Genomic DNA, 57671 nt, shown 5'->3' with positions numbered 1-57671 from the left:
GAGCATCTCATCCACCTTGGCGACGAACTCATCGGTGGCCTTCTGGACTTTGGCCTGCTCGCGGCGAACCTCGTCCTCGGTGAGTTCCTCGTCACGCTCGAGCTTGTTGTTCGCATCGCGGCGTGCATTACGGATGGCGATCTTTGCGTGCTCGGCGAGCTCGCGGCATTCCTTGACGAGTTCGCGACGGCGCTCCTCGGTAGGCGCGGGGAACGGGAGACGAACCACAATGCCGTCGGAATTGGGCGTGATACCCAAATCCGAAGCGGTTACCGCCTTGACGATGGCATTCACCAGGGCTTTGTCCCAAGGCTCGATGACGAGCATATGAGCTTCAGGCACCTTGACGGCCGCCACCTGCGTGATAGGTGTCGCAACGCCGTAGTAATCGACGGTGATGTCAGACAGGATGTTGGCGTTGGCACGACCGGTGCGGACCTTGGAGAAATTGTGCTTCAAGCTCTCAAGGGCCTTATCCATGCTTTCGCGGATATCAGACATTCCCTACTCCTCTTCCATAACGACGGTGCCCACCGGCTCACCGGCAAGTGCACGCTTGATATTGTCGTCCCCGTCGATGTTGAGAACGATGATCGGCATGTGGTTGTCCTGGCACAGCGCGGTCGCGGTCGAATCCATGACCTGGAGACCACGGACCAAGACCTCATGATAGCTGATGCTGTCAAAACGAACGGCATCCTCGTTCTTAACCGGATCCATGTCGTAGACGCCGTCGACCTTGGTGGCCTTGAGCAAGCAATCGGCGCCGATCTCGCAGGCACGCAGCGCAGCGGCGGTGTCGGTGGTGAAATACGGGTTGCCGGATCCGGCGGCGAAGATGACGACATCGCCCTTCTCAAGGCTTCGCATAGCGCGGCGACGGATATACGGCTCGCAAACCTCGTTCATCTGGATACCACTCATAACGCGGCAGGGGCAATCGATCCGCTCGATGGCATCCTGCAGGGCGAGAGCATTCATAACCGTGGCAAGCATGCCCATGTAATCGGCCTGGGCGCGCTCCATACCCTTGGCAGAGCCGGCGACACCGCGGAAGATGTTGCCGCCTCCGACAACGACCGCGACCTCGATCCCCTCGTCGTGAAGCTGCTTGACCTGAACGGCCATGCGCTCCACCACATTGGGGTCGATACCGTAATCGGCGTTACCCATAAGCGCCTCACCGGAAATCTTCAACAGGACGCGCTTGTATTGGTACTCGGACAAGGAATCCTCCTTATAACGCAATTTCTCCCATTTTAGCAGGGATGGACGATACTCGCAGCAAATGAACTCGACCCATGAAAAAGCAGGCCGTGAGCGTTACCCCACGACCTGCCTTCACGTTAAAGCGTCAATTTACTCGCCGCAGACCAGACGATCGAAAGCGACGACCTTGACGGTGTCACCAAGCTCCTTGGAGACCTTCTCGGCGTAGGCCTTGATGGTCATGCTGGAATCCTTGATGAACTCCTGCTCGTTCAGGACGATGCCCTTGAAGAACTTCTCCAGGCGACCAATGGCCATCTTCTCCTGAATGGCCTCGGGCTTGCCGGACTCGGCAGCCTGAGCCTTGTAGATCTCAACCTCGTGATCGATGACATCCTGAGCGACGTCCTCGCGCACAGCGGCGATCGGTGCAGTGGCAGCGACCTGCATGGCAACATCATGGGCGAAGGTCTTAAAGGCCTCAGCAGAAGCGGTCTCGGGCTTCTCGAAGGAGAACTCGACGAGAACGCCGATCTTGCCACCCATGTGGATGTAGGAGGCAACGCCACCGGCAGCGGGCTTGCGCACGGCGGTACGGGAGATCTTCATGTTCTCACCGATGACGTGAATCATCTCGGTGAGGGCAGCCTCGACGGTCTCACCGTTCATATCGCAGGCGAGCAGAGCCTCGACATCGGCAGGCTCGTTATCGCAAACGACCTTGGCGACCTCGGCGGCAAAACCGGTGAACTTGGGGTTGGAGGCAACGAAGTCGGTCTCGCAGGCGACCTCGGCGAGGGCACCCATGGTGCCGTCCTCGGAAATATACGCAGCGACAGCGCCCTCGTTGGTGTCGCGACCAGCCTTCTTGGCGGCGGCGGCGAGACCGTTCTTGCGGAGGACGTCGACGGCGGCGTCCATATCGCCGTCAGCCTCGACGAGAGCCTTCTTGCACTCCATCATCGGGGAGTCGGTCATCTCGCGGAGCTGCTTGACCATAGCGGCGGTGATCTGAGCCATGTTCATTCCTTTCAAAGGGAATTGACGAATGAGATGAGGTGGGTGCTACTCGGCGACAGCCTCGGTAGCAGGAGCCTCGGCGGCCATCTCGGCCTCGGAGATCTGCTCCTTGCCGGAACCGGCGAGGCAGGCGTCGGCGAAGAGCTCGCTCATGAGCTGGATCGCGGAGATGGCGTCATCGTTGCAGGGGATGCCGTAATCGACGACGTCGGGATCGGAGTTGGTGTCGATGAGGGCGACCACGGGGATGCCAAGACGCTTGGCCTCCTTAATGGCGTTCTCCTCGCGCTTGGTGTCGATGACGAAGAGCGCGGCAGGGGTGCTCTTGAGCTCACGGGCGCCACCAAGGTTGGCCTGCAGCTTGGCGAGCTCCTTGCCCAGGACCGCCTGCTCCTTCTTGCCACGCAGAGCCATGGAGCCATCGGCGACCATGCCCTCGAGCTCCTCGAGGCGGTTCATGCGGGAACGGATGGTCACGAAGTTGGTGAGCATGCCACCGAGCCAACGCTGGTTGATGTAAGGCATGTTGGCGCGCTCGGCAGCGGACTTCACGGCCTCCTGGGCCTGCTTCTTGGTGCCAACAAAGAGGACCTTACCACCCTTGGCCGCGGTCTCCTTGAGGAAGGTGTACGCCTTATCGGCCTCGACGATGGTCTGCTTGAGGTCGAGGATGTAGATGTTGTTGCGCTCGCCGAAGATGAACGGCTTCATCTTCGGGTTCCAACGACGGGTCTGGTGGCCAAAGTGGCAGCCAGCCTCGAGCAGGGTGCGGATGTTGATCTTGGTAGCCATGTTTACCTCCCGGTTTGTCTTTCGCACGGTGTCGTCCGCGTCGACCACCCGAGCATGAGCTACCAAAGCTCGGGCACCGCGGCCGGCGCGTAGCCGTGCGTGTGTGATGGAACGTTGCAAATTCGCAACTTGATGAATAATAGCAGGTGGAGCACTCATTGCCAAGGCTTCACAAAGTAATCGCGTGGACTATGCACGGGGGTGCGCGCGGTGCACGGCGGTTTTAAGTCGGTCGGGCGTCAAATGCGTGTAGATTTGAGTCGTCGAGAGACTCACATGCCCGAGAAGCTCTTGCACGCTGCGAAGGTCGGCACCACCGCGTAAGAGCTCAGTGGCGAATGTATGACGAATGGCATGGGGCGTAATGTCATCGGGCACACCAGAAGCGGTCTTGAGCGCGTTGAAGCGATACCTGAGTGCTGCGGCATCCATGGGTTTTCCGCGATTTGATATGAAAAAACGAGTGACGGTATTTGCCTGCGGATGACCCCTGAGCAACTCGCCTCTACCGTTATCAAGATAATGAGCGCAAGCAAGGCACGCCCGATCGTACAGGGGCACGATACGCTCCTTAGAGCCCTTGCCGAACAAGCGAACGGACATCGCCGCAAGGTCGATGGAGGACACCTCAAGCGATGCGAGCTCCGAGATACGCGCCCCCGTGGCGATGAAGAGCTCCAACATGGCGGCATCACGCAGCCCTCGAGGCGTTGCGGGGTCAGGCGCCTTCATGAGACGCTCGAGCTGCTCCAAGGTAAGCGTATGGGGAAGTGGCTTGTCGAGCTTGGGGCTCGAAAGCGCAGAAACCACCTCTGACGTAACGATGCCCTCCTCGACAAGCCATGTGAAGAAGGACCGAAGAGCGGATAGGTGGGCGGACGTGGTGCGAGGGGCGTAGCCCGCAGAGGCAAAGTCCGATAGGTACAAGCGTAGGTCTCGTGGATTCGGCGACAATCCGTTCACCCCACTGCGCGCACACCAGCGCACATACGCTTCGAGGTGTTGGGTGTATGCACGCACCGTCTCGGGCGACGCACCCTCATACCGAGCGATATGAGCTATGTAATCATCGACGTACGCCAGCAAATCGCACTCGGACGCGCTCACACTCACTCCCCCATCCGCAACCAAAATGGACTCCAGCGAACCGAAACCTACCCTCGTGCGGAAAACAAATCACCGCGGGAAACGAGGAACGCTTCGAGGTCCGACAAGGCACGGGCGGAATACGCGGCGTAGCGATCGCGCTTGCTGCGTCTCTTGCCGTCCTCCAAGGGAGGCACGACGCCAAAGTTGACATGCATGGGTTGATAATCGACAGTCTCCGGATTGGTGGCATATGCCACCAGCGAGCCAAAGGCACCGGTGCGCGGCAAAGAGACGGACGGCAGCGCCGCCATGTCGGCAAACGTATTCAAAGCGGCGAGAAGACCGGACGCAATCGCCTCGGTGTACCCTTCCGTACCGGTTATCTGACCAGCAAGACGCACCTGAGTTCCAGGAACCGCAAAGGTGACGTCGAGGACGTGGGGGGCGTCGACGAACGTATTCCGATGCATGACGCCGTACCTGAAAAACTCGGCGTTCTCCAAGCCGGGAATCATGCGGAAAACGCGTTTCTGCTCGCCAAATGTAAGGTTGGTCTGAAATCCGACGAGATTGTATGCCGTGCATGCAGCGTTTTCCGCCCGGAGCTGCACGGCTGCCCAAGGCCTTCGACCCGTACGGGGATCGGTCAGCCCCACGGGCTTCATGGCTCCGTACCTGATCGCGTCGTGGCCGGTACGGGCAACTTCCTCGGCGGGCTGGCATGCTTGGAAAAGATCGCGTCGCTCAAAATCCTTGAGCACCACGCGCTCCGCCCCTACCAACTCGTCGATGAACGTATTGTATTCATCCTTGGTGAATGGGGCGTTCAGGTAATCCCCGTCCGCCTGATCATCGTAGCGGGATTGCGAGAACACGATGGACCTGTCGATCGTGCTGGCGTCGACGATCGGCGCCGCTGCATCGAAAAACGAAAGGGCATCACCACCGACTAAATTAAGAACGCGATCAGAGAGGGCTGGCGAGCACAGCGGACCCGCCGCAATCACACAGGGTCCTTCGGGAATCTCAGTGACCTCGCCGCGCACCACATGAATAAGGGGACGCGAATCGATCTCCTGAGCGACGAGGGCGGAAAACAGATCACGGTCGACAGCGAGGGCACCACCCGCGGGAACGGAAGCGCGTTCCGCGCACGACAACAGCACCGACCCCATGCGACGGAGTTCCTCTTTAAGAAGGCCGGCTGCCGAGTCGATACGCGTCGACTTAAGCGAATTGGAGCACACAAGCTCAGCCAGGCCGTCCGTGCGATGTGCCGGAGAGGAGACGCAGGGGCGCATCTCATGCAATACCACGGGAATGTCACGGTCAGCGAGTTGGCATGCGCACTCGCAGCCGGCAAGGCCACCACCCACCACCGTCACGCGCTCGTATGTCATATAGGGCTCCTTTGCGTTAGCGTCAATTCATCCATTGTGCCCTAAGCGCGTCAAGGCGTGAAGGGCGGACTTGCTCGGTGAGATCCCCCCATCCGGAAGCCGCACGGCCAAGCCTTGAATCTCGAGAGAGCTCACCAAGGTCAAGCACGTCACCCCATCGATGTCGAGATGGGACGCAAGCTCATCTACGCGTAGCGGGCTTGCAACTATCATATCGAGTGCACGCTGCTCGTTCCCCTTAAGGCCCCCATACCCACGAGCATCCTTCCTGCAAAAGCGAAGCGTTCCATAAATCCGGGAAATCGCGACCTCAAGCGCCTCCTCGTCGGCGATACAACATGCTCCATTCGCGATCAGGTAATTAGAGCCACGTGACTCGGGGGAAAAGATCGAACCTGGGGCGGCGAGGACCTCTCTGCCCAACTCATTGGCCGCCTCCGCCGTCGAAAAGGTTCCCGACGGCAGCCCCGCCTCCGCGACGAACGTCGCGGATGAGAGCGCCGCTATGACGCGGTTTCGCTTGGGAAACGCCCATCTCTGTGGGGGCGTTCCCCAGGGCTCTATGGAAATCACGCAACCACCGGTTTCGATGACCCGGTCAACGAGGGCTTTCGCCGTGGAGGGGTAGACGACATCGGCCCCCGTCCCCAGTACCACGATGTGCCTGCCGCCAGCATTGAGCGTAGCCCACCCAGCGACCTGGTCGCATCCGCGCGCACCGCCCGATACGACGGGTATGCCCGACTCGACGGCGATTCCCGCCGCAAGTTCGCAGATAGCCGAACCGTAAGGCGATGCACGGCGAGAGCCGACGATGGACAACGAGGGAAGATCAAGCACCGTGGCATCACCCCGTACGTACAGCACGGGAGGCACCTGGGGAAGCTCGGCCACACATCGAGGATAGCCTGAGTCTCCCCGACGAATCTCGAATCCGTCCCTACACGCCCCCATCTCCATACCTCCCTTGATACTGCGCTGCCTCCAATACATGTGCCGCCTGGATGAATTCAGACTCCGCCATATCGGCGATAGTGCGCGAAATACGGCAGAGACCGACGACGCCCCTGCCCGTCAAATGCGAACGCTTCGAGAATTCAAGGAGCGTTTCGCGTCCCGCAGCGTCCAGACCGAAGGAACGAACCTCGGCATCGAGCGAAGCGCTGCAGCCGCATTCGTCCGTATCTGCAATTCGCGATTCGCGCCATGCGCAAAACGCCCTGCCCTTTTCGACCTGATCGCGCAGCACGTCCGTCGTCAGTCCCTCGGCTCCTTCGATGACGAGGTCAGGATCCGGGCGTGCTACGTGAAGGATGATATCGATACGATCGGCCAACGGACCGCCAAGCTTTGCTCGATACCGTTCGATTGCGGCGTCGGAGCACCGGCACGGAACATCACGGTCCCCCAAGTACCCGCAGGGACAGGGGTTGCTCGCAGCGATGAGTTGGAATCGCGCCGGAAACGTGTAGGCTCCATCGACACGGACGATTCGAACGGCGCCGTCTTCCATCGGTTGTCGTAGCATTTGGAGGGTATTCGATGAAAACTCGCCGAGTTCGTCCAGGTAGAGCACGCCACCATGCGCCAAGCTGATCTCACCGGGACGGACCGGACGCCCGCCGCCTATGAGTCCTGCCGAGGAAATACTGTGATGTGGGTTTCGGTACGGTCGCGAGCCCCTCAACAAGGACTCGGTGCGCTCGCCAACGACCGAATGGATACAGAGCGCCTCTTGAAGCTCAATCTCATCTATGGGAGGAAGGATGCCCGTCATACGCTTGGCGAGCATGGTCTTGCCGGATCCCGGGGCCCCGATCATCATCAGGCCCAGGCCTCCCGTTGCCGCAATCGCCAATCCCCGCTTCGCGATTTCCTGACCCACGACATCGCCGTAATCAAGCGCTGACCCATGAACAGCACGATGGGACGGATTGACGCAAAACGGCTTTTTACCTCGACCGATACCGACGCTCAGGCAACTGAGACGCTCCAGATAACTTGCTTGCACCTCGCCGATGGGCACATGCTCGGAGTTAAATCCCCCAACAAAGGAAACACCGAGATCACGTGCGAGCAACTGATAGGCCACCTCGCCCTTGACGGGGCAGACGGTCCCATCGAGGGCGAGCTCCCCAACGAAGAGGCAATCATCGAGACCCTCCAGGGGGATTTGGCCCGAGAGGGCAAGAATCGCCACGGCGATAGGCAAATCGAGCCCCGATCCGGTCTTACGGACATCCCCGGGCGCAAGGCTCACCGTAAGCGTGCACCGCGGAACCATGAAACCACTCGAACGCAACGCGCATCGGATTCGGCTGCGCGCGTCCATGACGGCGGCATCCGCCATGCCGACTATGGTCATACCCGGAATGGTTCCCGACGACGAGATCTCAACGGTAACCTCAAACGCCTCCACCCCTCGTATACAAGCCGCATGAACGGCAAATGTTTGAGGCGTTGCGCTCATTGGTCCGCCTCCCAGTCGAACACGCCATACAGGTGGCGGATCTCACATGCGCCCTTCGAGGCGAGCGTGACCGCGATAACGTCGAAACGGACCGACTGGCACGGGAAGTGTTCGGCGATGAATTGATAGGCGATGCGGCGATAGCGCTTGATCTTGGACGGTGTCACGGCTTCTTCGGGATATGAATCGACCGCAGTGCTGCGCCGTGTCTTGACCTCCACGAGGACGACTTCTTCGGAGTCGCAATCGTGGGCGATTATGTCAGCCTCACCTTCTGGGCAGCGGTAATTGCGTTCGACAATCTCGTATCCCCGGCCCTCGAGATAACACGCCGCGAGCTCCTCCCCCAGTGTTCCGATGAGCTTGTTCGACATCCCGCTTAGGTACTGACCATCGAAGACGCACTCCCCTTCGTCAATGGCACGCCTCAGGATCGCCTGCGCCCGCTCTCTATTCTTGTTCGCGCCCATATGCACTCCCTTCACATCCGGTGAGGGAAGTATCGGACCTGCTATCCCATAGCCGTCTCAAAAACGCCCCGCAAAAGCATACGCGGAATCTGGCAGCACCTGACACAGCCAGGCGACGTGAAGGAAGAGGCCTCACCTGTAAGGCGCAAGGATCATCGAGGAGCTAGAAAAGTCGTGCAGTCTCCAAAAAGTTTCCGCAAAAACTCACGCGATGTATGGGGCAAAGACCGTATTCCTTGATTGCTTGTATGTGCTCTGCAGAGGCATAGCCCTTTGATTGTGCAAAGTGATAATCAGGGTATTCGGCGTCATATTCGACCATCATCTCATCACGCGTGACCTTTGCGACAATCGAGGCCGCCGCAATACAAGCCACCGTGGCATCACCCTTTACGACATCGCGCTCATGTTTGACGGCACCGAGAGGATTGCCGTCCATGAGGACGCAATCGGGCTCTAACCCGGTATCGGCAACCGCGCCTGCCACCGCCTCACGCAGCGCACGGGCCATGCCGATCTCATCGATACGCGCGGGAGGGATATGGCAGATGCCGATCGCCCGCGCACATTCTGCTATCTGGACGGCAAGGATCTCACGCTTGGCAGGAGTGAGCTGCTTCGAATCGTTGATACCCCAGATGCGCGGCTCATCGGGCAGGCACACGGCACACACGGTCAGTGGTCCGGCGACCGAACCCCTGCCGACCTCATCGACGCCGACAACGACGCCGGGACCACCAAGCTCGCGCATGGTTGCGTACATGGCATCCACGCGGTCGCGCTCGGTGCGTTCCTTGTCCAATCGGCGCCGCGCGCGCTCGCATGCCTTCTGGACTTGGAGGCGGGGATCTTCGGCATACCTTTCGACAAGGGCCTCGATTTCCTCGAACGATGCGCTCGCAAGTTCTGCCGCAACTTGGGCGGCAGAGGCCGAACTCGTCATATTCGCCACGATATCCCCCTTATAAGAATCAATGCGCCGCGCGGCGCACGAACCTCTCTATGAAAGCGGGCCGCCCAAATGAGCGGCCCGCTTTCCGTACGGATCTGTAAACCCTAAAACCGTGCTTAGCGCTTCTCGGGAATGCGGGCAGCCTTGCCCACCTTGTCGCGCAGGTAGTACAGCTTGGCGCGACGGACCTTACCGTGGCGAACAACCTCGAGCTTGGCGATCTTCGGGGAATGAACCGGGAAGGTACGCTCAACGCCCACGCCGTAGGAGATCTTACGAACGGTGAAGGTCTCACGGGAACCGGCACCCTGCAGGCGAATGACATCGCCCTGGAAGACCTGGACACGCTCGCGGTCGCCTTCCTTGATACGGTAGTGGACCTTGACGTTGTCGCCGACCAGGATGCGAGGCATGTCCTCGCGGATCTGCTGACGCTCGATTGCGCGGATGTAATCCATGACAGATTCCTTACTCTTCTAGAGGTGCCGCACGCGTACGCCGGCACATAGGTTGAACAAACAGCAGCAAGTATACACAAGAAGCAGTGCTATACCAAGGAAAACCTCAAGTCCTCCACGCGATTATCCGCACGCCCCGTAGCGTACGCACCGAGAAACGGCTACAACGCGTCCCGTGTACAAGGCGCTCTAGAGATCTCGTTGACGGAGGTTGATCTGGCGCTTGCCCTGCTCGCCCGCGGGCTCGTCGAACTCGTAGACACCGAGCGACTTGAGGAACGGGCGGAGCCGTTTATATCCATAGTTGCGAACGTCGAAATCGGGAAGGCGCTTTCCGAGCTGGTCGCCGAGCAGCCCCAAGGAAATCCAACCGTCCTCATCGCCGAAGGAATCGATGACGGCGTTAATGGCGCAACGGATCGCCCGAAGATGGCGGCGCTTGTCCGCTCGGCTCATCTCGCCGAAAGCGACCTCTCCCTCGATCTCGTCCTCCGCCTCATCACATGCGCAGTTGCTCGGTTCAGATGCGGATCCGCCGGCATCGCCGGGGCGGCGGCGCCGTCGGCGAGGCGCGGGCTTGCCGACAGGGGCCGAAACATCGTCCTCGCGGGAATCACCGGCATCATCGGCCTCTTCCAGCTGCTGTCGAGCGTACAGCAGGTCGAGATACTTGAACTGGTTGCAAGCGGAGATGAACGGCTTGGGAGTCTTTTGCTCGCCCATGCCGATCACCACCATACCGCTCTCGCGCAGGCGCGCCACGAGACGCGTGAAGTCGGAATCAGAGCTGACGATGGCGAATCCGTCGACCGTACTCGAATACAGGATGTCCATGGCATCGATGATCATCGCCGAGTCCGTGGCATTCTTGCCATACGTATAACTGTACTGCTGCATCGGGATAATCGAATGGTCAAGCAGACAGCTCTTCCAGCTCGCCAGTCGAGGGCTCGTCCAGTCACCGTAGATGCGCTTGTATGTAGCGACACCCGCATTCGAAATCTCGTCGAGGATAACCTTGATATATTTTTCGCTCACGTTATCGGCATCGATCAGGACGGCAAAACGGAGCTCCGAAGCGTTTTCGAACATAGCATCCCTTCGAGTTGCATGCGCATGCGACGACCCCGTCCGCGCAAAAAGACGGACGGGGTCGTATGTCATATGAGGACATGAACCACCATTACTTCTGAGGGCTCTTGGGCATGAGCGGGTTCTCCCTCGTAAGGAGACTCATGAATTCCTCGCCCGTAATGGTCTCCTTCTTATACAGGTAATGAGCGAGCTCATGGAGCTTGAACTTATTCTCCTTGAGCATCTGGAGGGCGCGTCCGTGCGCCTCGGCGATGAGCTTTTGGACCGCAGCATCAACGCGCTCCGCCGTACCGGGTGCGCACGTGAGCGAGGTGTCCTGGTTGAGGTAGGCGTTTTGCACGGTGCCGAGCGCCATCATGCCGAACTCCTCGGACATGCCGAATCGCGTGATCATATTGCGGGCAAGCTTGGTCGCTTGCTCGATATCGTTTGCGGCACCGGTGGTCATCTCGCCGAAGATAAGCTCCTCGGCGGCACGCCCACCGCAGTAGACGGCAAGTTTATCAAGGACCTCCTGCTTCGTGGTGAGAAACCGCTCGTCCTCCTCAACCTGCATGGTATAGCCGAGTGCACCGCTTGTACGAGGCACGATGGTGATCTTGGTTACCGGCGCCGACCCCTTTTGACGTGCGGCGACGATGGCGTGGCCAATCTCATGATACGCAACTACCTGCTTCTCATGATCGGAAAGCACCGTGGACTTGCGCTGTTGACCGGCGATGACAACCTCGACGCTTTCCTCAAAGTCTTCCTGGGTCGCACGCTTGCGACCAAGACGAACAGCGCGCAGGGCTCCCTCGTTGATGATATTAGCAAGATCGGCACCGGAGGCACCGGGCGTCGCGCGGGCGATGGCAGTGAGGTCTATGCCCGGCTCGGTCTTCACATCTTTGGAGTGGAGCTCGAGAATCGCCTTGCGCCCGGAGAGGTCGGGCAACTCGACCGGCACGCGGCGATCGAAGCGGCCCGGGCGCAGGAGCGCGGCGTCTAGGGAATCGGGGCGGTTCGTCGCGGCGAGAACCACGATGCCCTTTTGGTTGTCAAAGCCGTCCATTTCCGTGAGAAGCTGATTTAACGTCTGCTCACGTTCGTCATTGCCAGAGAAGCCGCCGCCATCGCGCTTCTTGCCGATGGTATCGATCTCATCGATGAAGACGATACAGGGAGCTTTCTCCTTAGCCTGCTTGAACAGATCGCGCACCTTGGCGGCACCGCGACCGACGAACATCTCGACAAACTCAGATCCGGAAATGCTGAAGAAGGGAACGCCCGCCTCGCCGGCGACAGCCTTCGCGAGCAGCGTCTTGCCGGTACCGGGAGGGCCCACGAGCAGGGCGCCACGCGGCAGCTTGGCGCCGATCTCCTCATAACGCTTGGGATTCTCGAGGAAATCGACGACTTCCTTGAGGGACTCCTTGGCCTCTTCCTGACCAGCGACGTCCTTGAACGTGACGCCGACATCCTTGGAAGCGACGATACGAGCGCCGGACTTGCCAAGGTTGCCGCCGCCAAAGCCGCCAAAGCCGCCGCCGGAGAAATCCATCGAGGGATTGTCGTCACCCATGGCCTTCTTCATACGGCGATTGAGCCACCAACCGAGCAGAAAGAAGATGAGCATGGGAGCGAACACCGTGATGAACAGATAGGTCCACATGCCGGAATCCTGCTTGGGAATCGTCACCTTGAGAGTTGCACCAGCCTCTTCGATGCGATTAGTGAGATCCACGTCCGTGGGCATGGTGGTGGTGCGATACGCCTTGCCCTCTTCGCCCTTGAGCGTGTAGACCGCCTGGGCATCATCGGTGGTGTAGCTGACCTCATCGACCTTTTTGTCCTCGAGATCGCTCAAAAGCTGGGAATACGTGACATCCTCGACCTCGAGCCCGCCGTTCTTGAAATTGGGGAACAGCACGCTGCTCAAGACCAGGTACACCGCAAAGGCAATGAGCATGTAGAGGATGAGATTCCGCCTACGCTTATGATCATCCATTTCCATAAGGAAACTCCGTCCGTACGTTCAGTAATGCTCTGAGGATACCCCCGAGCGCGGCCCGTTAAACGCGCGAATCAAGAACGCCCCTCCGTCACGATACGGAGAGACCTGCCATCAATCACGCAAACATGCCCGGACGATATTGGTACCCATTGTCGACGTGGGGACAGAGCTGCCAAAACGCGACGGCGCTCGCAGCGGCGACATTCAAGGAGTCAACGCCGTGCGCCATGGGAATGCGAACCGTCGTGTCGCAGCCGTCAATCGTGCGTCTCTGTAGCCCGGCGCCCTCGGTTCCCATGAATATCGCGAGCCGTTCTATGCCCTGAAGTCGAGGGTCGTCCAAGGAAATCGAGTCGTCGGAGAGCGCCATGGCGGCACACGTGAAGCCGGCATCGTGCAGGACCTCGAGACCATCACGGGGCCACGTGCGGGCCTCGGTGCCAATCCTCGTCCAAGGTACCTGGAAGACGGTGCCCATGGACACGCGCGCAGAACGGCGATAGAGCGGATCCACACAGGTCGGACTCACGAGAATGCCGTCAACGTTGAGCGCCGCCGCGGACCGGAAGATCGCGCCCACATTCGAATGGTCGACGATGCCCTCGAGCACGCACGCGCGAATCGGGCGCCCAGAGGCGCGCTCAACCAATCCTTCTAGGAAGGCACCCGCATCCGCGAGCGGCGGCCGGTGAAACGCCGCAAGTGCACCACGGGTCACCGAAAAGCCGGTAAGCTGCTCAAGCAGAGCCATCTCGCCAACAAAGACGGGAATATCGATTTCGGGGAAGTCGGTAGCGACCTTCTCGAGCAGCGGGGTGAGCTGATCAAGCCAACGCTCACCCAAAAGGAAGCTCACAGGCACAAGGCCGGCCTCGACCGCGCGCTCGATGACTTTGCCACTCTCCGCGATGAAGATGCCCTTCTCGGGCTCGAGCACTGAACGCAGCTGACGTTCAGTCAGCTTCGTGTACGCCTCAAGACGAGGATCGTCCAATGAGTCAATATGAGCGATTTCAACCCCAGGCATCTTAACGTACCGGCACGATCTCGATGTAGAAACCATCAGGATCCTCGATGAAGTAGATGCCCATGGAGGGGTTCTCCTTCACGATGCAACCCATGGAAGCGTGAAGATCATGGGCGGCACCCATGTCCGCGACCTCGAAAGCCAGATGAATGTCATGCCCGCCCTGGTTGTACGGCTCGACACGGCCCTTGTTCCACGTGAGCTCGAGCTGGCAGGGACTCGCCTCATTGCCGAGGAACACGAGCTTCCAGGAACCGTCCTCGGGTCCCTCCTCGCGCACCGGCGTCAAGCCGAGTGCCTTCTCGTAGAACGCGAGGGACGCATCCAGATCGAGGACGTGGATTTCTGTGTGAGACATCTTGAATTGCATGGTTGCTCCTTCGTACAAGATGGTTGACGGTATATGCCAGACGGTACGAACCACAGGCTCCCACGGGGCGCGGGCCCCTACGATCTGCGGTATGTCATGAACTCGAAGGTGACGTCGGCGTCGCCGGCGCCCTCCTCAATACGAAAAACCTCGGAACAGTCGACGACCGACCAGGCGGAATCTACATCGAGGTTGGGGAAATACGTATCGACATCGCGTATCACGTGGTTGCGCGTGACCTCCGCCTCGATGCAATGAGGCAGGAACTGCTCGTACACTGCTCCCCCGCCGATGACCCAGGCAACGTCCTCATCCGCGACGGCAGCGAGCGCTTCCTCAGCCGAATGAACAACCTCAATACCCTCGCGTTCAAACGCGGGATCACGCGTGAGAACAATGTTGCGACGGTCCTTGAGCGGACGCCCGCCGGGAAAGCTCTCAAGGGTCTTACGTCCCATAACGACGGGATGGCCCTTGGTCTTATTGACAAAATGGCGCATGTCGGCACGATTGGCCACCACCATATCGCCATCCCGTCCAATCCCCCAGTCATCGCACACAGCGACGATGGCCTTAAGCTCACATGTCATCATGCAACTCTTCTCTTGTACATCAGGGGCACAATCCACTTTTAAACCGATGATACCGTAGCCCCGCCCCGGAGCATATCGTCCCGCGCGCAGTTCGCGTAGCGCTGTTTGAGCACGGGGTGATATGCTCCGGGGCGGGGCGGGCGAAACGGATTTAGACCGCGATGGGAATCCCCTTGACCTGCGGCCCCGTCTCATAATCCTCAACAATGAGGTCATCAGTTGTAAAGTCGTAGAAATTCGTGACTTCAGGATTGAGCGAGACCTTGGGCGCCGGGAACTGCGGCCGCTCGATGAGCTCACGCACGATATCCACGTGCCGGTCGTAAATGTGCGCGTCAACGATCACGTGCAACAGCTCGCCTGCGATCATATCGCAATGGCGCGCGACCATCATGAGCAAGATGGCGTACTGACACACGTTCCAGTTGTTGGCAGCAAGGATATCCTGGCTACGCTGCATGAGCACCATGTTGAGCACCGGCTTGTCGCAGCCAGGCTCAGCCGTCACGTTGTACGTCACAGAATACGCGCACGGATACAAGTGCATCTCGGACAGATCGGCAAACGTATACATATTCGTCATGATGCGACGCGAGTACGGCGTATGCGTGAGGTCGTACAGCACGCGGTCCATCTGATCGAAGTCGCCTTCCTCGTAGTGCGACTTCTGCGCGATCTGGTAGCCGTAAGCCTTGCCGATCGAACCGGTCTCGTCGGCCCACTGGTCCCAGATGTGAGACTTGAGGTCGTTGATGTTGTTGGACTTGCGCTGGTAGATCCACAAGATCTCATCCATGGCGGACTTGAGTGCCGTACGGCGCAGCGTGAGTGCCGGGAACTCATCGCGAAGGTCATATCGGTTAGTAACGCCGAAGTTCTTGATGGTGTACGCAGGAGTGCCGTCCTCCCAATGTGGACGGACCTCCTCCCCCTCCGTCGTAGTGCCGTGGTCCAAAATGTCGCGACACATGGTCACAAATAGCTTGTCCGCCTTGCTCACGACTCGCTCCTTCCACACGCAATTGAACATATCTAAACAAGGTAACAGAAGCCCGGCCTTATATACCGTAGGAGTGTATTTGTGGAGCGAAGCGCAACCACACTCCGTAGCGTATATAAGGCCGGGCGCAGATCGAGTTGACGAAAAGGATGTTACTTCCGCCTGAACTGCTCGTTCATCTGCATGAGCTTCTCCATGTCGGACATGCCGCCGCCCATGCCGGGCATGCCGCCCATTTGATTCATGAGCTGGTTCATGTTCATGCCACCCATGCCGGGGACGCCGGGCATACGCATCTTTTTGCCCTTTTTCCCCTTCTTGCCCTTCTTGCCGACGCCTTGCTGTTGCGCCATGGCGCGCACCTTTCCCATCATCTTGTTCATCTCGCCCCACTGCTTCATGAGGGCGTTGACGTCGGTGGGTGTAAGACCGCAACCGCGGGCGATGCGGGCGCGACGCTGGCCGTTGATGATGGAGGGGCGACGGCGCTCCTCTGCCGTCATGGACAGGATGATGGCCTCGTTACGGTCGAAGACCTTCTCGTCGAGGTCGCCGCCCATCTGGTTGAGGGCGCGCTGGCCGCCGGGGAGCATGCCGAGGATACCCTTCATGCCGCCCATCTTCTTGACGGCCTTCATCTGCTCGAGCATGTCATCCATGGTGAAGCCGTCACGAAGCATGCGCTCCGCAGATGCGAGCTGCTCGGCCGTTGCGGCCTCCTGAGCCTTCTCGATAATTCCAATGACGTCGCCCATGCCGAGGATGCGCTTTGCCATGCGCTCGGGGTTGAACACCTCGAGGGAATCAGGCTTCTCGCCCATGGAGACGAACTTGATGGGCTTGCCAGTCACCTCACGCACGGAGAGGGCTCCACCGCCGCGGGCGTCACCGTCGAGCTTGGAGATAATGACACCGTCGAAGTCAGTGCGCTCCGCGAAGGTGGAGACCACGTTGACGATGTCCTGGCCGGTCATGGCGTCGACCACCATGAGAACCTGGTCGGGCTTGACCGCACGCTTGATGTCGACGGCTTCCTGCATCATCTGCTCGTCGATTTGCAGGCGACCGGCGGTGTCGACGATGACCACATCGCGCATGGTGTCGACCGCCTCGCGAATGGAAGCACGAGCGATCTCGACGGGATGAACACCGTCCCCACGGAAGACGGGCACGCCGATTTCACCGCCGAGGGTCGCCAGCTGGTCGGCGGCGGCGGGACGATAGACGTCGCACGCGGCGAGCAGAGGGCTCTTGCCCTGCTTTTTAAGCATGTAGGCGAGTTTAACGGCCGCCGTGGTCTTACCGGAACCCTGAAGTCCGACGAGCATAATCACGTTCGGAATGCGGCTGGAGAGCACGAGTTTGCTCTCGGTGCCGCCCAGCAGCTCGGTGAGCTCATCGAGCACGATCTTGACGACGTTCTGCGCAGGCGTGAGCGACTCCATGACCTCGGCAGTGAGGCAGCGCTCCTTCGTGCGCGTGACGAAGTCCTTCACCACGCGGTAGTTGACGTCCGCCTCGAGCAGTGCCATGCGAATTTCACGCATGGCCACGTTGATATCGGCCTCAGTGAGTTTGCCCTTACCGCGCAAGCGGTCGAATGTATCGGCGAGGCGGTCGGACAACGAACCAAATGCAGCCATGTATCTCTCTCTTTCTAGCTCTAACAAGTACTGAGACGTCTTTTCCTGATGGAGCAGATTGCCACGAAGCAAGAGCGCAGCGTACTAACGTACGTAAGCTCGCAGCTGAGCGGCAAGGTGCCCATCAGGGGAAGACGCGGGGATTCGTTAACCTAATCTTCCAGTCCCACCAGGGCGCGACAGAAGGCGCGCGCGTCGAAGCGCTGGAGGTCCTCGACTTGTTCGCCCACGCCGATGCGGTAGATGGGAAGCTTGAGCTGCTCGGCAACGGCCAATGCGATGCCGCCCTTCGCCGTGCCGTCAAGCTTGGTCATGATGATACCGTCCAGCCCGAGCGACTCGTTGAATTCCTGGGCCTGGGAAAGGCCGTTTTGGCCGGTAGCGGAATCGATTACAAGCACCACATGGACGGGCATGGGGCCAGAGCTGCACGCCTCGGCGCGCTTGCGGGTCACTTTCACGACCTTGGCGAGCTCGCGCATGAGCTCGGGGCTCGAGTGCAAACGGCCGGCGGTGTCGATGAGCACCAGGTCACTGCCGCGCTTGTCGGCCTCATCGAGAACGTCGTAGCACACACTCGCGGGATCGGAGCCGCGATCGCGCTTGATAACCGGAACCCCTGCGCGCTGCCCCCACACATCGAGCTGCTCGATGGCGGCTGCTCGGAACGTGTCGGCGCTGCCAATAACCACATTTTTGCCGGCATGCGCCTCCGCACTCGCGATTTTCCCGACCGTCGTGGTCTTGCCGGCGCCGTTGATGCCGACAAATAGGACGCAGCTGGGGGTATCGTCAAAGATATCCAACGCGGGCTCGACGAAAAACTCGCTGAGCCGCTCAGCAAGCGCCCCACGGAGTTGCTCGGCGGTCTTCAAATTCTTCCGAGCAGCGGTCTCGCGCAAATCATCCGTGACGCGCATCGCAATCTCGCCACCCATGTCACCCATGACGAGGGTGTCCTCAAGCTCCTCCCAAAAGCTCTCGTCCACCTCGCCGCCGAAATAAAAGACCTCATTCAAGGCCTCGCGGCTACGCTCGAGACCGCGCTTGAGGGAATCGAAGAGACCCATTATGCATTCACGACCTTTCCGGTTTCTCGATCGAGTTTCTGGCTGACCACACGGCTTACGCCGTCGGCCTGCATGGAGACACCATACAACACGTCGGCGTCCTCCATGGTGCGACGTTGATGCGAGATGACGAGCAGCTGCGTCGACGTACGCAGGTAGTCGATGGCACCGATAAGCTTGGAGAGATTCGAATCGTCCAAGGCGGCCTCGACCTCGTCAAGAACGTAGAACGGCACCGTACGAGTGCGGTAGACGGCAAAGAGGAGCGCAAGCGCAGTCAACGACTTCTCGCCGCCGCTCATGAGCATCATCTTCGTGATGCGCTTACCCCGTGGCTGCGCGACGACTTCGATACCGGTCTCGGCAGGGTGCTCGGGATCGGTCATCTCCAGATAAGCCTGTCCACCCGGGAAGAGCATGCCGAATACCTCGCGGAAGTTCTCGTCGACCTTCTCGAAGGTGGTGAGGAAGCTCGTGCGCATTTTGCGATCGATTGCCGCCGTGATCTTGGTGAGCGCCTTGCGGGCACCCTCAAGATCCTCGAGTTGACGGGCGATGTAGTCGGCGCGCGTCTTGAGCGTCTCGTACTCCTCCATCGCGACCTGATTGACCGGACCGAGGTTGTTGATCTGGCGAACAAGGTCGTTGAGCTCGCGCTCGGCGGCGGCACGGTCATCGGGAGCGGGGAGCTGCAACGCCTCCTCCAAGACCGTGGTGCCATCGGCGGTGATGGCACGTACGGCCGCCTCGACTTGCACCTCGAGCTTGCCACGAGACACCTTCGCCTCATTCACCGCGGCGGTGGCCAAATCGACTTCGACCTTCGCGCGCGAGACCTCGCTCTTGGCATCTTCGATCGTGCGCTTGAGCGACGCCGAATCGGCCTCCTCCAGCGATGCACGGTCTCGCAGGCGCGCCGCCCAGTCCATGGCACGCTCTGAAAGCGCTTGATACCGGTCATGCAGGGGATCGACGCGCAAACGGAGAACCTCAAGGGAGCGGGCAGACTGCTCGGTGCCGCGAATACGACGGTCTATACCCTCAAGTCTACGCTCGAGTTCGGGAGCACGTGCCGAGAGGCTCTTCACGCGCTCGTTTGCGCGGGCCAAACGCACCTTGGCGTCTGCGAGCTTCGAACCGGCCTCGGCGTCATCTCGGCGTACGCGCTCGAGGTCGTCTTGTGCCTCGTCGATCTGCCGCGAAAGCTCATCCAGGCGCGCAAGCGAATCATCGCGAACCGTCGTGAGCTCGTCGACCCGCGGTTGCGCATCGCGCACGGCGACCGCCGCCTCCTCGCGGCGCTTGGCGAGATTAGCACGCTCGCCGAGCTTGACCGAAAGAGAATGTTCCACACGCCCGATCTCAGACAAGAGCGAGGCATGCTCTCCTTCGAGGCGCGAAATCGTTCCCGCGGCGTTACCCTCGACCGTGCGGGCCTCCTCAATAGCCTCGGTGGCCTCACCAACGCGCTCAACGGCATGGTCGAAGACGGCAAGCAAATCAGGCTCGAATCCCTCGAGTTCGCGAATGCGGCGCTTGCGCTCAAGTGAGCCGGCGGCACCCCCGCTCGTGGCGCCCAAGCGAACCACACCCCCATCACGCACGCGAGCGCCGTCGGGCGTCACGTAAAGCACGCCGGGAACGACGGGGGCAGACAAAGCATCTTCGAGGGAATCGACCACATAGACGTGTCCGAGCAAAGCGGCGACAGCCGAAGCGTAGCCCGCACGCACCCGGAGGCGCTCAACCAAGCGATAGCCGGCGACGCCCTGATACCGATCGGAAACGGCAACGTCTCGCGCAAGGAGAAGAGCCTCGCCAGACGCATCCTTCTGACCAAGAGCGAACGATGCGGCGCGCGAAAGCGCATCGCCGTCCATGCAGACGAGCGCATCGATGTCCCCCGCAAGCAACTGCTCGACGAGGGGCTCAAGCTCGACGGGGGCTTCGATGACATCACCCAAACGCCCCGCAATGGACTCGGGGTGGTTGCTCACCACACGAGCGGCAAGGGGCGAGGAGTCACTCAGGCTCGAATCGACCTTCCTGAGTCCCGAAAGCTCAGAACGGACGTCGGCGAGCTTCTCACGCGCCTGAGCCTCTTTTTCCCGCAAATCCGCGAGAGCGGCGATTGCCGCGTCAAGGGCGTCTTTAGCCTCCTGTCGTGCCGTGCGGGCGTCATCCAGCTCCGCGACGAGCTCGTCGGCACGATCGCGGCGATGGGCCAGAGAAGCACGCAGCTCATCGGCCTCGTCATCGACCTGTTCAAGGCGACGGGCATACATATCATCCTCGAGCTCGGCGTTGGAAAGCGTCTCCTTAACCTTGACGAGTTCGAGGGCGGCACCATCAGACGTTCGCTGGACCTCACGCTGCTCCCGCGTGAGCGCGGTGATAACCTCACCAAGCTCGATTCGTCGCGCGTGGAGCTCATCGGCGGCAGGCTCAAGGGCGGCAACGTCCTCTGCAGCCACGGTGGCCGTCGCACGCTCCTCATCAAGTTGCCGGTTGATGTCGGAAAGCTCCTCCACCGTTCGTCGCCGTTGGTGTTCGGAGCCGGAAAGGGTGCCACGCATCTCGGAGAGGCGCGCGACCATATTACGCCCCTTCTCCTCGAGCAAACGCATATCAGAACCGATTCGCCCGACGATATCCTGCATATGACGGCGCTGTTCACCAAGGTCACCAACGAACAGCCCTTTTTCCTCGAGCATGACCTGGAGCTTCTCGAGCTCGCGCTCCTTTTCGCCTAGGCGGTAGCGGGCGAGCTCGAGGGCCGCAGCGCTCTCGCGCGAGGACGACTCGAGATCCGCCCATTGGGCCTGGAGCTGACGAAGCTCGTCGACGGCAAGGACCTGTGTGAGCTCGGTCGCCCTGCTCGAGAGGTCCTTGTATTTTCGAGCGCGATCAACCTGCCGCTCGAGCGGCTTGAGTTGACGGGAGATCTCACGGTTTATGTCGCGCGCACGCGTGAGATGTTCATCCATGCTCTTGATCTTGCGCAGGGCGCGTTCCTTGCGGCGTTTGTGCTTGGAAATACCGGCGGCCTCTTCGATAAGGCTCCGCCGCTCCTCGGGGCGGCTCTGCAAAATCGCATCAAGCTTGCCCTGGGAGATGATGGAGTGCGTGTCCTTGCCTAAGCCGGAGTCATGCAAGATATCCTGAATGTCCATCAGGCGACACGGACTGGAATTGATGAGGTACTCGCTCTCACCCGAGCGGTACATGCGCCGCGTGATGGCGACCTCGTTGAAATCGACGGGAAGCACGTGATCGGAATTATCGAGCACGAGCGTCACCTCGGCAACACCCACCGGTTTACGCGCAGACGAGCCCGAGAAGATAACGTCCTCCATGGCCTGCCCGCGCAGCTGCTTGGCGCTCTGCTCGCCCAGAACCCACAAGATGGCATCAGAGACGTTCGATTTGCCCGAACCATTGGGACCAACGATAACCGTGAGCCCAGGTTCGAAGGTCATCTGAGCGCGATCGGCAAACGATTTGAAACCCTTGAGGGTGAGCGACTTAAGGTACACGGGGCCTCGCTATCCGAGCTTCTTCTTGAGGATAACGCCATTTGTGGTGTATCCCATGCGATCAAGCGCATCGAGGGCTGCGGCAGCTTCCGCTTCTTTCTTCGAGGAACCGGTGCCGCGGCCACGACGGATACCATCGACCAAGGCGATTGCGGTGAACGTGGGCTCATGCGCGGGCCCCTCTTCTCCAACAACCTTATAAGACGGCGTCTCCATGTGATCGGACTGCACGCACTCCTGCAAAAAGCTCTTGGGATTGGTGGGGTGCTCAGCGCGCTCGGTCGCCAGGTGTGGTTTGAGCGTACGCATGATGAATGTTTCCGCCACACTCCAACCGCCATCGAGGTACAGTGCCCCCACCAAGGCCTCGTAGACGTTCTCGAGCGCGGAATGCATACCGCGGGCGCCAGTCCCCTGTTCAGAGGCTCCCAGGATGATCACCTTGTCGATGCCGAGCTCAAGGCCCACATCGGAAAGCGTTGTGCCTGAGACGAGGGACACCTTGAGGCGCGTGAGCTTGCCCTCGTCAAAGTCCGTATAGGTCTGAAAGAGGGAAACGGCGACAACGGCGCCCAAAATGGAGTCACCTAGGAACTCGAGTCGTTCATACGAGGCCGAGACGGGCTCCCCCTCAACGGCTGAGGGATGCGTGACCGCGCTGCGCAGCAGCGAGATGTCGTTGAATTGATGCCCGCAGATCTCCTGCGCGCGATCGAGCTTCTCGCGAATGGACAAGATCTAGGCCTCCAAGGTCTGCTCGATGGCATCGATCGCCTCGGCGACGGAGTTGATGGCCATGAGCTTATCGTCATCGATCTCAATGTCGAACTCGTCTTCCATAGCGGTCACGAGCTGGAGACGATCGAGGGAGTTGGCATCGAGGTCGTCGAACGTGGTGGCCTCGGAAAGCTCACCGGCCTCGACGCCGAGGACGTCGGCGGCGATATCGCAAACTTTATCGAAGATCTCGGCGCGATCGAGTGCCATGGCACTGCCCCTTTCTCTTTGGACGACACACGGGTGTCGTCCATCCACATATGAAAATGATTTTACCCTAAGCGAAGGCGGCACACACAGCAAAGCCGCGCCCTCGCCGTCAGCGGAGACGCCTTGATCCAGTGATCATCTGCTTTGCGTGCCATGGGAGCACGGCGAAGGGATTTTGTTAGGCCACGGCCCCCATGGAATCGGCCACGCGATCGACGAGCCCTTGGCGCGCCGCGGCGGCACAGGCAAGCGTGCCGTTCTTAACCGCCTCGACGCTCGTGGCGCCATGACCGATCATCACCACACCGCGAAGGCCCAAGAGCACCGCACCGCCCTTCGCATCACCACTCAGCTTGCGCTTGAGGCCACGCAAAACAGGCTTCATGAGAAGCGCGGCGACCTTCCCCCGAAACGAGGACATGAGGCCGCTCTTGAGCTCCTGCATCATGAACTTAGCCGCGCCCTCAATGGACTTAAGGGCGACATTGCCGGCAAAGCCATCGCAAACGACGACATCGAAATGCCCACTCGTGAGGTCAGTCCCCTCGCAGTTGCCCGCGAAGCCTTCGACGTTCTCGGCCATAAGGGGAAAACACGACTGCGTGAACGCGCTCCCTTTATGATCCTCGGTACCGTTGGAAAGGAGACCCACGCGCGGCCCATCGATACCCAACACACAGGACGCATACGCTGCGCCCATTTGAGCGAAACGAACGACATCCATGGGCTCAACATCAGGATTTGCCCCCATATCGCACAAGACGGTAAGGCCGCCGGCTCGATTGGGCAAGGCGTTGGTAAGGCAGGGTCGAATCGCCGAGCGCCTACCATCGAGCTCAACCTTAAAAGGGGTGACGTATGCCGTGCCGGCAGCAGTGACGGCACCCGTCGATCCTGCGGAGAAAAAGCCGTCCGCCTGCCCCTTTTTCACCGCACGACAACCAAGAACGATTGAGGACCTACGACGAGTCATGACTGCCTGTATGGGGTCATCCTCCATGGTGATGACCTCCGGCGCGACGAGAGCCTCCGCTCGATCATGCGCAGAGCAGAACCCCGCAACAACCTCCTCGGGACCCGCAACGAGCACGTCGAGGTCCGCATCGGCCTCGAGCGCGGCCTCGATGCCGGCAAGCACAACCTCGGGCTTCTCGTCGCCTCCAACGGCATCAACACACACGCGAACCTTATCCATGTTGTTCCCCCCGATAGAGAAATGGCCGACTCTAGGAGCCGGCCATAATGAACTCAACGTAACCGCCAGTCGAGTTTACTCGACGACGATGACCTCGCGGTCCTTATAGAAACCGCAGTTGCCGCAGACATGATGCGGGAGCTTCACAGCACCGCAACGAGGGCAGGTGGACTGGGAAGCAGCGTTGATCTTCATGTTCGTCGAACGACGAGAGTGCGTCTTGGCGCGACCCTTTTTTTGCTTAGGTACTGGCATGTTGACCTTCCTTACAACTCATAACTGGCGGCGATTACGCGCAAGCAACGATAATAACAGAATTCACCGAGTTACACAAAACATCAAAAAACGAATAGGTGACTAATCGAGCTTGAGATTCTTTAAGGCAGCGAAGGGATTCTCGTCCGATGCAACCCAGGCTTCTTGAGCGGCATCCGCGCAGCCACAGTCGCCCTCGTTCAGGTTTGCACCGCACGTGGGACACAGCCCTCGGCAATCCTCGCGGCACAAGACGACGAACGGCGTATCCATGACCACGGCATCAAAGATGGCATCGCCAAGATCGACGACTCGATCGGATCCGATGAGCTCAAAGCCATCTTCATAGCTGTCGGGATCCTCGGGCTCCTCGAACAGGTAGTATTCCTCGATCTCACCGGCGACCTCAAAGGATGCGGGCTCGAGACAGCGATCGCACGCGCCCGTCACCTCAGCTCGCACCATGCCAGTGACCAGGATACCGTCGCCCGCGTTCGTGAACACAACGTCAAACGACGCGCCATGCGGCAAGGCAAGGTCCTTGTCTCCCACCGAATAACTAGCGGCGTCGATATGACCGGCAAACGAATAGGACTCACCGGGATTCTCGAGCTTGTCCGACAAATCGACCATGACCGAACCAAGGCAGCTCATGTTACCAGCCCTGGTTCTGGTTCTGGGCAGCGCTGTCGTTTAGCTGCTGGCGGCAACGGGCGACCGTACCGGTGAGGGACTTAAGATTCTCCTCAAGGTGCGTGAACACCTGCTCAGCGTAATCTTCCGCAGCATAGCGGGTCTCGCGCTCGTACTGGTTGGCACGATCGCGGATGTCGTCCGCCTGCTGCTGGGCCAAACGCACAATCTCCTGCTCAGAGGCGATGGTGAGCGCCTGCTGCTGCGCATCGGCGATGATGGAATCAGCCTGAGCGGCGGCACTGGCGAGCAACTCCTCGCGCTCTTTAAGGATGCGACGGGATTTCTGCCACTCCTCGGGATAGCTCATGCGAATCTCATCGAGGATGTTGAAGAAGACATCGGTCTCGATAATCTTTTGCTGGGCGCCCTTGCCGAACGGAGGACGCGCTTCCTCGATGATGCCCTCGAGCTCATCGACAAGGCTCTCGATGCGCTCACCCGGGAGGTTCTCGACCGGCATGAAGGGCTCCTTTCTGCTGTTTCACTCTAACGCGTTATGGTACCACATATGCACGTTTCAACTATTGCGGCAGGTAGTTTATGAAAAACGCCCTTTCAGCGCACTGGCGACGCAGGGAGGAACGAACTCCGATACGTCCCCGCCAAACGAAGCGATCTGGCGCACGACCGAACTCGAAAGATAACCGTATTCAGGAGAGCTCATCACGAAAATGGACTCGAGGTCGGAATCGAGACGGTAATTGAGATCCGCCTGCTGCAGCTCATACTCGAAGTCGGTCATGGCACGCAGGCCCTTGACCACGGCACCGGCACCCACTTGAGCCGCGAAATCGACCAGGAGGCCCGTGAACGGCAGGACGTCCACGCCCTCGAGACCCTGCAAGGCGGTTCGCGCGAGCTCCACGCGTTCTGCAAGGGTGAAGGTGGTCCCCACCCCATTCTTGCCCAGGCTTTCGGCGACGGCGACCGTCACCTTGGGGCAGATCCTCAGGGCACGCCGCACGACATCGATGTGCCCGTACGTTATGGGGTCGAAGGTGCCGGGCACCAGCACGTGATGGATTGTGTTGGTCATGGGTTCCTCACTGGTATCTCAAGAGGTCGATACAGGTCTGGCCGTAACGCTTTTCCCGAAGAGTGTCGAAGCCCTCGAGGACAAGCGCAGGAGTGGACGAGATCCTTTCAAAGAGCGCGATCGCCCCGTGTGCCAGCAAGCCACGGGAGGCGAGCGCGCTCACGAGGTTCTCCGCTGGGCTCGTGCCCAGTGCATAGGGCGGGTCGATGAGCACCACGTCGAAGGGAGCCCCGGGCATACGGCCACGTCGCGCTGCCGTAATCACGTCGCCGGCGACAACGCGCGCCCGCTCACGCTCGCATCCAAGCTTGGCGAGATTGCGCTGCACGAGCGCCGATGCACCCCGATCGAGGTCGAAGAACGTCACATGAGACGCCCCGCGTGAGAGGAGTTCCAGCCCCAGGGCTCCGGACCCGGCAAAGGCATCGAGGACGCGGGAGCCCTCGACGCCCCCATCAAGGGCGCTTTCCAGCATTGAGGCGATAGCCTCGCGCACGCGATCGGTCGTGGGGCGGCTGATGTCACGCCCACGGGGCGACTCGATGGGCCGTCCGCGCCACTCTCCTCCGACGATTCTCATCCTCCACTGACCTCCTTGAAAACATCTCCGTATCGCGCAATGACCTCATGGCGCAACGGCATCGTCGCCTTAGCGGTAAGATCTCGCGAATACCGGAGGAGCTCCTCCGCGTCATCATGAGCGTACTCGACCAGATCGACATCGGCGTCTAAATCGACAAAACGAAGTGAGACCCCGCCGTGCTGCCTCAGGCCGAGGATCTCGCCCTCATGACGAAGACGCAAGTCCATCTCGGCAAGTTCGAAGCCGTCAGAAGTGCGAGCAAGCGCCTCGAGTCGTTCGAGCGCGGGCGACCGGACGCCGCGCTTTGACCGGACCTCCGTGAGCACCATGCAGTTGCCGGGAATAGGGCCACGGCCCACGCGACCGCGCAGCTGATGAAGCGTCGCCAAGCCGAACCGCTCCCCGTTCTCGACGATCATCATCGTGGCGTTCGGAACATCAACGCCCACTTCAACGACGGTCGTGGCAACGAGCACATCGATATCGCCCGATCGGAACGCATCGATGACCTCCTCTTTGCGGCGAGCGGGCATATGGCCATGGAGCATCTCCACACGCACATCTGGCAACAGCCTTCGCATGTTCTTGCATTCGGACTCAACATCATGCAGCGTCACTGCCTGACGGGCGCGCCCGTGTTCATCGATCTCAAGTCCGGGCACGTCCTCGAGTTCATCAGCCCCCTCTTGCGGCGACACCATCGGGCAGATCACATACGCTTGCCTGCCCCGCGCAAGGCTGTCGCGGAGCGCGCCGTACGCAAGATCGCGGCTGGAGCTCTCCAGCACCTGCGTGGATACGCCCGCCCCCGGGACGGGACGATGCCTGATGACACTCGTGTCCAAATCGCCGTACACCGAGAGCGCGAGGGTACGGGGAATAGGAGTTGCCGTCATCACCAGCAAATCTGCCCCAGGCCCCTTTGCCCTCAGCGTATTGCGTTGACCCACGCCGAACCGATGCTGCTCGTCTATGACGACAAGGCTGAGCCGTTTGAACGTCACGTCGTCCCCGAGCACCGCATGCGTGCCGAATAAAACCGTGATTTCCCCCTGACGCAGACGGTCCAACAAAACCGATCTCTCATCGGCGGGCGTGGAGCCGGTAAGGAGGCCCCACGATATTCCAGCGCGCTCCAAGATAGGTCCGCTCTTGACGGCATATTGACGAGCGAGGACGCTCGTGGGCGCCATGACGCACGCCTGGGTGCCCGAGTCGGCAACGGCTCCGAGCGCACAGCACGCAACGGCGGTCTTGCCCGTTCCCACATCGCCGAGCAAGAGCCGATTCATCACGCGATCGCCCCGCGCCATATCGTCCAAGATCTCGTTGACCGCCACGTCTTGCTCGCTCGAAAGCTCAAAGGGAAGCGCTGCGCGCACGGCCGCGACATGCTCGCCCACAAGATGCGGAATGGAGCGGACGCCCAAAAGGTTGGTATCGTTGCGCAGACGCAAGGCCAACTGTAAATAGAGCAGCTCATCGTAGGAAAACCTGCGACGAGCGAGGTCGACTTCCGGCACGATGCGAGGAAAATGGGCGCAGCGCACCGCGCGCGAGAGCGACATCAGGCGACGCCGCGCACGCAACCCAACGGGAACCGGATCGCAAAAGACGCCGACACGCTCCAAGGCCACCGATGTCAAGCGGCGCATCCAGGCTTGAGAGACGCCGTCGCAAACACGATGCACAGGGAGGATGGCACCCTGCGCGCCCCCGTCCTCAATCCGCTCGTACTGCGGCGACGTCATCTGCTTGAATCCATAGGCGAACTCGACTTTGCCGATAACCGCCACACGATCCCCCACCGCAAACTCCCGCGCGATCCAAGGTTGTTTGAAAAACGCGATCTTGAGGACGCCCGAGGCATCGACGAGGAACACCTCGGTCACGATCATACCGCGCTTGGAAGTGGGGCGGTTGGCGACGGAATCCACGGTGCCCACAATCGTGGAGACCTCACCGATCGGTGCCATCTCAATGGACAATGCATGAGTGAAATCGAGATACCTGAACGGAATATGTAGAAGGAGGTCCCCCACCCGCTCGATACCGAGCCTGCGAAGGGCCTCCTCTCTCGCACCCGAGACATATTTCAAACGTGAGATGTCCTCAGACACAGAACAGGTCCGTGCAAGACGGGCCGAGACCCGCGACACGGTGCAAACGTCTGCCATCTCCTATGAAGCCTACTCGATGGAGAAGATGATCGGATACAACGGCTGCTCGCCGCGATGGGCGTCGATCTCGAGGTCGGGTTGGGCCTCCTCAATGGCATCGATAATCTCCTGGAAGGCCTCATCGTCAAGCTCCTCGCCGGCAAGGATGGTCAGGGCGTCGCCCTCTTCATCGTCCATCATACGGTTGATGCAATCGAGCGTGACCTGCTTGACGTCAGACCCGACGATGTCGATGGAATCGCAGATGATGCCCATGACGTCACCGTCTTGGATGGGCGTACCGTCAGATGCCTGGCTGTCGCGAACCGCGCGGGTGACCTCACCGTCTCGAACCTCGGACTTAGCCTCGGTCATGGCCTCGACGACCTCCTCGACCGGAGCGTCGGGCATGACGGCGAACAGCGCAGAGAACGCCTGGGGAACGGTCTTGGTGGGAACGACGTAGACCTTCTTGTCCGCACACGCACTTGCAGCAGCTTCCGCCGCCATGCGGATGTTGCCGTTGTTAGGAAGGATGATGACCGCCTCGGCATTCACGCGCGCCACGGCATCAAGCAGATCCGCGGTGGAGGGGTTCATCGTCTGCCCACCGGAAACGACGACATCCACGCCGAGGGACTCGAGGATCTCCGCCTCGCCGGACCCGGCGGCGACGGCAACGAAGCCAAGGGGCTTTGCGGGCTCGGCGGCACCGTCCTGGTCGGCGTGAATCTTCGCCGTGCGTTCGGCGACCTCAAGGTCCATGTTATGGATGAAGACCTCGTAGATCTGGCCAAACTGGAGCATGTGCTCGAGCACGAGGTTCGGAGTGTTGGAATGGACATGGACCTTGTAGTCGGGATAGGCACCCACCAGGAGCTCGCAATCGCCCATGGAGCCGAGGAACTTGAGAGCCTCATCCTCATCAAAGGGCTTCTCGGCCTTGAAGAGGAATTCGTTGCAATACCGGAACTCGGAGCCCTCCCAGTCGTCGTTCGCCTCGATCTTCACGCGATCGAGGGCGCCGGCGCGGGCGGAATCAGCATCGAAGGTCGCGGAAAAATCCTCGATTTTAGATGTACGCCCAAGGGCGGCGGCAACGAAATTCTCGAGGAAGATCGCGAAGCCGAACGCACCCGAGTCCACCACGCCGTTCTCCTTGAGCACGGGCAGCAGGTCAGGCGTACGGGCGACGGATTGATAGGCCTCGACCACCAGAGCATCGAGGGTCTCTTCAACGGACAGACGACGCTTCTCGCACTCGTCCGCCTTAGTGGAGACATCCCGCAGGACGGTCAGGATCGTGCCCTCAATAGGCTTGCGCACGGCCTGGAAGGCAACCTTGACGGCACGACGGAATGCGGAGGCGATGTCAGAAGCATCGACGGGCTCTCCGGCATCGTGTAGTCCCTCAGCGACACCGCGAAGAATCTGCGAAGTAATGACACCGGAATTGCCGCGGGCCCCCATCAGGGAGCCATGGGTGATGGCACCGGCGATGACCTCCATATCGGCGTCGACCGGAAGCGCCGCGAGCTCCTTAACGACAGATTGGAGCGTAAGGGACATATTGGTGCCCGTATCGCCGTCGGGCACGGGAAACACGTTGAGCTTATTGATCTCCTCGGCCTTGTCGGCGACAGCCGCGACCGCGATGGGAAAACAGGTGCGAATGGTCTTTGCAATCATCTCTACTGGTACTTTCGTCTCGTGAATGCAGGTCTGTGCGAACAATGCGCACCTTAGAGGCGGGATTTCATCCCGTCGATGTGGATGGCGATCTTGAGCTGGGCCGGATCGATCTGCGCGATCTCCGATAGAGTGAACGAGACCGAACTCGCGAGGTTCTCGCTGACGGAACGCATGTTGACTCCGGCCTCGATGACCACATGGAGGTCGACCGTGAGCCCATCCTCGGAGGCGGTGACCAACACACCCTTGCGCAGGCGTTGACCGGCAAGCAGACGCACGCTTTCGGCGCCTTGCAGCTGCTCGGCCATACCCACCACACCGTAGCAAGACATGGCGGCGTAGCCGGCGATATCGGCAATAACCTCGTTCGAGACGTTCAAGGTCCCGGCGATCGGTTCAGTCATGGGATTCTCCTTCCGCACGCACTCCAAGAGAGGCGGTCTGAGCATTCATATCGGAATATTGTATATCTCTTCCCACCGCGTACGGTCGAAACATAATTACTGCAAGCGGGTGAACGACGATATTTGTACAGAGATGGAGTATGCCGATTGCCCCGAGCTACCCTCCATTCGCCGATTGGCGAAATCGAGTAGTTAGGCCGCATTTTTAGTGGGTAGTTTTGTAATAAGAGAGGCGCGCCCAATTGCTTCGGAATGGAAGGGAGTAACTATGAACGTCAACGTTCGGGAAGCAAGCTTGACACGGAGATCGGTGCTGGCGGCGGCGGGGCTCATTTCAGGCTCAATGCTTATTCCAGACACGCTCTACGCATCGGACGCTCCGCTTCCTTCGGCATCGAACAACTCCCGTCGTTTGGCTGTCGTTAAGGGTCATGCCAATCTGGCTAGGTCTGAACTTGAGGCCGTTATATTTGAGCAGGCAAAAAAGGAAGGGGATAAGTTAATTCAGTCGCTTAACGAAAGCATTGGTAATTCGAAAGCAGCCCGTGGACGCCCCTACTACGAGAATGTTTACGGCCCGGTAACCTATGCAAATAGTGGGTATCAATTTGTAGGTGGGCAACCCGCGAATGGATACAGTTTCTCTAATGGAGGCTCCATCTACGTCGAACTCACAGGAGGGCCATCAGTTGGAGTCTCATTTAGCTTCCCCTTGTCATTTGGCGGAGCTGTTGGGGTGTCAATGTCGTTTGCTCGCGCCGTAAGTTCACCTGGCATAATCGTTAATATCCCTGCTGGGGGACGAAAAAAGGTAAAAGCAAATATTGAATATGCATCAACACCATACACCACGTACTATATCGATGCCTATGGAAATAGAAGCGTCTACGCGCACCTGCACTCGTATCCTGAAGTCACTGGACGTGACTTCAAAGTAGTTAACGCGTAAATCATGTCACCTTCAGAAATGGAGCCCGGCATGAGAAAGCACGTTCTCCAAAACATCGTTGTAGCGCTCGTGGTATGTCTGACCATTGGAATGGTGTTGTATATTGGCGAAAAGCATGCCAGAAGTCAACTGTGCCACAGAATGGAAGAAGGCTTTGATATAACCGGAACATTTGCTTACGAATCCTCTTTGAGCCAATCCATATACTTCGAAAGAAGCGATAACACGGAATTCACAACATGGGCGGCTCGAACGGAAGAGGACAGCTATACAAAAGGTGTTACTTCAAATACTGGTGACCCGAACATATACCTGTTGACTAGCGACGACGGTGAACCTTATGCGACAGTCCATGTTGCATATACCAGCAATGAAGATGGGCTGATCTTCATATCGCTAGACGGTAGAACTTATATGCCGTACGAAAAGATTGCCAATTCCCGTGTAACCTATAACAAATGACTCTGTTACGTGCAGGAGACTGTTTGATTGCCAAGTTGATGCGCACTCACAACTGGGCAATCCTTAGACGAAGACAAGGCATGGAGCAATGGATCGTGTATTAGAGATTGCACTCGTAAGTGCACCGATTAGGAGTCAGTCATTGCCGCTAAGATGCCATCGACCGGTTGCGGAGTCGTAATAGCGGCGCAGAATTTGTCCTATGTGAAGATTTCCCACATAAGACGCCTCCTATGGTATAGTTCATTGCTGTTTGTTCACGCGACCTCGAATCGGGTCGCCTAAGAAGGGTCACTGACATGTCCAAAGTTTGCGAAATCTGCGGTAAGCACCCTGTTGCTGGTCGCTCCATCAGCCACTCCCACCGCGTCTCCAATCGTAAGTTCCGTCCCAACATCCAGCGCGTCTACGTTGTCGTCAACGGCGTGCGTCGCAAGATGAACGTGTGCACCAGCTGCCTCAAGGCCCAGAAGGTGGCTCGCTCCTAAGCACTCCCCTCTTTGGACAAACGTTTGCTTGCAAGCATCAGGCGCTCCGGAATCCCGGGGCGCCTTTCTTTCTCACGAGAAGTCGCTTCCTCCTACGTCGCACCTTCCGTGCACATGTTGAAGTGCATCATACTATTTGAAGCGTTTCATTCATCACAATTCTGACACGTGCTCACCACAAATCTTGTCTTCCACCGCAATTGAAGCGTTTCATTCGACCGTTTACGGCTCAATTTCTACCATTCACGTTATTGGAACGCTTCATTACGCTACAGTACAAGTCGTTGGGTAAACCCGCTTCTCGTAAAGGAGAGAGCAGTATGGCGAAGAAACCTACCGTTGCCGCCGCCCCCGAAGTCGTAGATTCGATCGAATCCCTTGAGGCCAAGCTCGAGCTTATGCGCGAGGCCCAGGGGATTTTTGCTACCTACTCCCAGGAGCAGGTAGACAAGATCTTCTACGAGGCCGCGATGGCAGCCAACAAGGCCCGCATCCCGCTGGCCAAGATGGCCGTCGAGGAGACTGGCCGCGGTGTTCTCGAGGACAAGGTCATCAAGAACCACTACGCCGCCGAGTACATCTACAACGCGTACAAGGACACCAAGACCTGCGGCGTCATCGAGCGTGACGATGCCTACGGCATCACCAAGATTGCCGAGCCCATCGGCATCGTGGGTGCGGTCATCCCCACCACCAACCCCACGTCCACCGCGATCTTCAAGTGCCTTATCTGCCTGAAGACCCGCAACGCCATCATCATCTCCCCGCACCCGGCGGCCGCCAAGTGCACCATCGCCGCAGCCAAGCTCGTCCTGGAGGCCGCAGTCAAGGCCGGCGCGCCCGAGGGCATCATCGGCTGGGTCGACGTCCCCTCCATCGACCTTACCAATAAGGTCATGGCCGATGTCGACATCATCCTGGCCACCGGTGGCCCCGGAATGGTGAAGGCCGCCTACTCCTCCGGCAAGCCCGCCCTGGGCGTCGGCGCCGGCAACACCCCCGTCATCATCGACGACACCGCCGACATCAAGCTCGCCGTCAACTCCATCATTCACTCCAAGACCTTCGACAACGGCATGATCTGCGCTTCCGAGCAGTCCGTGACCGTTCTTGAGTCCATCTACAAGGAGGTCAAGGACGAGTTCGCCCGTCGCGGCTGCTACTTCGTCAAGAAGGGCGCCGAAATGGAGGCCCTGCGTGGCGCCATGTTCAAGAACGGAGCGCTCGACCACCGCATCCCCGGCATGCCCGCCGCCAAGATCGCCGAGCTCGCCGGCATCGAGGTTCCCGCCAAGACCAAGATCCTGATCGCCGAGGTCACCTCCACCGACCCCGAGAAGGAGGAGTTCTCTCACGAGAAGCTCTCCCCCGTCCTCGCCATGTACAAGGCCAAGTCCTTCCAGGAGGCCGTCGACAAGGCCGAGCACCTCGTGCTCGCCGGTGGCCCCGGCCACACAGCCTCCCTCTACGTGCACCCTGCGCAGGCCGAGAAGATCGCCCTGTTCGAGGACACCATGAAGGCCTGCCGCATCGTCATCAACACCCCGTCCTCCCAGGGCGGCATCGGTGACCTGTACAACTTCGGCATGAAGCCGTCCCTCACGCTGGGCTGCGGCTCCTGGGGTGGCAACTCCGTCTCCGAGAATGTTGGGGTGAAGCACTTGCTGAACGTCAAGACCGTGGCAGAGCGCCGCGAGAACATGCTGTGGTTCCGTGCTCCCGAGAAGGTGTACTTCAAGAAGGGCTCCACGCCGGTCGCGCTCGACGAGCTCGGCACCGTGATGGGCAAGAAGCGCGCCTTCATCGTCACCGACCAGTTCCTCTTCAAGAACGGCAACACCCGCGCCATCGAGGCCAAGCTCGACGAGATGGGCATCGCCCACGACTGCTTCTACGACGTCGAGCCCGACCCGTCCCTGCAGTGCGCACGCCGTGGTGCCGCCCAGATGGCGCTCTTCGAGCCGGACGTCATCATCGCCGTCGGCGGCGGCTCCGCCATGGACGCCGGCAAGATCATGTGGATGATGTACGAGCACCCCGAGTGCAACTTCGAGGATATGGCCATGGACTTCATGGATATCCGCAAGCGCGTCTTCACCTTCCCCAAGATGGGCGAGAAGGCATACTTTGTCGCCATCCCGACCTCCTCGGGCACCGGCTCCGAGTGCACCCCGTTCGCCATCATCACCGACAAGGACACCGGCATCAAGTGGCCGCTCGCCGACTACGCGCTGCTGCCGAACATGGCCATCGTCGACGTCGACAACGCCATGACCGCACCCCGCGGCCTCACTGCCGCTTCCGGCATCGACGTCATGACTCACGCCATCGAGTCCTACGTCTCCATCATGGCCTCCGACTACACCAAGGGTCTCTCCATGAAGGCGGCCAAGCTCGTCTTCGAGAACCTGCCCTCCAGCTTCGAGAACGGCGCCAAGGATCCGCATGCCCGCGAGGAGATGCACAACGCATCCTGCATGGCCGGCATGGCGTTCGCGAACGCCTTCCTGGGCCTCAACCACTCCATGGCCCACAAGCTCGGCGCCTTCCATCACCTGCCCCACGGCATCGCCAACGCCGTCATCCTGACCCGCGTCATGCGCTACAACGCCGCCGAGGCCCCGGTCAAGATGGGCACCTTCTCCCAGTACCCCTACCCCAACGCGCTCGCCGCGTACGCCGAGATGGCCCGCTACTGCGGCGTCGAGGGCAAGGACGACCGTGAGGTCTTTGAGAACTTCTGCGCCAAGCTCGAGGAGCTCAAGACCACCATCGGCATCAAGGAGACCATCGCCGACTACGGCGTGGACGAGGCCTACTTCCTCGAGTCCCTCGACGAGATGGTCGAGCAGGCGTTCAACGACCAGTGCACCGGTGCCAACCCGCGCTACCCGCTGATGAGCGAGATCAAGGAGCTCTACCTCGACGCCTACTACGGCCGTGAGCCCCAGGACTACGCCGTCCTGTAAGCGCATCCGCTTCCCGCCCGTTTGCCGCCGCTCACCCAACTCATCGCGAGCGGCGGCGCGGGCGTCCTAAGATGGTGTAGATCCATTGATGGCGTAGACCCATTCAGAAAGGAAGGCACACCATGAATCTGCCCGAGTCCAAGACCGTTATCGTCGAGCACTCCAACAAGAAGGTCTACGACCTGGGCGACAAGATCGCCAAGGTCTTCAACTCCAACAAGCCGGCTTCCGATGTCTTCAACGAGGCCCTGAACCTCGCCCGCATCTCCGAGTCCGGCATCCGCGCCCCGAAGGCCCTCGAGGTCTCCGAGGTCGCCGGTGAGGGTTGGGGCCTGCTCACCGAGAAGGTCCCGGGTGTGACGCTCGCCGACAAGATGGCAGCCGAACCCGCCAAGTTCTACGAGTACCTCGAGCAGTTCGTCGACCTGCAGGTCGAGATTCACGCCGAGCGCTCCCCGCTGCTCAACCGTCAGCGTGACAAGTACGCCCGTATGATCAACGGCCTCCAGCACATCAACGCCACCACCCGCTACAACCTCATGGAGCGTCTGGACGGCATGAAGAAGGAGTTCCAGATTTGCCACGGCGACTTCAACCCGAGCAACGTCATCGTGGCCGAGGACGGCCAGCTCTACGTCTGCGACTGGGCCCACGCGACTCAGGGCTCCCCTGCCGCCGACGCAGCCATGACCTACCTGCTGTTCGCCCTTAACGACAAGCAGCAGGCCGATGCCTATCTCGAGCTGTACTGCGACCGCGCCGACGTCCCGATGCAGGTCGTCCGCCAGTGGATGTCCATCGTCGCCGCCGCCGAGCTCTCCCGTAAGCGCACCGACGTCAACGATGAATTCCTCATGAGCTGGATCGACGTCGTGGACTACATGGGCTAACAGCCTGACAATCCGCGCGAGAACGCGTTCATGGCAACGGCCCCGGAGACAGACGCTCTCCGGGGCCGTTAGCTTTTCAAAACTACTTGCACGCGTCAGCGAATGAGATACGCCGCAATGGCGCCTTCATGGCAAGTCACTTCGGCATCATCCGTGACGATATTCGAGATGCCCAAATCACTCAACAACTCGACGCGTTTGTGATCGAGCTCCCACTCCATCCCCCGCTCGGATACGACCCCGACGGGACTCAGGCATACGAACGAGAACGTCGAACCCTGAAAGCCCGTCATCCGCCATGACGCGCCCGCCCTGAGCAGGCGACCGGAAAAGCCCTGTTCCTCGAGGCAAACCGGGCCGTCCCATCTCAAGATGCAGCCAAGTGCTGCGAGGGCGTGATCGGGCCGTCCCCCCGTCAGGCACGTGCACACCAGCTCAACGCTCCCCCAACGCGAATCGATCGCGCGAAGGGCGAGCGAAAGGTCGGTAAAATCCTTATACGGGTCATAACGTTCGACGGCCAAAACTTCAGAGGGCTCTCCCTCTTCGCACCGACGAACCGCCAACAGGCCGCGAGCGCCCACCGAGTCCGCGTCGCCGCAGAACAAGTCACATGGCAGTCCGGCATCCAGCACCGCATCGAGACCCCGATCCACTGCCACAACCAAATCGCAGCCGGCATACAGATGCTTGAGAAACACGGCATCGCAGGTCTGCGGTGAGCCTCCGACAAGAAGGACGCGCAACGCATCCGCTTGGGTTTCGAGGACACTGCTCATGCCTTTCATATAAGACCACCTGACGCATAGCATAATTACGGACAAATTGCCATCTTACCCAATATTTCGCGATCATGCGCGCGGCAAACGCAGCTCAAAACAGGCCCTTACAGTAGGTTGCTTATCAAACCCCTTGCTTACGGGGTATTTACCAAAAAGCCCAGCATGTCAAGCTAAAATGTGATTGTTTCACCCATGGGGCGATTTATACCGATTGCCGCATTCTTGTCTATTTTGTGATGAACGAGTGATACGGTAAGTATCGTCACTGGTTCCACATGCGTCGATGCGAGTGGAACGAACGCAGCACATCTGCGTCCCCTTCCGTCTAAGTACGCATGCCGAGCCCGAGACGTATCGTTGGTTTACGGCAGAACGCCGCGCATACGATCGGAAGGTTGAGATGGCCATCACATCGAAGACCGCCAATAAGACAGAGCGCAAGGCCCAAGGACTCGCCAAGGGGCCCGTTGCCGCTGCACAACCCAACCTCATGCTCACGGATGACGACATCCACCTGTTCGGAACCGGTATGTGGCAGCGGGCGTGGGAAAAGATGGGCGCCCACAAAGACGTTCAAGGCAACTCCGAAGGCTGGCTTTTCCGCGTTTGGGCCCCTCAGGTCTCAAGCGTGCACGTCGTCGGCGATTTCAACGGCTGGGACCCCAAGGCAACGCCGCTCACACGTGCCGCCAATAGCGATATATGGGAGACCTTCGTCCCCGGCCTTGAGCAGGGATCGCTTTACAAATACGTGATCGAAAACGATGCGGGGGAGCTCCTCTGGAAGGCCGACCCGTTCGGTTTCTACGCTGAGACTTGCCCTGGAACAGCATCCAAGCTCTGGGACCTCGGTGGATACACCTGGAAAGATGCCACATGGCTGAATCGCCGCGCCGAGCGCGACATCATGAAGAGCCCGCTCAACATTTATGAGGTGCACCTTGGCTCCTGGAAGCGCCATGGCAACGAACCGCAGGGCGAGCCACGCGAAGACGGCACCTGGCCCGGCCCCGGCGATCCGTTCCCGGCGCAACGCGGAACGTACTACACCTACGACGACCTCTCTGATGAGCTCGTGGCTTACGTCAAGAAGATGGGCTATACCCATATCGAGGTCATGCCCCTCTCCGAGCACCCCTTCGACGGATCTTGGGGATATCAGGCTACGGGATACTTCGCAGCAACCTCTCGTTACGGCACCCCCCAACAGCTCATGCACTTCGTCGACGCCTGCCACAAGGCCGGTATCGGAGTGATTCTGGACTGGGTTCCCGGGGGCTTTTGCGCCAACGCCGAGGGACTTGCGACCTTCAACGGCCGCATGCTCTTCGAACGCGAGATTCACCCCAACTGGGGCACGCACAAGTTCGATTTCTCCCGCCCCGAGGTTCGCAGCTTCCTCGTGTCCAACGCCCTCTTCTGGATCGAACAGTTCCATGTCGACGGCATCCGCATGGATGGCGTATCGAGCATGCTCTATCTCAACTTCGGCGTGGGCAACCCAGCGGACAAGAAGTTCAACAAATACGGCACCGAGGAGGACCTCGACGCCTCCGCGTTTATCCGCCAGGTCAACTGCGCTGTGGGCAAGGAATTCCCCGATGTCATGATGATCGCCGAGGAGTCCACCGCATGGCCCCTGGTCACCTATCCCGCAGAGGACGGCGGCCTGGGATTCCACCTCAAATGGGATATGGGCTGGATGAACGACACCCTGCACTACATCCAGTGCGACTTCCCTTGGCGCCCGGGCAACCACAGCCTGCTCACCTTCTCCATCATGTACGCCTTCTCGGAGAACTTTATCCTGCCGCTGTCGCACGATGAGGTCGTGAACGGCAAGTGCTCCCTGATCGGACGCATGCCGGGCGACGACTGGCGCCGCTTCGCCGGTCTGCGTACGCTCGCCTTCTACCAGATGACCCACCCCGGCGCCAAGCTCACCTTCATGGGTGACGAGATCGGCCAGCAGATCGAATGGCGCTACTACGAGTCCATCGAGTGGTTCCTCGCCAAGGATTTCGACGCCACCCACGGCGCTCAACAGCGCTTTATCGAGGCGCTCAACCACTTCTACACCAAGCAGCGCGGACTGTGGCAAAACGCCTATACCGAGCAGGGCTTCGAATGGATCGACGCCAACAACTCCGAGCAGTCCATTGTGAGCTTCGTGCGCCACGGCGATAAGCCGGCCGACGACCTGCTCATCCTGATCAACTTCGACCCGGCATCCTACGAGACCTATCGCGTGGGAACCCCGCGCGAGGGCGATTGGGAGCTCGTCTTCAATACGGACGAACCGACCTTTGGCGGATCCGGCTTTCCGGTGGTCGACATGGCCTCCTCCAAACCCGAGCCCTGGAACATGCGAGACAACTCAATCGAGATCGCCGTTCCCGGCCTCGCCGGCCTGGTCTACCGCCGTCGCCGCGCCTCCTCCTACAAGCCTCCCAAGGCAAAGACGCCAAAGACAAAGGCCGCGTCCAAAACCAGGACATCCCGCGCGAAGTAAGCACCGACTTCGGAGCACCTCGCGCCCACGATGACGCAACCGCACGCCGGGCCGATCGCGCGCGCTTGCGACTATCACCAACCCGGCCCCTTCTCGAAAGGAAACCATGGATAAGATCTACGAGAACAAAGAGCAGTTCATCGAGCAGTACCGCCAGCACGTGCGCGCACTGTCCGGCAAGGAGTTCGAGGATACGAGCGATATCGACCGCTTCACCGCGCTGGCCAACATGGTCGCCGGCGATGCCCGCGTCATTGCCACCAAAACCGACGAGCGCAACCGCACCGAGGGCAAGAAGCGTGTCTACTACTTCTCCATCGAGTTCCTCATCGGTCGCCTGCTCGATAACTACCTGCTGAACCTCGGCATTCGCGACCTCGTGGCCGACGCCATCGCCGACATGGGCGGCGATCTCGACGAGATCGAGCGCCAAGAGCCCGATCCGGCCCTGGGCAACGGCGGCCTCGGTCGCCTCGCCGCATGCTTCCTCGACTCGATGGCCCACGAGGGCATCGCGGGCTACGGCAACGGCATGCGCTATCGCTACGGCCTCTTCAAGCAGGAAATCGTCGATGGCCGTCAGGTCGAAGTAGCCGATGAATGGCTCTCCAAGGGCTATCCCTGGGAGGTCAAGCGCCCCGACAAGGCCGTTCGCATCGGCTTCGGCGGCTACGTCGTCTCACGCCAGGAGGGCGACCGCACCTTCTACTCCGTTGAGGGGACCGATGACGTCCTGGCCGTGCCTTACGACATTCCGATCGTCGGTTACGGCGGCGAGACCGTCAACAAGCTGCGCTGCTGGAGCGCCGAGCCCATCGACGACCATTTCGATCTCGACGCCTTCAACGCCGGCGACTACACCGGCGCCGACCGCGACCGTGCAAATGCCGAGGCCATCTCCGCCATCTTGTATCCCAACGACGCCGGCGAGCACGGCCGCCTGCTTCGCCTCAAGCAGGAGTACCTATTCGTTGCCGCGGGCATCCGCACCCTCCTCGACACCTTTGTGCGTGAGCACGGCAAGGCCTGGAACGAGCTGCCCCGCTATGTGGCCATCCATACCAACGATACGCACCCGGCGATGTGCGGACCCGAGCTCATGCGCATCCTCATGGACGAAGAGTGCCTGACCTGGGACGACGCTTGGGAGATCGTGACGAACACGGTGTCCTACACCAACCACACCATCCTGCCCGAGGCTCTCGAGAAGTGGCCCATCTCCACCTTCTCCACCCTGCTGCCCCGCGTGTACCAGATCATCGACGAGATCAACCGTCGCTGGCGCGAGAGCTTCGACATGAGCAAGCCCGAGAGCGCCGAACGACTGCGCGCGACCGCCGTCCTGTGGGATGGCGAGGTCCGTATGGCCAACCTGTCCGTAATCTGCAGCCACTCCGTCAACGGCGTCGCAAAGATCCACTCCGACATCCTCAAGACGAGCACGCTCAAGGACTTCGCGGCCATGCGCCCGGAGATGTTCAACAACAAGACCAACGGCATCAGCCATCGTCGCTTCTTCGCTGAGGCCAACCCCACCTACGCCAAACTCGTGACCGAGGCAATCGGCGACGGTTGGCTCGACGACGCCCGCGAGCTCGAGAAGCTCACCGCCTTCGAAGGCGACGCCTCTTTCCTTGAGCGCGTCGGCGCCTCCAAGCTCGCCAACAAGCAGCGCCTGGCCGACTACGTCAAGCGCGAGTGCGGGCTCACCATCGACCCGAACACGGTCTTCGACGTCCAGGTCAAGCGCTTCCACGCCTACAAGCGCCAGCTCCTGAACATCATGAAGGTCATGGACCTCTATAACCGTCGTCTCGCCGATCCGAATTTCAAGATTCAGCCCACCACTTTCATCTTCTCGGGCAAAGCCGCCTCGAGCTACACCTTCGCCAAGGAAGTCATCCGCCTGATCAACGGTGTGGCCGAGGTCGTCAACAACGACCCGCGCGTCAACGACGTCATGAAGGTCTGCTTCATCCCGAACTTCCGTGTCTCGAACGCCCAGCTCATCTACCCTGCCGCCGAAATCTCCGAGCAGATCTCCACGGCCGGCAAGGAGGCCTCCGGCACTTCGAACATGAAGCTCATGATGAACGGCGCCCTCACGCTCGGCACGATGGACGGCGCGAACATCGAGATCGTCGACCTGGCGGGCCGCGAGAACGAGGCGATCTTCGGCCTCACCACGCCCGAGGTCGACGCCCTGCGCGCCTCCGGCCAGTACTTCGCCTGGGATGTCGTCAACTCCGATCGCGCGCGCCTCGGCCGCATCATCGACCAACTCGTCGATGGCACCTTCGCCGCTCAATCCGGCAACTTCGAGAGCATCCATCATGAGCTCATGTTCAACAACGACTACGACCTGGTGCTCAAGGACTTCCACTCCTATGTGGACGCTTGGGAAAAGCTCACCGCGACCTATCCCGAGACCCAGGACTGGAACCGCCGCGCGCTGCACAACACCGCGATGTCCGGCTGGTTCTCCTCCGACCGAACCATCCGCGAATACCGCGACGAGATTTGGCACGCATAAAGGAGGTGCGGCGCGCTGGGAAACGGCCGGCGCACCAATAAGGCGACGGAGGCGGCGAAGACGGGGGCGCCGCCTCCGGACACGGATATCCCGCACAAGACATCCGCAACCATCCAACGGATAAAGGGAGAGATTGATGGCAAGCAAAGAATGCATCGCGATGCTCCTCGCGGGAGGCCAAGGCAGCCGACTGATGGCCCTCACCTCTAAGATCGCAAAACCGGCCGTCAGCTTCGGCGGCAAGTTCCGCATCATCGACTTCTCGCTGTCGAACTGCGCAAACTCCGGCATCGACACCGTGGGCGTGCTGACCCAGTACCGTCCGTACCAGCTCCATGAGTACATCGGCTCTGGCCGCGCGTGGGACCTCGCCGAGCACGGCAGCGGCGTTTCCATCCTGCCGCCCTACACCACGCAGGACGGCGGCGCATGGTATGCCGGCACCGCCGACGCGATCACGCAGAACCTCAATTACATCAAGAACCACGACCCCAAGTACGTGCTCATCCTGTCCGGCGACCACCTGTATCGCATGGACTACCGCAAGATGCTCGAGAGCCACATCCAACACAACGCCGACCTCACCGTCTCGGTCATGCCCGTACCGTGGGAGGAGGCCAGCCGCTTCGGCATCATCACCGCCGACCCCGAAGACGGTCGCATCGTGAAGTTCACCGAGAAGCCGGAGAAGCCCGATTCGAACCTCGCCTCCATGGGCATCTACATCTTCTCCACCGACGTGCTCGTGAGGGCACTCGAGGAGGATGCCGTTGACCAGCGCTCCAGCCACGACTTTGGCAACGACATCATCCCCAAGCTGCTCGCCGAGGGAAAGCGCCTGCACACGTACGAGTTCCATGGTTTCTGGAAGGACGTCGGCACCATCGCGAGCTTCCACGAGACCTCGATGGACCTGCTCGGCGACAACCCCGAGTTCGACCTGTTCGACAAGTCCTTCCCGGTCATGAGCAACGACTCGACCCGTCCTCCCCACTTCATCGGGCCCGAGGGTCGCGTTGACGACTGCCTCGTCTCCAACGGCTGCCGCGTCTACGGCACTGCGCGCCACTCGATTCTCTCCACAGACTGCGTGGTGGGCGAGCGCGCCATCGTCGAGGATTCCGTGCTGCTGCCGGGAGCCATCGTGAAGGACGGGGCGCACGTCGTGCGCGCCATCCTGGGTGAGAACGCCGTCGTGGAAGAGGGCGTCAAGCTCGGAAGCGTCGATATGACCAAGGATACCGCCGTCGTTGGAAACGACGTCGTCATCGGGAAGGGGGAATGATCCGATGATCAACCGCAAGGCCATCGGCTACATCACTGCCAACTACACGAGCAAAGAGCACAGCCACCTGCTTGAATGCCGTCCGCTCGCTTCCATCCCGTTCATGGGCCGCTACCGCCTCATCGACTTCCCGCTGTCCAACATGATGAACGCGGGCATCCGCACCGTCGGCGTGGTGCTTCCGGGCAATTACCGCTCGCTCGTCGACCACCTCGGCAGCGGACGCGAGTGGGAGCTCGATCGCAAGAAGGGCGGTCTGTTCCTACTCCAGGGCAGCGCTTACGGCACCGCCAAAAAGGGCATCCGCTTCCTGCTGCGCGACATCAACACCAACAAGATACTGTTCCAGCGCGCCAGCGAGCCCTACGTGGTCATGAGCGCGACCAACATCGTCTTCAACATGGACCTCTCCGCCGTCATCGATGCGCACGAGCGCAGCGGCTCCGGCGTGACGATGATCTACAAAAAGGCCGACCGCCAGCTCGAGGACGTCACCAAGCTCGACATCAACGAGAACGGCCGCGTCACCGACCTTAAGAGCGGCTGCGCCTACGGCGATAACCAGTTCCTCGACTGCTTCATCATCAACCGCGACCTGCTCCTCGAGCTTTGCGAGCAGTACGAGACGCTCGACTACCTCGACCTGTTCGACGCCATCCGCCCCGACTTCGGTCGCATCGACGTGTGCACCTACGAGTTCAAGGGCCTCGCCGTCGGCATGTTCAACGAGGAGAGCTATTACCAGCGGAGCATGGAAATGCTCAACCCCGACGTCATGCACCAGCTGTTCACGCACAGCCGCCCGATCATGACCAAGGCTCACGACACGCCGCCCGCGAAGTACAGCTCCGGCTCCAACGCCACCAACTCGTTCATCTCCGCAGGCTGCCGCATCGACGGCACCGTGCGCGGCTCCACCCTCTCGCGCGACGTCATCGTCGAGAGCGGCGCCTACGTGGCCAACTCCATCATCATGCAGGGTTGTGTCATCAAGCGCGGCGCGCGCGTCGAGAACGCCATCGTGGACAAGAACAACGTCGTGGAAGCCGGGACCGTCCTCACCGGTACGCCCGACAACGTGCTCGTGGTGCCCAAGGTCGCGATCGAGAATTAGGGCCGCACGCGCAGCCGACGCGCCCTGGCACACCAGGCGCGCATATGATAAATACGCCGCCTCGAGCACACGACTCAGGCGGCGTATCCGCACGGAATCACTGAACTCGACGCCGCGAAGCAACGCGCGCATCAAGAGATTGGCATCCATATGACCGAATCCCCCCAGCAGAAACTCCATGTCGCATTTGCCAGCGCCGAAGCCGCGCCCTTCGTGAAGACCGGCGGCCTCGGCGACGTGGCGGGCTCCCTGCCCCAGGCCCTCAAAGCCGCGGGCGCCGAGGTCGTCGTGCTCGTTCCGAAGTACGACACCATCGCCCAGGAGTACAAGGACCGCATGGAGCACCTGTGCGACTTCTATGTCCCGCTCGGCTGGCGCAATGAGTACTGCGGTATCGAGCGCCTCAACCACCGCGGCGTCGACTACCTGTTCATCGACAACGAGCGTTACTTCAGCCGTGGCTATCCGTACGGGTTCTTCGACGACGGGGAGCGCTTCGCCTTCTTCTCCAAGGCCATCGTCGAGACCCTCCAGTACCTGCCCGGGGTTCTGCACGGGTTTACATGCGACGTCCTGCACTGCAACGACTGGCACACCGCCATGGCCCCCGTGTTCCTGCGCGAGTTCTACCAGGCCTCGCCGTTCTACCAGAATATTAAGACGGTGTTCTCCATCCACAACATCGCGTTCCAGGGTCAGTACAGCTCCAAGGTGCTGAACGACATTCTGGGCCTGGCGCATATTCCCGCAGCTGCCTTCCAGCTCACCTGCGGTCCCGACGCCGTCAACTACATGCAGGGCGCCCTCAACTACACCGACGCCATCACGACCGTCTCCCCCACGTACGCCGAGGAGATCAAGACGAGCGAGTTCGGTGAGGGCCTCGATGGGATTCTGCGCCGCCGCGCACCGATTCTGCAGGGCATCGTCAACGGCATCGATACCGTGGGCTTCGACCCCGCCACCGACCAGCGCATCCCCGCGCAGTTCACCGCCAGCGACCGTTCCGGCAAGGCCGTTTGCAAGGCCCGCCTGCAAGAGGAGCTCGGTCTGGAGGTCCGCGATGACCGCCCCCTCATGGTCATGGTCACGCGACTCACCCGCCAGAAGGGCATGGACCTGGTCACGTACGCGCTCGACCGGATCCTTTCCAGCGGTGTCCAGGTGGCCGTGCTCGGCACCGGCGATACCGACTATGAGAACGCGCTGCGCTACTTCGAGGGCAAGTACCCCGGAACCATGGCCGCGCGCATCCAGTTCGACCCCGCGCTGTCCCAGCGCATGTACGCGGGCGCCGATCTGTTCCTCATGCCGTCCTTGTTCGAGCCCTGCGGCCTGTCGCAGATGATCGCCATGCGCTACGGCACCCTGCCCATCGTGCGCGAAACCGGCGGCCTGAAGGACACTGTCGCACCGTACAACCAGTTCACAGGCGAGGGCACCGGCTTCTCGTTCGCAAACTTCAACGGCGACGAGATGGCCGACACCGTCTTCCGCGCCACGCGCCTGTTCTGGGATGATCGCGACGCATTCAACAAGCTCGTGGACAACGCCATGGCCGCAGACTTCAGCTGGACTCGTTCGGCCGACGTCTACATGTCGATGTATCACAACCTGCGCCCCGACATCCCTCTGCCGCAACCCGAGACCGAAGCCGCCCCGACCGAAGAGGTAAAGCCCACCAAGGAAGCAAAGCCAGCCGAACCCGAGGTCGCTCCCGTTAAAGAGCCCGCAGCGACGCCCGTGAAGAAGCCCGCCACACGCAAGACGACGGCGCGCAAGACGACGACCGCCAAGGCCACGGCCCCCAAGACTGCCACCACAAAGGCAACCACCACGGCCGCCAAGACCGCGACCTCGGCGCCCGCAGCCGCCGCAACTCCCGCGGCCGAGCCCAAGCCCGCCACCCCGACGACCAAGGTCGTTCCCAAGGCAACCCACAGGGGCAAGCGCAAATAAGAGACGCGCGCACATCCAGCCGCGCTATACGGGCCGAGGGCGATATGCCCTCGGCCATTTTCATGTACAGGCGCCTCGAATCCCCAAAGGACACCCGACCGCCGGAAGTGAACCAACCCACTGCAACCTGTATAATGAACAGGCATTATCCGTTCGTTTAGTTAGCTGTCTCATGAGGCTTTTTCATAATTCCCGCCGATCGGAATATCGCGTGCCGTTTGGCGCTGTTGTTGCCGGAACCACCGTTCATCTCACATTGCGTGTCGAAGACGCCGATGCCAGATTCCTCAAAGGTGAAGTTCGCACATGGGTCGACGATCGCGGCGAAGAGCTCATCCCAATGACCCTCGGTGAATCCAACACCCTGGTAGCGTCCATCGACTGCTCCGAACCGTGCATCTTATGGTACAGCTTCCGCGTGACATGCACCGATGGGTCGATGCTCAAGGTCGGCGCGCGCGATGGCGCCACGGGCGGAGAGTCGGTCACCTATACCGACCGCGCAGACGTCCCCTCGTTCCAAATCACCGTGTATAAGCACCGCAAAACCCGTCCCGCTTGGTACGAGCGCGGCATCGTATACCAGATTTTCCCCGATCGTTACGCGCGCGACGAGCACTGGCTCGAGCGCGCCCAGGCCGTCGTCGACAAGCCCCGCAAGGGCCCTGGCAAGCACCTGGTGATGGACTGGGACAAACCGCCGGTATACGAGCGCAACGAGGACAAATCCATCAAGAGCTGGGACTTCTACGGCGGATCGCTCGAGGGAATCCGCCAGGACCTCCCCCGCCTGCACGCCATGGGCGTCACGACGATCTACCTCAACCCCATCTTCGAAGCGCAGAGTAATCACCGCTACGACACGGCCGACTACCTCACGATCGACCCCATGCTCGGAACCGAGGAGGACTTCCGTCGCCTCGCCCAAGACGCCGATGAGCTGGGCATCTCGCTCATCCTCGACGGCGTGTTCAACCACACGGGAGACGACTCCATCTACTTCAACCGCTTTGGGAACTACCCTGGCAAGGGCGCATGGCAGAGCGAGGACTCTCCCTGGCATGACGCGTATTGCTGGAACGAAGACGGAACATACAGCTCCTGGTGGGGCATCGAGAACATGCCCGACCTCAACGAGAAGTCCGATCGTGTACGCGAACTGCTACTCGGTGAAAACGGCGTGGTCCGCACCTGGCTGCGCGCCGGTGCACGCGGCTGGCGTCTCGACGTGGCCGATGAGCTCTCGGATGAGCTTATCGCGGACATCAAAGCAGCGGTGCTTGAGGAACGCCCCGACGGCCTGTTGCTCGGCGAGGTCTGGGAGGATGCATCTAACAAACTCGCCTACGGCAAGCTGCGCAAATACCTGCTGGGTGACGAGCTCGACTCTGCCATGAACTACCCGCTGCGCGATGCCATCCTGGGTTTTCTCGTTTACGGGGAGAACGCCTACCAGTGCGCCGAGCGCATCGAGACGCTGCGTGAAAACTACCCGCCCGAGGCGCTGGCCTGCTGCCTCAACCTGCTCGGCAGCCACGACAAGCCGCGCATTGCCTCCGTGCTCGGCGGCGGCCCCGACGAGTCCCAGCTGCCCGAGGAGGAGCGCGGTCGTTTCCGCCTCGACGAGAACTCGATGGGCCTGGCCAAGGGACGTTTCTGGCTCGCCACGCTCATGCAGATGACGCTTCCTGGCGTCCCCTCCATCTATTACGGCGACGAATACGCCCTCGAGGGCCTCTCCGATCCCGGAAACCGCCGCACGCTGCCCACACCCGACGCCGTGCATGACCGCGACATGCTCAACATGGTTCGCAACACCATCATGTTGCGCCGTGCACTCCCCTTCCTCGTTGACGGGACACTCGATGCGTTCGCGTACAACGACGATGTGCTGTGCTACCGCCGTCGCGGATCGGATGGCCAGGTCGCAAGCGTCCTCATCAATCACAGTCTGTCCGATGCGCGCTCCGTGCGCGTTCCCATCGAGGGGGATTTTGCCCTCGATCTCGTCTCGGGCACCGATCTCAAGCGAGGGGCCGATGGCTGCGCGGAGGTACGTCTATGGCCACTCGGATCGGCCGTGGTGTATTCCAGTAAGGAGCAGCGCCTTCAAAAGCCGCTCGAGCGCGGCGCCGGCGTCATCGCGCACATCACCTCACTTTCCAACGCAGGTCGCGCGGGCACCCTCGGCGCACCCGCTCGCCGCTTTATCGATCATCTCGCTGCCACCGGCCTGCGCTATTGGCAGGTCTTGCCGGTCAATCCCACAGACTCCTTTGGATCCCCCTACGCCGGACCGTCCGCCTTCGCGGGTAACCCCAATCTGCTGGAGGAGACGAGCACCGAGCTCAAACGAGCCTTCGAGCGCTTCAAGGCGGAAGGGGGCTTTACCAGCCAAGAGTTCTTCGAGTTCGCTCGCGAGAACGAGAGCTGGCTCGACCCGTACTGCGCGTTCATGGCCGTCAAGGACGCCATGAACGGCACCAGCCGACATAGCTGGCCCGACGAGCTGCGCCGCTACCACGTCGACATCTTCGCCGATGCACGCTTCGCCGATCGCGCCCGCTACCATGCCTTTGTCCAGTTCCGCTTTGAGCGCGAATGGACCGAGATGCTCGCTTACGCGCACGAGAAGGGCATTGAGATCGTCGGCGACATCCCGATGTACGTCTCGGACGATTCAGCCGACGCGTGGAGCGAACCCGAGATGTTCTCACTCGGCAAGGACGGCATGCCCTACGAGATCGCGGGAGTCCCGCCGGATCGTTTCTCGGCCACCGGACAGGTTTGGGGCAATCCCACCTACAACTGGGATCATATGCGCACAGACGGATACGTATGGTGGCTTGCCCGCCTGCGCCGCTCGTTCAAGCTGTACGACCGCGTGCGTCTCGATCACTTCCTGGGCTTCCATAACTATTTTGCGATTCCCGCAGGAGGTACCGGAGCCGATGGCACCTGGATGCCGGGACCGGGCATCGAGTTGTTCCAGCGTGCATTCGAGGAATTCGGACCGCTGCCGCTTATCGCCGAGGACCTGGGCATTCTCACTCCCGGCGTGCGCGCCCTGCTTGCAAGCTGCGGTTTTTTCGGAATGGACGTTCTGGAGTTCGCGGACTACGACATCCGTGAGCAAATCTGGCCGCACAATGAGAAGGTCCTCTACACCTCGACGCACGACACCTCGACGCTCGTCGGGTTCTGCCAGCGGTCGTTCTGCTCCGATGGCGACGAACAGGGCGCGCGTTACCTGGCGGGCGAAATCATGCGCCATGCGCTTGACAGCCCGGCGACGCTCGTCATGATGCAGCTGCAAGACCTGCTCTGCCTTGGCGACGATGCTCGCATGAACGTGCCCGGCGTGGCCGAAGGCAACTGGAGCTGGCAAGCCAATGAGGGCTTGATCTGCGACTACGAGCGCAAGATCGCAGGGGTGCTTTCCGAGACCGGACGTACGAGAGCATAAACCCCTCACATCGCACGAGACTCTTTTGGGTACAGTAACCATCGTGCGAACGAATACGCCCGAGCGCAAACGGGCGCCGCGCATCTCCCCTATCGGACACGACACGCGGTGCCTGCTTAGCGACGGGGAACAACAGCAAGGAAGGATGTCATCACCATGGCACGTTATGATTACCGCTGCACGTCGTGCGGAAGCGTCTTCGAGGTTGAGCACGGCATGACCGAGCGCCCCAAGGTCTTATGCCCCACCTGCGGAGGCTCCGCCGACAAGGTCTTCAGCGCCAGCGGGATCAAGTTCGAGGGCTCGGGCTTTTACAACACCGATCAGCGCGGCGGCGGCTCCTGCACCAGCGCGACCAACGGCAGCTGCAGCTGCTGCCAGGGCTAAACTGTCTCATTTGGGGACAGGTACAAATTGCAACAAATCAGCCGGGGGCAATGCCTCCGGCTGTTTTACATTGGGCATCGAGCTTGAAGCCTCAGCCCAAAAGGTCTCAATTTGTACCTGTCCCCATTTGAGACGTGGCGACTTAGACGCGGATGAAGCGGGCGCAGAAGTGGCCGTCGAAACCGCCCTGGTGCGGGTAGCTCTGGAAGGTCCCGATCGGAATCTCGTGTGCGGCGATGTCCTCGACAGCGCCCGAATACGCGGGGCCAGCGGCGGCAAGGGCATCGGACAGCGGCATGGGGGCAAAGCCCTCCCCTTCCGACGACCCGAGGAACTGGGTAACCACTTGGCTGTTCTCGGCACGCAGCACCGAACACGTCGCGTAGATGAGCTGCCCGCCAGCGCCAACGCGGCGCGCAGCCTCCCGCAGTAACTCAAGCTGAAGCTCGGGAAGGTCGCGATCGCACTCCTGAGGCGTGAGTCGCCAGGGGATCTCCCCATGGCGGCGCATGGTGCCCGTACCCGAGCACGGCGCATCCACAAACACGGTGTCGAACAGCGCGGTTCGACCCAGCTGCTCGTCATACGCGGCAAGACACGCGTCCAAGTCGGTGGCATCACCCGCGGCCGTAAAGATCTCCCCCAGCCCCGAGCACTCGATGCGCTGCGCATTCGCCTGGCATTTACCCTCGTACAAGTCGAGCGCAACATGCTCGTGATCAAGATTTCGGCGTTCGGCATGGGCGAGCATCATGAACGTCTTGGTGCCGCGACCGGCGCCAATCTCGAGGCAGGACCCCTCGCGCGTAACCGCGGCGGCAATGAGCTGCGCGTGATAATCGGAGGCGACGGCATCTGCATGTGCAAAGGCATTCGAACGCACGAGCTCACTCACGCGGTCGACCGTATACGCACCGGGAAGCTCCAACGATCGAGCGCCATCGGCGGCGAGGGCATCTTCTACCGCTTCGGAGCGCAACGGATTGACCTGCACCGCGATGGGAGCAGGCTCGAGCTGACACGCAAACATGGCTTGCGCGCGCCCCTCCCCCAGCGAGTCGACAATCCTACGCACGAGCCATGTGGGCAGGCCGGCGCGACGGGCACACGACACCATCGCGCGATGCTGCTCGGAAACATCCTCGGCAGCAAGGAAGGCCTCGGCGCCCTCGGCGACACGACGCAACACGGCATTGGCGAGGCCGGCGGCCCCATGAGCGCACATGCGCGCGAGCTCCACGCCCTGGCTCACCGCGACCTGCGGCGAAGTCCCCAGGTAGAGCAGCTCATACGCACCGATACGCAGCGCATCGCGCACGTCGGCGGCAAGCGAGCGCGGATCGTCGAGCACGCTGTTGAGAGAATCGTCCAGGCAACCGCTGCAACCCGTGACACCCAGTGCGAGGCGACGCGCAAAGGCGGCATCGCGCGTGTCGAGCGAAGCGGATGCGCAGGCGTCGGCGGCGAGCTCGCGAGCATAGCGCCCCGACTCGCGGGCGGCGATCAAAATGCGCAGGGCAACAAGGCGCCCCGGAGACAGTTTGGCCGTCTTACTCAAGGCAACCCCATGCCCCGTCATCCTCACGCTGGCCGGCGGCCCAGGACTTGGCGTCCATCTCGCGCTTACCATCCGGCTTGATTGAGATGAGTTCAAGCGAACCATCGGCGCAACCCATATAGACACGCCCGCCCTTCACGGTGAACGAGCCGGCTGCCACACTGGGCGAGGCGGCATCGACGGCTGCGGCGCGCATCACGCGCACGGGCTTGCCGGCGATCACGCAGCGCGCGGGCGCCGCGTTGGAGGAGGCCATAACGCGGCGGATGTTCTCCAGGGCCCCAGCAGCCGGATCGAGGCGCAGTTCCGCCTTGGCGATCTTGGCGGCATGCGTCACGAGCGACTCATCCTGCTCGGTCCAGACGGCCGAACCGTCCGCGATGGCGGGAAGCGTGCTCACCAGCAGTTCGCCGCCGAGCTCGGCCAACTCGGCCGTCAACTCATCAGCGGACTTGCCCGGGACCGGGCAGCTCGCCTGAGCGCAATACGCACCCGTGTCCACGCCGTGGCCGATACGCATGATGGACACGCCGGTCTCGGCATCACCCTCCAGGATGGAACGCTGGATGGGAGCCGCACCGCGCCAACGCGGAAGCAGCGAGGCGTGAACGTTCACGCAGCCGTGAGGGGCCATGGTGAGTACCTCATCGGGCAGGATGCAGCCGTAGGCGGCGACGCAGAAGATTTCGGCCTCGACGGCGCGCAGAGCGTCGAGCACCTCGGGCGTCATGCGATTGGCCTCCATCACGGGCAAGCCAAGCCCGAGCGCGGCCTCCTTGACCGGCGACGGCTCGAGCTTCTTGCCGCGCGAGCGCACGGCGTCCGGACGCGTGAGCACCAAGGCGACATCGTGGGCGGCAGCGAGCTTGCGAAGCGAAGGCACGGCGAAGGCGGGCGTACCCATAAAGACGACGCGCATGGCTACTCCGTCTCGCCCGGCTTTGCGCCACGAGCAAGCGCCTCTTGATACTGCTTCATAGCATGCATGCGCTGCTTGGGGAGCAAGCGCTCGAACATCGTCTTGCCGTGCAGGTGATCGATCTCGTGCTGAAGGCACACACAGAACAGGTCGCCGGCGGCCTCGTAGCGAATGCACTCGCCCTCGAGGTTATAGGCCTCGACCACCACGTGATCGGGACGGCTGATCTCGCAATTAATGCCCGGTATGGACAGGCAGCCCTCGTTGTAAGGCACGCGGTTGTCGGACTGCTCCACGATCACCGGATTGATGAGGACGTAGGGGTCGTAATCCTTCTCGGAGGTATACTCGGTGTCCACGATGGCGAGCTGGATGGTCTCGCCCACCTGCGGGGCGGCCAGGCCGCAGCCGCCGTTCTCGAACATCTGGACCTTCATGCGCTCCACGAGGGCACGCAGGTCGGAGTTGATCTCCTCGACCTCGGCGCACTCCTGGCGCAGACGCGGGTCCGGCGACAGCACGATACCGTTGATCTCCATGGTCTTCCTTTCGTACGCGGGCGCAAACCCGCACGTATTCACCGTGTTCTATAGTACCCGCATTGCCCGCCGAGGTGATGGGCGATATGTGCGCGCGAAGCATCTCCACCGGCCCCGCAGGCGCGAATGGCGCAAATGGGGACAGGTACAAATTGAGACATTCTGCCGTTTGCGAGCGGCGCCCAGCTGTCCGCCCCGTGGACGAGCAGCGTTTCGAAATGTCTCAATTTGTACCTGTCCCCATTTGGAACACGCTACATGAGGTCGTAGGCGTCGACGTCGACGGCGATGCTCACGCCGGGACGCGTGCCGGCGCGCGAGACCGCCGCGGAGAGAGCCCCGGACAGGTCGCAGCCGAGCGGTGCCTTGACGATGATGTGGAAACGATACCGGTCCTTGGCCCGCTCGATCACACACGGCGTGGGGCCCAAAATCTGCGGGCGGCTCAGCAGCTCGCGAGACGAAAACTCAACGCCGGCACTCCCCATCTCGACCACCGGGTGCAGCATGGGCGCCGCGTCCAAGCCAAACTCGACACGCAGTTCCTCTGCGATGCGCATGACCAACCCTCGAGCCGCGCGCTCATCTTTGCCCCACACCAGCACGTTGGCGAGCCGCACATACGGCGGGTACAGGGCCTCACGGCGCATGCCCAGGTCGTGCTCCGTGAACACAGAGCGGTCGTGCGTCTTGACCGCGCGGATGACCGGCTCATCGGGCAGGTACGTCTGGATGATCACGCGACCCGGGTCCTCTCCGCGACCGGCGCGACCGGCAACCTGTTCGAGCAGATCGAACGCGCGCTCCCCCGCACGAAAATCGGGCATCTTGAGGGCGTAGTCGGCGTTGATCACGCCCACGAGCGTCACCTCGGGGAAATCAAGGCCCTTGGCGATCATCTGCGTGCCGAGCAGAACCGCGCACTCGGCGGCGTCGAACTGCTCGAGCAGCTTTTGATGCGCGCCCTTGGTGCGCGTCGAATCGGCGTCCATGCGAATCACCGCCACGTCCTCGGGCAACAGCGCTCGCAGGGCGTCCTCAACCTGCTGGGTTCCCAGCCCCATTTTGGCGAGGTAGCGACTCCCACACTTGGGGCAAGCGCTGCCGTACTCGGGGTACGGCCGCACGCGATACGAGGAACCGCAGGTGTGACACTCGAGCGTGTGGGTGCGCTCATGGTAGGTGAGCGCCGTGGAGCAGTGTTTGCACGTGGGAACGCACCCGCACTCCCGGCACATGAGGAAGCTCGCAAACCCACGTCGGTTATGGAGCAGCACGGCCTTTTGGCGCCTCTCCACGACCTCGTCGAGCGCATCGAGCAGGGGCTTCGAGAAAATCGAACGGCTGCCGGAGGCGAACTCGCGCCTCAGGTCGGCCACGATAACCTCGGGAAGGCGCGCCGTACCGGGGCGCTCGGGCATCTCGACCCGGGCCCAGCGGGCGCCGCCGTGGCCACCGGTCTCACAGCGGGCGAGCGCCTCGGCCGACGGCGTGGCGGACCCCAGCACCAAGGCGCACCCATGGAGCTGCGCCAACTTGGCAGCCACCTCGCGCGCGTGGTAACGCGGGCTGCTTCCCTGCTTGTAGCTCTGCTCATGCTCCTCGTCGATGACGATGAGGCCGAGGTCGGCAAGCGGGCAGAAGAGCGCCGAGCGCGCGCCCACCACCACGCGGGCCGCACCCGAACGAACCATATCCCACTGGTCGAGGCGCTCACCCGCGGAAAGGCGCGAGTGAAACACCGCCACCGCGTCGCCGAAACGTGAGCGGAATCGACCCACAGTCTGCGCCGTGAGCGAGATCTCGGGCACGAGCACACAGGCCGAGCGACCATGTGCCAGAACGCGCTCGATGGCGGCCAGATACACCTCGGTCTTACCCGAACCGGTCACGCCGTCGACCAAGACCACATCACCGGACGCGGCCTCGGTCGCCCGTGCAATCGCGGCGAGGGCGTTTTGCTGCCCAGCCGTGAGCTCTTTGGGCGCGGATGCGTTTGCGGAGGAAAGCGTGGTGGAGCCCTCGCATCCGCGCCAACTGCGACGCTCCTCCACCGTCACCACGCCGCGCTTCTCGAGCGAGCGGATCGTGGCGGACAGGTCGCCGTTCATGAGATTGAGTTCGCGCGTGGTGACCGGACCACAGGAAAGCGCATCGATGAGCTGGCGCTGGCGCACCGCGCGCTCGGCGGGTTCGAACGACCGCCCCTCCTCGGTGAGGCTCACCCAACGCACGGTAACGGACGTGACGGTAGGCGGTTCATACGCATACGAGCCATCTTCCCGCCGCACGACCTTGCCGGCACCGCCCGGGGGCAGCAACAGGCGCAGGCACTCGGAAAGCGGCGCCACATATTCGCGGCTCATCCAAAACGCGAGCTCGGCAGAGGCGGCATAGAACGCCGGGGCGGCAACGACCTCGCGAACAGGCTTGATGCGGAATGGCTCGAGACCCTCCGCACCAGGGAGCTTTCCCAGCGACTCGGAGCGCGCGACAACGTACCCCGCCTCGACGCGCCGACCAAACGGAACGAGAACCGTGGCGCCCACCTGGCAGGCCTCGTCCAGCGCCTCGGGCACCCCATACGCAAAGGGCTCGGACAGCGCGCGAGCGGGGATATCGATCACCACGGAGACATAGCCTAAAACAGGCCCGGGCACTACCGGTGCACCACCTCCCTCGGGCGCGGCCCCTCCCAGGGGGCAAAGGGCGCCCGCTCGCGCAGACGCCCCCTGATCGACCGTATTCAGTTCGGGAAAGAGCGAATCCTGGCCCCTCATGCGAAATTGGCTACTCGGCCAGCCCGCAGGCGGCGCGGAGCTCAGCCACACGGTCGGTGCGCTCCCAGGTGAAGTCCGCGTCCTCACGGCCAAAGTGACCGTAGGCAGCCGTCTTCTCGTAGATGGGACGACGCAGGTCCAGGTCGCGGATGATCGCGCCCGGGCGCAGGTCGAACACGCGCTTGACGGCCTCGGTGATCGTGGCCTCATCGACGCGTCCGGTGCCGAACGTATCGACCATGATGGACAGCGGATAGCTCACGCCGATGGCGTAGGCGAGCTCGATCTCGCAACGCTCGGCCAAGCCGGCGGCGACCACGTTCTTGGCCACCCAACGAGCGGCGTACGCGGCGGAACGGTCCACCTTGGTGCAGTCCTTGCCGGAGAAGGCGCCGCCGCCATGGCGGCCCATACCGCCGTAGGTGTCGACGATGATCTTGCGGCCGGTGAGGCCGGTGTCGCCCATGGGGCCGCCTACCACGAAGCGACCGGTGGGGTTCACATAGAGGTCCGCGCCCTCCCACGGGATTCCGGCGGCCTCCATGACGGGCGCAATCACGTGCTCGCGCATATCGGCCTCGATGATGGACATGTCCTCGATCTCGGGCGCATGCTGCGTGGAGATGACGATGGTCTCGACGGCGACGGGCTTGCCGCCCTCGTAGCGCACGGTGACCTGGGTCTTGCCGTCGGGGCGCAGGTACGGCAACGTGCCATCGTGGCGCACCGCGGCGAGGCGCTCGGCCAGACGGCTGGACAGATAATGAGGCATGGGCATGAGCGTGGGCGTCTCGTTGGACGCGTAGCCGAACATCATGCCCTGGTCGCCCGCGCCGATGAGGTCGAGCGGGTCGGTGGTGCGGCCGGCCTGGGCGTCGAAGG

General features: G+C 61.1%; 49 protein-coding genes (1 of these 49 running past the window's edge). 12 read left to right on the top strand and 37 right to left on the bottom strand.

The features are described 5' to 3' along the window. The 31 genes from frr to Q5Q88_RS02940 all read right to left on the bottom strand — a co-directional run. On the bottom strand, positions 1–501 hold the 5' portion of the coding sequence (frr, locus tag Q5Q88_RS03090) for a ribosome recycling factor (protein ID WP_118653824.1). Its footprint begins 33 nt before the window's first position; the window shows 501 of its 534 coding nt (coding positions 1–501); its start codon is at positions 499–501; the stop codon falls past the left edge of the window. A gap of 3 nt (positions 502–504) precedes the next feature. Then, entirely contained in the window at positions 505–1227 is a 723-nt protein-coding gene (pyrH, locus tag Q5Q88_RS03085) for a UMP kinase (protein WP_118653823.1), read from the bottom strand. Between the two features lie 132 nt (positions 1228–1359). Then, positions 1360–2229, bottom strand: a complete 870-nt coding sequence (tsf, locus tag Q5Q88_RS03080; protein ID WP_118653822.1) for a translation elongation factor Ts — start codon at positions 2227–2229, stop codon at positions 1360–1362. Positions 2230–2274: 45 nt separating this feature from the next. Continuing rightward, positions 2275–3021, bottom strand: coding sequence for a 30S ribosomal protein S2 (gene rpsB, locus Q5Q88_RS03075; protein ID WP_118653821.1), 747 nt, complete (start codon positions 3019–3021; stop codon positions 2275–2277). Positions 3022–3210: 189 nt separating this feature from the next. Further along, positions 3211–4128 (bottom strand): tyrosine recombinase XerC, encoded by a 918-nt coding sequence (locus Q5Q88_RS03070; protein ID WP_302741742.1) that lies wholly within the window; start codon positions 4126–4128, stop codon positions 3211–3213. A gap of 47 nt (positions 4129–4175) precedes the next feature. Next, a complete protein-coding gene (gene trmFO / locus Q5Q88_RS03065; protein ID WP_118653819.1) occupies positions 4176–5510 on the bottom strand; it encodes a methylenetetrahydrofolate--tRNA-(uracil(54)-C(5))-methyltransferase (FADH(2)-oxidizing) TrmFO in 1335 nt (444 codons plus the stop codon). Positions 5511–5537: 27 nt separating this feature from the next. Beyond that, positions 5538–6464, bottom strand: a complete 927-nt coding sequence (locus tag Q5Q88_RS03060; protein ID WP_302741741.1) for a DNA-processing protein DprA — start codon at positions 6462–6464, stop codon at positions 5538–5540. Further along, positions 6451–7980, bottom strand: a complete 1530-nt coding sequence (locus tag Q5Q88_RS03055) for a YifB family Mg chelatase-like AAA ATPase (RefSeq protein ID WP_294123870.1) — start codon at positions 7978–7980, stop codon at positions 6451–6453. Before Q5Q88_RS03055 ends, Q5Q88_RS03060 begins: the two co-directional genes overlap by 14 nt. Beyond that, positions 7977–8450, bottom strand: coding sequence for a YraN family protein (locus Q5Q88_RS03050; RefSeq protein WP_118653817.1), 474 nt, complete (start codon positions 8448–8450; stop codon positions 7977–7979). The genes Q5Q88_RS03055 and Q5Q88_RS03050 overlap by 4 nt, the downstream gene beginning before the upstream one ends. 163 nt (positions 8451–8613) lie before the next feature. After that, on the bottom strand, positions 8614–9402 hold the full coding sequence (locus Q5Q88_RS03045) for a ribonuclease HII (RefSeq protein ID WP_294123868.1): 789 nt from the start codon (positions 9400–9402) through the stop codon (positions 8614–8616). Between the two features lie 116 nt (positions 9403–9518). Beyond that, positions 9519–9860 (bottom strand): 50S ribosomal protein L19, encoded by a 342-nt coding sequence (gene rplS / locus Q5Q88_RS03040; RefSeq protein ID WP_118653815.1) that lies wholly within the window; start codon positions 9858–9860, stop codon positions 9519–9521. Positions 9861–10049: 189 nt separating this feature from the next. Next, a complete protein-coding gene (locus Q5Q88_RS03035) occupies positions 10050–10952 on the bottom strand; it encodes an NYN domain-containing protein (protein WP_302741740.1) in 903 nt (300 codons plus the stop codon). 91 nt (positions 10953–11043) lie between these two features. Continuing rightward, on the bottom strand, positions 11044–12951 hold the full coding sequence (gene ftsH / locus Q5Q88_RS03030; RefSeq protein WP_294158540.1) for an ATP-dependent zinc metalloprotease FtsH: 1908 nt from the start codon (positions 12949–12951) through the stop codon (positions 11044–11046). 115 nt (positions 12952–13066) lie between these two features. Then, complete coding sequence (locus Q5Q88_RS03025; RefSeq protein WP_118653812.1) at positions 13067–13978, bottom strand: RNA methyltransferase; 912 nt, start codon at positions 13976–13978, stop codon at positions 13067–13069. Between the two features lies 1 nt (position 13979). After that, positions 13980–14348 carry a VOC family protein gene (locus Q5Q88_RS03020; protein ID WP_294158537.1) on the bottom strand — a complete coding sequence of 123 codons (369 nt, stop codon included), beginning with the start codon at positions 14346–14348 and terminating at the stop codon, positions 13980–13982. 77 nt (positions 14349–14425) lie between these two features. Then, positions 14426–14938, bottom strand: a complete 513-nt coding sequence (locus Q5Q88_RS03015; RefSeq protein ID WP_294158724.1) for a dihydrofolate reductase — start codon at positions 14936–14938, stop codon at positions 14426–14428. 154 nt (positions 14939–15092) lie between these two features. Next, on the bottom strand, positions 15093–15941 hold the full coding sequence (gene thyA / locus Q5Q88_RS03010; protein WP_302741739.1) for a thymidylate synthase: 849 nt from the start codon (positions 15939–15941) through the stop codon (positions 15093–15095). 152 nt (positions 15942–16093) lie between these two features. Beyond that, positions 16094–17584 carry a signal recognition particle protein gene (ffh, locus tag Q5Q88_RS03005; RefSeq protein WP_118653809.1) on the bottom strand — a complete coding sequence of 497 codons (1491 nt, stop codon included), beginning with the start codon at positions 17582–17584 and terminating at the stop codon, positions 16094–16096. 152 nt (positions 17585–17736) lie between these two features. Further along, complete coding sequence (gene ftsY, locus Q5Q88_RS03000; protein WP_294158529.1) at positions 17737–18654, bottom strand: signal recognition particle-docking protein FtsY; 918 nt, start codon at positions 18652–18654, stop codon at positions 17737–17739. Then, positions 18654–22190 (bottom strand): chromosome segregation protein SMC, encoded by a 3537-nt coding sequence (gene smc, locus Q5Q88_RS02995; RefSeq protein ID WP_302741738.1) that lies wholly within the window; start codon positions 22188–22190, stop codon positions 18654–18656. The genes ftsY and smc overlap by 1 nt, the downstream gene beginning before the upstream one ends. A gap of 9 nt (positions 22191–22199) precedes the next feature. Then, the gene (rnc, locus tag Q5Q88_RS02990) at positions 22200–22925 is read right to left on the bottom strand and encodes a ribonuclease III (RefSeq protein ID WP_302741737.1); all 726 of its coding nucleotides are present in this window, start codon (positions 22923–22925) and stop codon (positions 22200–22202) included. Positions 22926–22928: 3 nt separating this feature from the next. Then, positions 22929–23177: a phosphopantetheine-binding protein gene (locus Q5Q88_RS02985; protein ID WP_118653805.1), complete on the bottom strand. Its 249-nt coding sequence runs from the start codon at positions 23175–23177 to the stop codon at positions 22929–22931. A gap of 178 nt (positions 23178–23355) precedes the next feature. After that, the gene (gene plsX, locus Q5Q88_RS02980; RefSeq protein WP_302741736.1) at positions 23356–24372 is read right to left on the bottom strand and encodes a phosphate acyltransferase PlsX; all 1017 of its coding nucleotides are present in this window, start codon (positions 24370–24372) and stop codon (positions 23356–23358) included. A 75-nt stretch (positions 24373–24447) separates the two neighbouring features. After that, positions 24448–24627 (bottom strand): 50S ribosomal protein L32, encoded by a 180-nt coding sequence (rpmF, locus tag Q5Q88_RS02975; RefSeq protein WP_039910269.1) that lies wholly within the window; start codon positions 24625–24627, stop codon positions 24448–24450. 102 nt (positions 24628–24729) lie between these two features. Beyond that, positions 24730–25281 (bottom strand): DUF177 domain-containing protein, encoded by a 552-nt coding sequence (locus Q5Q88_RS02970; RefSeq protein ID WP_302741735.1) that lies wholly within the window; start codon positions 25279–25281, stop codon positions 24730–24732. A gap of 1 nt (position 25282) precedes the next feature. Further along, complete coding sequence (locus Q5Q88_RS02965; RefSeq protein ID WP_294123392.1) at positions 25283–25783, bottom strand: ATPase; 501 nt, start codon at positions 25781–25783, stop codon at positions 25283–25285. 78 nt (positions 25784–25861) lie between these two features. Then, on the bottom strand, positions 25862–26359 hold the full coding sequence (gene coaD, locus Q5Q88_RS02960) for a pantetheine-phosphate adenylyltransferase (protein WP_118653801.1): 498 nt from the start codon (positions 26357–26359) through the stop codon (positions 25862–25864). Positions 26360–26366: 7 nt separating this feature from the next. Further along, positions 26367–26939: a 16S rRNA (guanine(966)-N(2))-methyltransferase RsmD gene (gene rsmD / locus Q5Q88_RS02955; RefSeq protein ID WP_294123388.1), complete on the bottom strand. Its 573-nt coding sequence runs from the start codon at positions 26937–26939 to the stop codon at positions 26367–26369. Beyond that, positions 26936–29119: an ATP-dependent DNA helicase RecG gene (locus Q5Q88_RS02950; protein WP_118653799.1), complete on the bottom strand. Its 2184-nt coding sequence runs from the start codon at positions 29117–29119 to the stop codon at positions 26936–26938. Before Q5Q88_RS02950 ends, rsmD begins: the two co-directional genes overlap by 4 nt. Positions 29120–29131: 12 nt before the next feature. After that, positions 29132–30790, bottom strand: coding sequence for a DAK2 domain-containing protein (locus Q5Q88_RS02945; protein ID WP_118653798.1), 1659 nt, complete (start codon positions 30788–30790; stop codon positions 29132–29134). A 53-nt stretch (positions 30791–30843) separates the two neighbouring features. Then, positions 30844–31197: an Asp23/Gls24 family envelope stress response protein gene (locus Q5Q88_RS02940; RefSeq protein WP_199588904.1), complete on the bottom strand. Its 354-nt coding sequence runs from the start codon at positions 31195–31197 to the stop codon at positions 30844–30846. A gap of 268 nt (positions 31198–31465) precedes the next feature. Between Q5Q88_RS02940 and Q5Q88_RS02935 the strand changes: the two genes are divergently transcribed. The 5 genes from Q5Q88_RS02935 to Q5Q88_RS02915 all read left to right on the top strand — a co-directional run bounded on the left by Q5Q88_RS02935 (position 31466) and on the right by Q5Q88_RS02915 (position 36955). Continuing rightward, complete coding sequence (locus tag Q5Q88_RS02935; RefSeq protein ID WP_147352845.1) at positions 31466–32146, top strand: hypothetical protein; 681 nt, start codon at positions 31466–31468, stop codon at positions 32144–32146. A 30-nt stretch (positions 32147–32176) separates the two neighbouring features. Further along, positions 32177–32608, top strand: coding sequence for a hypothetical protein (locus Q5Q88_RS02930; protein WP_302741734.1), 432 nt, complete (start codon positions 32177–32179; stop codon positions 32606–32608). 299 nt (positions 32609–32907) lie between these two features. After that, on the top strand, positions 32908–33096 hold the full coding sequence (rpmB, locus tag Q5Q88_RS02925; protein WP_006721280.1) for a 50S ribosomal protein L28: 189 nt from the start codon (positions 32908–32910) through the stop codon (positions 33094–33096). Between the two features lie 320 nt (positions 33097–33416). Further along, positions 33417–36065, top strand: a complete 2649-nt coding sequence (gene adhE, locus Q5Q88_RS02920) for a bifunctional acetaldehyde-CoA/alcohol dehydrogenase (RefSeq protein WP_302741733.1) — start codon at positions 33417–33419, stop codon at positions 36063–36065. Between the two features lie 122 nt (positions 36066–36187). Then, positions 36188–36955 (top strand): phosphotransferase family protein, encoded by a 768-nt coding sequence (locus Q5Q88_RS02915; RefSeq protein ID WP_006722737.1) that lies wholly within the window; start codon positions 36188–36190, stop codon positions 36953–36955. Positions 36956–37050: 95 nt separating this feature from the next. Here Q5Q88_RS02915 and Q5Q88_RS02910 read toward each other — a convergent pair whose 3' ends face one another. Continuing rightward, positions 37051–37734 (bottom strand): thiamine diphosphokinase, encoded by a 684-nt coding sequence (locus tag Q5Q88_RS02910; protein WP_302741732.1) that lies wholly within the window; start codon positions 37732–37734, stop codon positions 37051–37053. A gap of 493 nt (positions 37735–38227) precedes the next feature. On the opposite strand from Q5Q88_RS02910, the gene glgB reads away from it, so the two are divergent. The 7 genes from glgB to Q5Q88_RS02875 all read left to right on the top strand — a co-directional run bounded on the left by glgB (position 38228) and on the right by Q5Q88_RS02875 (position 50993). Further along, positions 38228–40249 (top strand): 1,4-alpha-glucan branching protein GlgB, encoded by a 2022-nt coding sequence (gene glgB / locus Q5Q88_RS02905; RefSeq protein ID WP_302741827.1) that lies wholly within the window; start codon positions 38228–38230, stop codon positions 40247–40249. Between the two features lie 106 nt (positions 40250–40355). Further along, positions 40356–42782 carry a glycogen/starch/alpha-glucan phosphorylase gene (locus Q5Q88_RS02900; protein WP_302741731.1) on the top strand — a complete coding sequence of 809 codons (2427 nt, stop codon included), beginning with the start codon at positions 40356–40358 and terminating at the stop codon, positions 42780–42782. Positions 42783–42918: 136 nt separating this feature from the next. Beyond that, positions 42919–44067 carry a glucose-1-phosphate adenylyltransferase gene (locus tag Q5Q88_RS02895; RefSeq protein WP_302741730.1) on the top strand — a complete coding sequence of 383 codons (1149 nt, stop codon included), beginning with the start codon at positions 42919–42921 and terminating at the stop codon, positions 44065–44067. Between the two features lie 4 nt (positions 44068–44071). Beyond that, positions 44072–45181, top strand: a complete 1110-nt coding sequence (gene glgD, locus Q5Q88_RS02890; RefSeq protein WP_152063054.1) for a glucose-1-phosphate adenylyltransferase subunit GlgD — start codon at positions 44072–44074, stop codon at positions 45179–45181. A gap of 150 nt (positions 45182–45331) precedes the next feature. Then, the gene (gene glgA / locus Q5Q88_RS02885) at positions 45332–47140 is read left to right on the top strand and encodes a glycogen synthase GlgA (protein WP_302741729.1); all 1809 of its coding nucleotides are present in this window, start codon (positions 45332–45334) and stop codon (positions 47138–47140) included. Between the two features lie 172 nt (positions 47141–47312). Continuing rightward, positions 47313–50606 (top strand): 4-alpha-glucanotransferase, encoded by a 3294-nt coding sequence (locus Q5Q88_RS02880; RefSeq protein ID WP_302741728.1) that lies wholly within the window; start codon positions 47313–47315, stop codon positions 50604–50606. Between the two features lie 156 nt (positions 50607–50762). Further along, complete coding sequence (locus Q5Q88_RS02875; protein ID WP_302741727.1) at positions 50763–50993, top strand: FmdB family zinc ribbon protein; 231 nt, start codon at positions 50763–50765, stop codon at positions 50991–50993. A 142-nt stretch (positions 50994–51135) separates the two neighbouring features. Here the strand turns inward: Q5Q88_RS02875 and Q5Q88_RS02870 are convergent, their stop codons facing one another. The 5 genes from Q5Q88_RS02870 to metK all read right to left on the bottom strand — a co-directional run. After that, positions 51136–52551, bottom strand: a complete 1416-nt coding sequence (locus Q5Q88_RS02870; protein ID WP_302741726.1) for an RsmB/NOP family class I SAM-dependent RNA methyltransferase — start codon at positions 52549–52551, stop codon at positions 51136–51138. Then, the gene (fmt, locus tag Q5Q88_RS02865) at positions 52544–53470 is read right to left on the bottom strand and encodes a methionyl-tRNA formyltransferase (RefSeq protein WP_302741725.1); all 927 of its coding nucleotides are present in this window, start codon (positions 53468–53470) and stop codon (positions 52544–52546) included. The genes Q5Q88_RS02870 and fmt overlap by 8 nt, the downstream gene beginning before the upstream one ends. Before the next feature lie 2 nt (positions 53471–53472). Continuing rightward, positions 53473–54009, bottom strand: a complete 537-nt coding sequence (def, locus tag Q5Q88_RS02860) for a peptide deformylase (RefSeq protein WP_302741724.1) — start codon at positions 54007–54009, stop codon at positions 53473–53475. A 254-nt stretch (positions 54010–54263) separates the two neighbouring features. Then, entirely contained in the window at positions 54264–56789 is a 2526-nt protein-coding gene (priA, locus tag Q5Q88_RS02855; protein WP_302741825.1) for a primosomal protein N', read from the bottom strand. Between the two features lie 10 nt (positions 56790–56799). After that, the coding region (metK, locus tag Q5Q88_RS02850) for a methionine adenosyltransferase (RefSeq protein ID WP_302741723.1) at positions 56800–57671 on the bottom strand (872 nt) is incomplete at its 5' end.

The organism is uncultured Collinsella sp., from assembly GCF_959026545.1.
Taxonomy (GTDB): domain Bacteria; phylum Actinomycetota; class Coriobacteriia; order Coriobacteriales; family Coriobacteriaceae; genus Collinsella.
This window is presented reverse-complemented; position numbering and strand designations above follow the sequence as displayed.

Coding starts and splice junctions, on each gene's coding strand:
- tsf (WP_118653822.1), bottom strand. CDS start 2,229: ATGGCTCAGATCACCGCCGCTATGGTCAAGCAGCTCCGCGAGATGACC.
- rpsB (WP_118653821.1), bottom strand. CDS start 3,021: ATGGCTACCAAGATCAACATCCGCACCCTGCTCGAGGCTGGCTGCCAC.
- trmFO (WP_118653819.1), bottom strand. CDS start 5,510: ATGACATACGAGCGCGTGACGGTGGTGGGTGGTGGCCTTGCCGGCTGC.
- Q5Q88_RS03060 (WP_302741741.1), bottom strand. CDS start 6,464: ATGGGGGCGTGTAGGGACGGATTCGAGATTCGTCGGGGAGACTCAGGC.
- Q5Q88_RS03055 (WP_294123870.1), bottom strand. CDS start 7,980: ATGAGCGCAACGCCTCAAACATTTGCCGTTCATGCGGCTTGTATACGA.
- Q5Q88_RS03050 (WP_118653817.1), bottom strand. CDS start 8,450: ATGGGCGCGAACAAGAATAGAGAGCGGGCGCAGGCGATCCTGAGGCGT.
- rplS (WP_118653815.1), bottom strand. CDS start 9,860: ATGGATTACATCCGCGCAATCGAGCGTCAGCAGATCCGCGAGGACATG.
- Q5Q88_RS03035 (WP_302741740.1), bottom strand. CDS start 10,952: ATGTTCGAAAACGCTTCGGAGCTCCGTTTTGCCGTCCTGATCGATGCC.
- ftsH (WP_294158540.1), bottom strand. CDS start 12,951: ATGGAAATGGATGATCATAAGCGTAGGCGGAATCTCATCCTCTACATG.
- Q5Q88_RS03025 (WP_118653812.1), bottom strand. CDS start 13,978: ATGCCTGGGGTTGAAATCGCTCATATTGACTCATTGGACGATCCTCGT.
- Q5Q88_RS03020 (WP_294158537.1), bottom strand. CDS start 14,348: ATGCAATTCAAGATGTCTCACACAGAAATCCACGTCCTCGATCTGGAT.
- Q5Q88_RS03015 (WP_294158724.1), bottom strand. CDS start 14,938: ATGACATGTGAGCTTAAGGCCATCGTCGCTGTGTGCGATGACTGGGGG.
- ffh (WP_118653809.1), bottom strand. CDS start 17,584: ATGGCTGCATTTGGTTCGTTGTCCGACCGCCTCGCCGATACATTCGAC.
- ftsY (WP_294158529.1), bottom strand. CDS start 18,654: ATGGGTCTCTTCGATTCCCTCAAGCGCGGTCTCGAGCGTAGCCGCGAG.
- Q5Q88_RS02985 (WP_118653805.1), bottom strand. CDS start 23,177: ATGGCACTCGATCGCGCCGAGATCTTCGATAAAGTTTGCGATATCGCC.
- plsX (WP_302741736.1), bottom strand. CDS start 24,372: ATGGATAAGGTTCGCGTGTGTGTTGATGCCGTTGGAGGCGACGAGAAG.
- rpmF (WP_039910269.1), bottom strand. CDS start 24,627: ATGCCAGTACCTAAGCAAAAAAAGGGTCGCGCCAAGACGCACTCTCGT.
- Q5Q88_RS02970 (WP_302741735.1), bottom strand. CDS start 25,281: ATGAGCTGCCTTGGTTCGGTCATGGTCGATTTGTCGGACAAGCTCGAG.
- Q5Q88_RS02965 (WP_294123392.1), bottom strand. CDS start 25,783: ATGCCGGTCGAGAACCTCCCGGGTGAGCGCATCGAGAGCCTTGTCGAT.
- coaD (WP_118653801.1), bottom strand. CDS start 26,359: ATGACCAACACAATCCATCACGTGCTGGTGCCCGGCACCTTCGACCCC.
- rsmD (WP_294123388.1), bottom strand. CDS start 26,939: ATGAGAATCGTCGGAGGAGAGTGGCGCGGACGGCCCATCGAGTCGCCC.
- Q5Q88_RS02950 (WP_118653799.1), bottom strand. CDS start 29,119: ATGGCAGACGTTTGCACCGTGTCGCGGGTCTCGGCCCGTCTTGCACGG.
- Q5Q88_RS02945 (WP_118653798.1), bottom strand. CDS start 30,790: ATGATTGCAAAGACCATTCGCACCTGTTTTCCCATCGCGGTCGCGGCT.
- Q5Q88_RS02940 (WP_199588904.1), bottom strand. CDS start 31,197: ATGACTGAACCGATCGCCGGGACCTTGAACGTCTCGAACGAGGTTATT.
- Q5Q88_RS02935 (WP_147352845.1), top strand. CDS start 31,466: ATGAACGTCAACGTTCGGGAAGCAAGCTTGACACGGAGATCGGTGCTG.
- Q5Q88_RS02930 (WP_302741734.1), top strand. CDS start 32,177: ATGAGAAAGCACGTTCTCCAAAACATCGTTGTAGCGCTCGTGGTATGT.
- rpmB (WP_006721280.1), top strand. CDS start 32,908: ATGTCCAAAGTTTGCGAAATCTGCGGTAAGCACCCTGTTGCTGGTCGC.
- adhE (WP_302741733.1), top strand. CDS start 33,417: ATGGCGAAGAAACCTACCGTTGCCGCCGCCCCCGAAGTCGTAGATTCG.
- Q5Q88_RS02915 (WP_006722737.1), top strand. CDS start 36,188: ATGAATCTGCCCGAGTCCAAGACCGTTATCGTCGAGCACTCCAACAAG.
- Q5Q88_RS02910 (WP_302741732.1), bottom strand. CDS start 37,734: ATGAGCAGTGTCCTCGAAACCCAAGCGGATGCGTTGCGCGTCCTTCTT.
- glgB (WP_302741827.1), top strand. CDS start 38,228: ATGCTCACGGATGACGACATCCACCTGTTCGGAACCGGTATGTGGCAG.
- Q5Q88_RS02900 (WP_302741731.1), top strand. CDS start 40,356: ATGGATAAGATCTACGAGAACAAAGAGCAGTTCATCGAGCAGTACCGC.
- Q5Q88_RS02895 (WP_302741730.1), top strand. CDS start 42,919: ATGGCAAGCAAAGAATGCATCGCGATGCTCCTCGCGGGAGGCCAAGGC.
- glgD (WP_152063054.1), top strand. CDS start 44,072: ATGATCAACCGCAAGGCCATCGGCTACATCACTGCCAACTACACGAGC.
- glgA (WP_302741729.1), top strand. CDS start 45,332: ATGACCGAATCCCCCCAGCAGAAACTCCATGTCGCATTTGCCAGCGCC.
- Q5Q88_RS02880 (WP_302741728.1), top strand. CDS start 47,313: ATGAGGCTTTTTCATAATTCCCGCCGATCGGAATATCGCGTGCCGTTT.
- Q5Q88_RS02875 (WP_302741727.1), top strand. CDS start 50,763: ATGGCACGTTATGATTACCGCTGCACGTCGTGCGGAAGCGTCTTCGAG.
- fmt (WP_302741725.1), bottom strand. CDS start 53,470: ATGCGCGTCGTCTTTATGGGTACGCCCGCCTTCGCCGTGCCTTCGCTT.
- def (WP_302741724.1), bottom strand. CDS start 54,009: ATGGAGATCAACGGTATCGTGCTGTCGCCGGACCCGCGTCTGCGCCAG.
- priA (WP_302741825.1), bottom strand. CDS start 56,789: ATGAGGGGCCAGGATTCGCTCTTTCCCGAACTGAATACGGTCGATCAG.